This is a genomic window from Nostoc sp. FACHB-888 (genome assembly GCF_014696655.1).
Lineage (GTDB): Bacteria > Cyanobacteriota > Cyanobacteriia > Cyanobacteriales > Nostocaceae > Nostoc.
On sequence record NZ_JACJQM010000028.1, the window covers coordinates 1 to 57,671 of the forward strand.

Genomic DNA, 57,671 nt, shown 5'->3' on the forward strand with positions numbered 1-57,671 from the left:
AGAGAATAATCTGTAACCCTTGCCCGGATAGGATTTTAACTGTAGAGCTTTGTTTGAAGGTTTCTATTAGCTTGCGATCGCTAATCTTCCCACTAAATCTAGGTTTCATCATTTAGCCTCAATTTTTATTTCCCCAGAGTGACAAAAGAGGGATTAGTTATTTGGTTTTTTCAAAACCACATGGAAAGAATTTAAATATCCCGTAATGGTTTTAGCTAATGTCTTCTGCTGTTTTTTTGTAGTTATTGCCATTACTTGATACAATCTTCCTTCGGCAACATACATTCTACTTTTAGTGATTTTCCCTCCAGAATTGATGTACTCAATTTCTTTACCAGGATGATTATTAGAACTACGAATATTTCGCTGACTAATTAAATTACTTTTCGTAGTCTTTAAAGCCATATCCCGCGCATTATTAAGTACAGTTTGGGGGTCAGTTATTTGACCGTAACTATAAGGAAAATCATTGTAAGCAACTACATAAGCTACTTGCTGTTTTGGTGGTTGAGCAACAAATATTTCTAAGTCAATTTCCCCCATGTAAGTTTTTTGGGATTGGGTATTTCTGTCGGGGCTTCCCGGCATCAAAATAGTAAACCGCCCATCTGGAGCCGTGTATAATTTCCATTGTGGCTGCACGGGTTGAGTAACCTTTGGTTTGGGTTTAACAACAGTCGTCGGAGTTTTGGGTTGACGTGCCTCCACGAGAACAGATCCACCGCAAACAAAGGTGGCAGCGAGTAATGGCAGCAGGCTCTTAATTGTCATATTTTTTGCTTTCGAGATGCAGATATTACTGATGATGCTAGCTGTTATAACCTAGCAGCACATAAAACAGCACCTATTAGTCCCACTTGCTGGTTGAGGATAATATACACGGGTATCTCTTCGAGGAGGCGGCGCATCCTGCCTTTTTGAGTGAAATTTAATAAGAAACCGCTATTTTGGATTAAGGGTAGGATTTTAGGCGCAATCCCACCAGCGATGTATAAGCCACCATAAGGTAAGAGTTTAAGGGCGAGATTGCCGGCTTCTGCACCATAAGCCTCTATAAATAATTGCAAAGTCTGTTCCGAAAGGCGATCGCTACCTTCCAAGGCTGCTTTGCCAATAGCAGCACCAGGATCAACACTTTTCTCTTCTTGTCCGGCTTCTTGTTCCCAAGTTCTGACGATTTGGGCAATGTCTGGTGATTCTGCTGCAAATTTGCGATCGCGCAAAAATTGATAAATTGCTACAATTCCCATTCCAGAAACTACCCGTTCCACAGAAATGCGCTGGATATCATGTTTACCTAACAGGTATTTCAACAGTTGAAACTCGATCTCGTTCCGAGGTGCAAAATCAGCGTGTCCACCTTCTGAGGGAAAAACTTGATAGTGGCTTCCCTGCTTAATTAAAAATCCTTGTCCTAAGCCAGTACCAGCACCAATAATTGCAATAGGTGCTTCGGGTTGAGATTTGCCAACTTGCAACGTCAGCAAGTCTTGTTTTTGTAAACCTAAAATACCATAGCCAATCGCTGCAAAGTCATTAATCAAAGAAATATGCGGGATACCCAATTCTTGCTGTAGACGTTCGGTATCCAGAAACCAAATTAAATTGGTTAGTTTGGCAGTATTTTTGACAATGGGGCCTGCGATCGCAAAACAAGCCTTTTCTGGTATTGGTGTATTAGCTTCGGCCAAAAACTGCTGCACTATCGGTACTAAATCAGGAAAATCGGCACTAAGGTAACTTTCCTGATAAATAGTATGTAAACCTGCTGAATCTGATGTTTCAGCCAATCGCAGAATAGTTTTCGTACCGCCGATGTCTCCTGCTAGTAACAATGTCATAGAATTTATTCGCGAATTAATTGCTTATTTGTAAGATATACCCAACGTAGCAGAAGCCATGAAAGCAAATATCTATCAGAGGTTTAAGCAAATCGAATCACTTCCTCTATGTGGGTTAAATGGGAAGTATCTCCCTTTAGTTCTAGCAACCATTCTGGATCTTCGCGCACGACTTTTACCAGGGAACATAGAGAAGCTTTGACTTCTGTTTTGGCAATTTCCCCCACTAGCCCCATTGCTCCCCCCAACACAGATGCACCATGAGCTACTAGCAGGATATGCTGTGGGAAGAACTCAGTAGCTAAACATCTAGCAGTTTGCCCAGAACGTTCTCGGACTTTTTCGTGAGTTTCAGGATATTTGGCGGCGATGCGCGAAGTGTAGCTGGTATCAATTCTGGGGAATAATTCTGCTAACGCTGGAGTTGAGAGTCTTTCAGGTTCTTCTGTCATCCAAGCTGGATTTAGCCATTCACTCAAACCTGTTTCCAATTTGATCGGTAAGTTTAGCACTTCTGCAACTGCGTTTGCCGTTTGTACGGTTCGCAGGAAAGGAGAAGCGAAAATATGGCTAATATTTTCTCCTTTTAAGCGCTTTGCTAACTGTTGTGCCTGCACCATACCGTCATCAGACAACGGTGGATCGTAGCGTCGTTTGGCGGTGAGAAACCAATCGGGGTTTACGAAATCTAGGCGGTTGGCGTGTCTTGCGATCCAGACTATTTGACTCATGGGTTGTAATTATTCCGGTGAATAGAATTCGCCGCTAAACAAATATAGATATCTGCAAGGAGGGCTGCAAATATTAATATAGGACAAAAATCGTAATAATATTTAATAATACTAATAATGAGGAAAAGTTATAAATGCTGTCAATATAGTTTTACTTAAAGCCTTTTTAGCCATTTTTCTAAAGCTACATCAACAAATCCATTTAGAGGTTCATAGTCACCAAAATCAAATACAACATATCCTTTCATTCCAACAGATTCACGAAATCCATTATCTCGTTTTAATTTGAGTAAATTACCCTAAATAAGCTTTTTTAACTCGCTCATCACTAATTAATTCTGATGCTGCGCCTGTTAAAGTTATAGAACCAGCTTCTAAAACATAACCGCGATCGGCAATTTGCAGCGCCAGATTAGCATTTTGTTCAACTAACAAAATAGTCACGCCTGTAGCACGAAGATTTTCAATAATTGAGAAGATTTCTCGGACGATCGCAGGTGCTAAACCTAAGCTAGGCTCGTCTAAAAGTAAGAGTTGCGGTTTACTCATGACAGCCCGTGCGATCGCTAACATTTGTTGTTCACCACCGCTAAGGGTTCCTGCTAGTTGATTGCGTCTTTGTGACAAACGCGGAAATAGATCAAATTGGTGCTGAATATCTGCTTTTATCTCTGCTTGATTGGAGCGAATATAAGCACCCAAAAGTAAGTTATCAAATACTGTTTGCCTCGCTAATACTCTCCGTCCTTCTGGACAATGGGCAATACCAAGTTGTACAACTTCGTGAGTTTGGCGGCGGGTAATATTATGTCCATTATAGATAATTCCGCCACTCTTAGGATTAACTACTTTAGATATGGCGCGGAGTGTAGTAGTTTTACCAGCACCATTAGCACCAATTAGAGTAACTACCTCGCCTTTTTGAATAATTAAATTAATCTTTTTTAAAGCTTGGATACCGCCATAATTAACATCAAGCTCTTGAACTTCTAAAATTGTATAGTTTGGTTTACTATCGGCTTTCATCGGCGGTTTACATCCAGAAATGTTGATTCAAAACCTAACATATATCAATCATACATTTCTTAAAAGACTGAGTAGACATTGCTTTAACTTAAAAACCAACGCTAGAATATTGCAATCTTTATGATGTACCATTAATTACTGATAAAGATATTAAGCTCCTGTGGCAAAAGTAGCAGATATTGGTAGCAAGCGACTAATTAATTTAGCTCCCGATGCATGGGTACAGTGGGTAACACAGCGTCCTGAAGTTGTGGCGAAAGAAATTCTCGGTTCTGAGTTTCACTGGATTAGCCGGGAGACAGATGTTTTAGTGAAGGCATATAGTGCCACTCACGGAGATTTTCTTGTACTAAATGAACTACAACTGCGTTATACAGCACAGATGCCTTTACGGATGAGAGCTTATGCTGCCTTGGCACAAGAACGCTACCGATTGCCAACTTACCCAGTACTCGTTAACATTTTACCGCCTCCATCCACCTTAACTATTGTCAATAGTTACGAGCAGGAATTTTTAGGATTACGTGCTATCCAAGATTATCGCGTGATTAATTTGTGGGAAATCGATGCTGAAATAGTATTTAGGCAACCATTACCATCGTTGTTACCCTTTGTGCCAATTTTGCAAGGAGGGGGAGAGGTATCAGTTGTGCAACGCGCACTACAGGCGCTACGAGCAGATGAACAGTTGAACGAGTTAGAATCATTGCTGGCATTTTTTGCTAGCTTTGTGTTAGACACGCCTTTAGTGCAGCAAATCATGAGGTGGGATATGGCAGTATTGCGAGAATCGCCTTGGTATCACGAGATTGAGCAAAGAGGTATTCAAGAGGGTGCGCGACGGCAGTTAATCCGAGTATTGGAACAACGCTTTGGCGAAATTTCCCATGAGGTAGAAGTAAGGCTTGAGGGTAAAAGTGTGGAGCAATTAGAAATTTTAATGGATAGTGCGATCGCAGTGAGTTCTTTAGACGAATTTCTCACAATTATATCTGCGTGACATAATCTACACACTCCTATCGACAGTAAGTGTGGGTTTCTGTGCGACTCCTCTACGAGGACAATACGGTAGTCGCTGAAAACCACGTTTAAGGGTGCGTAAGCCCTTTATGGCTACCCGAATTCAATAAACGACTGCCCGAATTCAATAAACGACTACCCGAATTCAATAAACGGCTGCCCGAATTCAATACTTCAAGTTACGATAAATCTTATTTATTGAGAGCATCCATACCCTGATGACAAGGCCTGCTGATGTCAGTACCAAAAAATTAATCAGCCTCGCACCCAATAACTGGGTAAGATGGGTAACGCAGATTCCTGATGTTGTTGCTGGAGAAATTCTAAATAGTGAATTTCAGTGGATTAGCCGAGAAAGTGATGTTTTAATCCGTGTCACTAGTCCCCAACACGGAGAATTTTTGCTTCTTAACGAATTGCAATTACGCTATCAATCCCAAATGCCACGTCGGATGCGTGCATACGCTGCACTTGCAGAAGAAAAATATAACTTACCAACATATCCTGTTCTGATCAATATTCTTAAAACTGGTAGCAACGAAATACCCACAAGCTTTACATCAAATATTGCAGGATTACGGGCAATACAAGATTATCGGGTAATTAACCTGTGGGAAATTGATGTCAATATTGCTTTTCAACAACCCTTACCATCCTTATTGCCATTTGTACCCATTCTCAAAGGTGGTGAAAATGAATCTATTATTAGAGAAGCATTGCAAATTCTCCGTGCTGATGAACAACTAAACCAACTGGAAACAGTTCTAGCTTTTTTTGCTACGTTTGTTTTAGAGAACACGCTCGTTCAAGAAATCATGAGGTGGGATATGTCCGTATTACGTGAGTCACCTTGGTATCAAGAAATTTTACGCGAAGGAGAAGCACGCGGGAAAGCAAGCGGGGAAGTAAGCGGGGAACTGCGAGGAATAGTTTCTGCGATTGAAATTAATTTAGAGTTGAAATTTAGCGATCGCGGCTTACAGTTGATGCCACAGATTAACCAGATTCAGGATTTGGAGCGTTTGAAGACAATTTTAAGAAATGTTGTAACTGCAAATACTATTGAGGAATTGCAACAAATTTTGTAATTCTCAATTTAATTATCATTCATTTCCCAAATAAGCTTCAATCACGGCTGGATCGTTTCTAACTACAGATGGTTCACCCAATGCAATCAATTGCCCAAAATCTAATACTGCAATGCGATCGCACAAACCCATAACCAAGGGTACGTGATGTTCAATCAGTACAATTGTTAAGTTAAACTGTTCTCGCAGACTACGGATAAATTCACTGAGTTGCTGCTTTTCATTGGGGTTCATCCCCGCCGCCGGTTCATCAAGCAGCAAGATTTGTGGTTCTAGGGCTAAAGCGCGGGCAATTTCTAGCCGACGCTGATCGCCGTAGGCAAAGTTTTTGGCTTTCTCGTCAGCGCGATCACTTAATCCCACCATATCTAATAATTGTAAAGCTTTTCGCCTGCTTTTTTTCTCTTCCCGACGCGCTGGTGGTAATCCTAAAACTCCTGTTAGTACATTACTTTTATTATGCAAATGTCGGGCAATTATGACATTTTCTAATGCTGATAATTCACCAAATAAGCGAATATTTTGAAAAGTCCGAGCAATACCTAAACCTGCTATTTGATCGGGGCGTAGTTGGGAAATATTAGCACCTTGATAGCGTAATTCTCCACTAGAAAGGGGAATAAAAGCTGTAATCAAATTAAACAGTGTTGTTTTCCCAGCACCGTTAGGGCCAATTAATCCAAAAATCTCATGTTGATTGACTGTAAAAGATACATTATTTACCGCCACTAACCCCCCAAAACGGCGAGTCAGTGATTTGGCTTCTAAAACAATGTTATTTGTCATTACGCTGCCTTAATTAAATCGGCTGCTTTTTCACAAATCATAATTTTCGTTACTTTTATTCTATTTCTTAACTTGTCTGTTTTAATGTTTTAGAAATTAACTTTGTCAATTGCTTCTTACAGTTTCTCAAAAAATCTGGAGTAACAAAGCCTTGGGGAAAAAATATAGTTCCTAAGACTATTAATATACCATAAATAATTAATCTCCCATCGCGCAAAAATTGAGATAACCAATTGGGTAATCCTGCTATATCAGCTATTCTTCGTAAAATAATTTCTAATAATACTTTCAAGACAATAGCACCGACAACCGAACCTAAAAAAGTTCTAGAACCACCAATTAACACAATTGTTAAATAGGTAATGCTAGCATCAAAAGTACCTTGCCGAGCATTCCAAGTATTGAGAAAATGAGCGCTGATTACACCTACAATTCCGGCCAGCATTGCTCCGAGAGTAAAGGCTAAAACTTTGTAGTAAGTGGGGTTAATGCCCATTGCACTAGCAGCTAATTCATCTTCACGGATGGCGATAAATGCTCTACCTGTGCGAATACGTTCTAAACGGTAAAATAACACCATACTAATTAATAGTAATGGTATGGCAATCCACAAATATTCGATTTGGCTTTGGAATGGTTGAGGAATACCAAAAATCCCTACAGCACCGCCTGTAATATCTAAATTTAAGGATACAACTCGCAATACTTCTACAAAAGCAATAGTTGCGATCGCTAAATAAATTCCCCGCAACCGTAATGCTGGAATTCCAACTATTACGGCTAATATACCGGAGATTAAACCAGCAATCAACATTTCTAATAAAAGTAATGGAATCGGGAATAAATTATTACTAGATGGAAAGACTTTTGTAGATAAAATTGCTGCAATATATCCGCCTAAAGCATAAAATCCAGGACTAGCTAAAGACAATTGCCCAGCCATTAGCGGTAAGTAAAGTGATAGTCCTAATAAAGCCTCCAATACCATGTAGACTATTGGTGATTCATAAGTAGAAAAAAATTCAGCCATTGTAAAATATTTTGATTAAGCTATCACTTTTTTAAATTGTTAAACTGTTAATATTTGCTCTGCTGTCAGCGCCAATTTAGGAAAAGTGCGTGACACAATTCTTTCTGAACCTCTAAACTGTGTACGTTGGTATTTACCCTCAGAATCCAGTAGAAAAACAAATATAGCCGGAACTTTTGGATTTCCTAAATACTCTCTTGAACCAATTGCCAAATAATCTATAATCCAATATTCTGTAATACCTAAGCGTTGATATTCATCTAATTTATCAATGTAGTCATCCTCCCAATTAGTTGATGTTACCTCTATAGCTAACTGGATGGGTTCTTCAAGTGCAGAATAAGCAGAACGATTTGAGCGCCACACATCTTTATCTATCACACTGACATCAGGCTTGCGTCCTTGTTCTATTCCATTGGCAGTTATAGTTTTCAAAACTGCTGTGATTTTTACTACATAATTTAGGTTTAAACGTTTAATTTCATCTTTGAAAGAATCAGCCGCAAAGTCTGCGACATCATCATGATTTCTAGTTGCACGCACTTCTACAATTTCTCCATCCACAAGTTCATATAAGCCTTCCTCTGGGCACTGTTCTAAAAAATCATCAAAAGTTAATCTTTGTTTGGTGTATGTTTTCATCGCCCTACATCTCTTTAAACTTTTTGAATAAACCGACGGCCTAGCAAACCTTGAGGTCTAACTAACAACATGATAAATAATATTCCATAGGCTACAGCGTCTTTGTAACCGGAATATTCCGCCGGAACAAAAGCTTCAACTAAACCAATGAGCAATCCTCCTAAAACTGCACCGGGAATACTACCTAAACCACCTAAGACAATTACTGCTAAACCCCGTAAACCAAAAGCAATACCGAAATATGGCCCGGCAATACTAACACTAGAAGCAACTAAAGTTCCTGCTAATCCTGCTAAGAAACTGCTAATGAAAAATGTTAAAATGATAAAGTGATCGCTATTAATTCCTAACAAACTCGCTGTAGTTGGATCTTCTGCGATCGCCTGCATTGCTTTACCATATTTAGTCCGATTGATAAAGTAGGTAATAATTGCCACAATAACAACTGATACAGCAAAAATTATTATCTGAACGGTGCGAATAGGAATTTCCTTTTCTTGAGTACCAAAGTTAATAGAAGGTGGTAAATTCCCATAAGTATCTGCGGGGTATGTGTAACTTTCTGCGCCTACTAAATACTGGATTAAGTTCACAATTACCACTGCTACCCCCAAGCTAGAAACAACGGTTAGCAAGGGATCAGATCCTTGACGGCGCAAAGGTTGAAAAGCAAGCCGTTCCATCACTACCCCTACCAATCCCGCCAAGGTACTTCCTAAAATTAAGGCGATAGCAAATGGTAATTTTATCGGCAAGACTGCATTAGCTAGCAAGCCATTAAATCCAAAGTTACTACCCATAAGGGCATAAGTTAAATATGCGCCCAAGGTAAAAATCGCACCATGAGCTAAATTAATGATGCCCAAAATAGAATAAACTAAGGTATATCCCAATGCAAAAATTGCGTAGATACTACCAATAGATAATCCGTTCAAAAATTGTTGCAGAAATAGAGTCATATCCATGTTGCAACTATTTTATAAATACGAATTTTCCAGTGTTTCCATCTTTATCCATCTTAATTTGGGCGACGTAAAATTCTTTTTGAATTACATCACCTACTGGTGTAAAAGCAATCTCACCTAAAGGAGTATTATACTTTCCAGCTAGTATTTGCTTGTTCAATTCTGTACGCAGTTTATCCAGAGGTAGTGTGCTGATTTTAGACTTTTTATCCAACTCTTTAAGAGCTTCAACATATACCTGCACCGCCGCAAAAGATTGACCGGTAAATTGGGCGGGTTCTTTCTTGTATTGCTCAATATATGCTTGGCGAAATACCTTATTAATCTCACCAGGATATTCAGGACTGTAAGCTTGAGCAATCAGTACACCATCGCAAAGGGCTTTACAAACAGATAAAACATTGGGTGTATTCAGGCCATTACCACCAATAATTATGCCTTTATAACCCAACTCTCGCAGTTGCCGCACCAAGTTACCACCATCAGCAGCTAGACCCGAAATAATTACTAAATCTGGTTTTAAGTTAATTGCGTTGGTAGCTTGGGCTTGAAAGTCGGTATCGGTAGTTTGGAACTTTTGAACTGTTACTAATTCTAGCCCTTGTTCTTTAACTGCTTTTTGAAAAATCTCCGTTTCTGATTTGTTAAATGCATCATTTTGGGCATAAAAAACTGCTACTTTTTTAATTTGAGGATTCTGCTTGAGTGCAGCTTTTAGCGAATTAGGGGCAACTATAGAGACGGGAGCAGATACACGAGCGATATAATCACCAATTTCTGGAATTCCGTTTGCGGTATTTGATGCGCCAATAACTGGGACTTTAGCACGTTCGGCGATAGGGTCAGCACTAAAAGCTTGCTGCGATAAAGTAGGACCAACGATTCCGACAACTTTATCTTTGTTAATTAAAGTTTGAAAAGCGTTAATTGCTCCAGCTTCATCACCGCTAGTATCTTGGCTTACCAATTTAATCGGAGTGCCATTAATACCACCTTTACTATTGAAATACTTCTCGGCAATTCTGGCTCCAACAAATCCTTCTTGACCAAGTAATGCTACGTTGCTGGTTTGTGCTAAGGCAATACCGATGGGAATAGCACCTGGTGTAGTTGTTGTCTGGGCGGTGTTAGTTGTAGCGTTATTCGTGGTATTATCTGGAGAATTTGTCACAGAGCCACCGCCACAGCCTGTTAGTAGCAAAGCGCAAGTTGATAATAATGTTGTTGTCTGAGCGATCGCGTTATTCATCGTTAGATAATCTTCTAGTTATTAGATATTCGGCAAAAGTTAATACTAAAGTTTGTAATCTGCAAATAAAATGACGCAGATTTCCACTTTTGCACGAATTATATTAAATCATTCTTATTTGAACATGCAAAGACAAATATTCAAAGTCTTTGGAAATACAAATTATTATAAATACCGATAATCATATCATTTCCCGGTTCTATTTGGGAATGTACTATGAAGTCACTTTGTCCGTTCTGTGAAGTACTAAATAAGGACTCTTAAACCCTTTTTTCCTTACCAGCTAATTCCTTAGGTTCGTAGTGACGGCAACCGTTACATGGGCCGTTAGGATTGACAGCACAACGCATATAGCCAGATCGGGCATTAAATTTGCAGCTGATATCGCCAATTAGGTAACCCACACCTTCTAAATAATAGCGATCGCTTTCTACAGGTCTAAGATTTTGCCGCCTCTGTACAGCTGGAAAATTCATGGCTGCTTGTCTGAGTCGTAAGCGTGATCGCGCATGGGTTTTGCGGATCACCCACAGAGAAATCAGGGACGGTAAAAAACCAACGGCAATCACTAAAAGTGTCTTTAACACCTTCTTTTTACCTCTTCTATGCGCTGATTGATTGTCCCTGATGTTGCACTCGGTTTTACGGAGGTGCAATCTTAGGGCAGTTTGCCTAATTGGTATCATAACTGGTAACAATTAGCAATGGCAGTATACTAAGTAATTTTGAGGAAAAATTTCCTTCTGCCACTTCAATCAGCATAACTGTTACAACCTCAGGGGTGATCTGCCGTTGAATGTTAATAATTTTAAGATTTGTGGACTAATATCTTTTTGAAGAAGCTTTTTGTGTCAGCCTCAGTCCCATTCTTGTTTTTTCTGTGTCGCTGCGATGTTAATCTTTTTTTGGTTTGCTGACGAAGTTGCTGTGCCAGAAGTGCGGCTTCCCTTTCGGCTCGGAATAAATCAACCTTTCGCGTTGTCAGAATAAATGAGTCGTCAGGCTTTCGTTTCACCCAAGGGACGCTAACTGCGAAATATTGACAAATATTTTTCCATAGCTCCTGCTTTAAAACTGGGTAACGTTTTTGAGTATTCAGTGTGTTGGCGATCGCTTTCAACTCTAATATCGCTGCTTCTAACTCTCCCGCCATCTGATTGATACGTTTGACTTGTCTTATCAAACGCTCTTGTTCACTAACGATTTTTTCCTGTTGGGGTTGCAGTGGCGCTATAGCTGTAGTTACAGATATAGGCAACAACGAAACTTTGAGCAAAATAGGCTTTTTATCAGTGTCTTGGATTTGTTTCATACTACCTCAAGCAAAGCTAGCTGACTTTTAAGGCATTTTAACAGCTAATTAGTATATTTGTACTATAAAATTGTGTATATGAGGTTTAATCTGATGAATTCTGCTGTATAAGCAAAAAAGGACTAGTACCGCAAGGCGGAAGTCAAAAGTCAAAAGTATTATGGAATAAGCTATTTAGGTCTTTTTAATAGTCTTCTTATTTTCGCCGTCCTGTATTAGACTCGGAAGCTGAAGTAAACCCGCCAGCGCTGATACTATTTTTAGTAGATTTACTTGTCATTAATTACCTTTCTTATGAAATTAAGAATATACGAAATAACTGATACCGAAGAAATTATGAAATTGTTCTACAACACTATTCATGAAGTAAATATTCGTGATTACACACAAGAACAAGTAGATGCTTGGGCACCAGCAAATATGGATATTGACGTTTGGATTAAAGATTTGGAAAGTAAGTTTACTTACGTAGCCGAGGAACAGGGTAAAATTATTGGTTTTGGGGAATTAGAGGCTAATGGACATATTGATCGTTTTTATTGTCATAAAGATTTTCAAAGAAAAGGAGTTGGTAAGAAAATCTTAGAACAGCTTGAATTAAAAGCAAAGTCTTTAGAAATTGAAAACTTATTTACAGAAGCCAGTATTACAGCTAAACCGTTTTTTGAAAGACAGAATTTTATTGTTGTGAAACAGCAAGAGGTAGAACGTAGAGGGCAAAAGCTGATAAATTTTATTATGGAAAAACCAATTTAATAATTATTAAATTCATTGGATTACAAAAATCTAAATCCCCCTTAAAAAGGGGATTTAGGGGGATATAAAATTTTTGATGCCGACAAGAGAACTTTTCAAACATTCTCTTAAAAAACTTTTGTACTTCAGTAAATTATTTTTTAAAAGATTGATTTTAATTAACTCGTAGAATTAAACTTATCTCAATAACTGATTAATTTGAATTTGCAGTTTTTCTCGTAATTCTTGTGCCTGCCGATAAGCTACTGTACGCCCTTTATTTGAATAGTTGTGCAATTCTGCTGTTTCCAAAGGCTGAATAAAGTAACGCAGTCGAGTTCTCATTGCCCAAACTCCCATTGAAGGAAACAGAATTAAGACAAGCATTAAAGGTGAAAAAGGCAAAAATGGTAATTTGACTAATCGTTGCAATCGTTTTAAATTAACAGCCCAAGGATGTAAAGATTCGCTCCCAATGCAAACTACCGGGAGAATGGGAATTTGATAGCGATCGCTCAACTTAATAAAACTCACATCAAACTTTTCTAGTTGGTAGCGTCTCCTCCAACCTTTCAGAGGGCCGCGGATACCTTCGGGTGCATATAAAATAATTTCACCTTGGGCGTTTGCTGTAGGTGTTGGCGCAGCCATTGCGGCTTCAAAATCATCTAATTCGGCTCGCACACCACCCAAAACCTGTGACCATTTAGGTGGTAACCACCAAATCATCCAAGGATGCTCAAATAATGCTGGATTTGCTAGAAGTTGCACTCCCCATTCTCTAGCTTCACCTAATAAATAACCCAAGGTCAAAAAATCCCAAGGGAAAGACATCCCTGCATGGTTCATTGCCACAATTAATGGCCCTGTTTGCGGCAAGTTTTCGACTTGTTGTAACTCTCCACGAAAGTAGTATTTAACGATAGGGCCGAGAATTTCTTTGCTAAAAGCTTGTTGATATTTGGGATCAAATTCACTAACTTCTGTTCGGGGTGAACGAAAACCAATACGCAACCAACGACTCAGCAGCGCCAGATAAAATCCGCCAGGAACTAAAAATAACCCATATTCCAGCCAATTCCAACCGTCTGAATCGGTATGATAGTGCTGCCAATGACGGTTGAATAAAATTAGCCAGCCTGGAGGATACCAAAGACAAAACCAATCAAACCAATTAAATATATAGCCTTTAACTGGTACATTTTCCAGTTGAGGGTTGATAAGGTTTTCAGAATGTTGATTAATCAAAACAATAATATGGATTAGGCAAAAATTTTGATTTAAATACTATCATAGCTTTACAGCTTCGCTATTGGAATCTTACCTTGGAAGTAAAATCAACTACAATTTTTTTAAACCCATTTCAGATCATTTTGGCGAAATTAGCGATGATTTGGAAAAACTTATCTACACCAAACCAAAATATCTATAGGAATCGTAGTTTAAGTTGCCAAGATTCACGGTATTAAATTTTCCCAAATGGTTTAGGATTGCTATATATAAAATATTAAGTAGAGTATGAATCATAGCAAGATGATTCACTACTCATGCATTTTTTAGGTAGCGTGATTCTGGAAATTTATTAAATTTTATATAATACTATCTTTGATGACCTACCTGAAAAAATTTAATGTTTATTTTATAGTTACTTACTAGAATTATTTTGTCTCAACAAGTTTTGTCGCATCACCTTAAAACAGTTAACAGTTATCACAAGGATGAGCGGGGCTTACATCAGTGAACAGTAATTAATCAAGACGATAACTAAATATTGGTATTTCGCCAAAAGATAAAATTGATAATAACTAATGGCTATTGAAATTCTTCCTTAAGCTGGAGACAAATGGCGAGACACCTGTCTTACTCTTCCCATTATGGAACTAGAAAAGTCACTAAAAATTTCAGATTTAATCCGTGAACTTCGGCAGCACCTCGATCTCTCTCAGGAAAAGTTTGCAGCCAAGTTGGGAGTTTCCATGCGAACAGTTAATCGCTGGGAGAACGGATCTACAGTGCCTTCACAGATGGCACTAAAGCTCATTGAAGAAATGTTACAGAAGATGGGCGAACCAGGCAAAAGATTACTGAACGAGTATCTCCTCAAAACGGAGCAACAGGAGGACTCTTAAGATGATGGTGAAAGTACCCGAAAAAATTTTGATAATGCGCTCTTGGTTACTAACCTATAGTGTGATGATTCTGGCAGTCATAGCGGCGTTGTTGCTGACGCGACTGTTGTTGCCAGTCTTCGATCCGAGTGTATTTACATTATTTTATGCTGCCGTGGCAATCAGTGCCTGGTATGGCGGCATGAGGCTTGGAGTACTAGCGATCGCTCTTTCTGTTACAACTGCTCTCTATTTTTTGATCGAGCCAGTCTACTCGTTCGATTTTCTCAGCCCGAATGTCTTGGTACGATTAACCACATTCTCAGTAGTATCCTTCTTAATTACTGCCCTATCTTCAGAGTTGCGAACTGCTAGACGCAAGGCAGAGACAAGCCTGAAATTGTTGCAAAATAGCGAAATGCGGTTTAGCCGACTGGCAGAATCCAACATCATTGGAGTTATCGTAACTGATATGAACAATGGCTCCATCATGGAAGCCAATGATGCTTTTCTAAAGATGATCGGCTATACGCAAGAAGATTTGTCCGCTAACCAAATAAACTGGCGTGAGATTACCCCACCTGAGTATCTGCTTTTGAGTGAGCGTTCGGTGGAAGAACTTAGAACGGCCGGAGTCTGTAAACCTTTTGAGAAAGAATACATCGGTAAAGATGGCACAAGAGTTCCAGTTTTACTCGGTTCTGTCCTGGTGGAAGACAGTGAAGAAACTGTCATTGGCTTTGTTGTTGACTTGAGCGAGCGCAAACAAGTCGAACAAATCTTGCGGGAAAAGGAGGAACGCCTGAGATTAGCTAATGAGCGTTTTGAATTAGCAGCATCTGCGGTCAACTGTCTCATTTATGACTGGAATATAGAGCAGGATACTGTTGAAAGAACCGATGGTTTAACCCGGGTTTTGGGCTATTCCCTTGATATTGCTGAACCAACAGGTAATTGGTGGCGCGAACTTGTTCATCCAGAAGATTTGCAACGTGTACAAGAGCAGGCGGCGATCGCTTTGGCAAATGGCGATCGCTATGCTGCCGAGTATCGCATTCGCAACCAGGATAATCAGTACATCTATATATTAGATCAGGTAATAGTAGCGCAACGAGATGCTGATGGAAAACCAGCCCGCGTAGTTGGTAGCACTACAGATATTAGCGAGCGCAAGCAAGCAGAGAAGGCTATCCAAGAAAGTGAAGAACGCCTCAGGAGTTTTGTCAAAGCCAATATAGTTGGCATTATCTTTGGTGATGTGAATGGTAGCATCACTGAAGCCAACGACGAGTTCTTGCGAATTGTAGGCTATACCCAAGCAGATATCCAGACAGGCAGACTACGCTGGACTGATATCACACTTGCTGAGTACCAATATTTAGATGAACTAGCTATTGCTGAGGCCACAGCGAAGGGAACTTGTACTCCTTATGAGAAGGAATGCATTCGCAAGGATGGTTCTATTGTCCCGGTTGTGGTTGGCTACTCTCTGTTAGGAGGATCTCGGCAGAAATCAGTTGCATTCATTCTTGATATTAGCGACCTTAAGCAGGCTAAAAAAGCTCTGAGTCAGAGTCAAGAGCAATTTCAAGCTTTTATGGACAATATTCCAGCCGCAGCATGGATTACGAATGCAGACGGGCGTGTACTTTACCTCAGTCCAACTTATCTGAGTACATTCGATGTAGCAACAAATAAGGCGATTAATAAAAACATTTTTGACCTATACCCAGCCGAAATCGCCCAACCCTTCCTCAATAACATTAGAATAGTTGCCCAGACAAATCAGGTTGTTGAAACCATCGAGTCGGCCCCACGCACAGATGGCACTCTGGGAGAATTTTTGGTATATAAGTTTCCCATTGCGGATGCATCTGGGCAACGCCTAGTAGGAGGGGTTGCAGTTGACATCACCGAACGCGAACGCATTCTTCGTGAACGCCAGCTTGCCGAACTTGCCTTGCAAGAGCGTAGTGAAAGACTCAAGCTACTTTCTGAAACAACCAGTGATTTGCTTTCAACCGAGCGTCCCTTGGATCTAATGAACAACTTGTTTAGCAAACTCTCGGCGCAGATGGATTTGCATTTTTACTTCCACTATTTAATTGAGACACACGAAAATAAGCAGAAACTTCGCTTAGTAGCTTGGAACGGCATTACTGATGAAGTATTTCAAGCAATTGAATACCTGGAATTTAATCAAGAAATGTGCGGACTAGTGGCGCAACAACGCCATCAAATTGTCGTCAATGATGTGCAGCACTCTACCCATCCAAATGTCCACATCCTCCAGCCTTTGGAGATCACAGCCTATGCAGGCCAACCGTTAATTGCTCAGGGAAAGCTCCTTGGTGTCCTCTCCTTTGCCAGCCGCACCCGTACTCAATTCACTTCAGGGGAAATTGCCCTGCTGCAAGCAACTTCCGATCAGGTAGCGGTTGCTCTGGAACGCGCCGAGTTAATGACTTCGTTACAGCAGCAAAAAGAGAAATTAGTCCAAGCTAACCGGATTAAAGATGAATTTTTGGCGGTTCTTTCCCACGAACTTCGTACGCCGCTAAACCCGATTCTGGGATGGTCGAAGTTACTGCAAACTAAAAAGTATGATGAAGCAACCACTACTCGCGCCCTCCAAACCATTGAGCGCAATGCCAAGCTTCAGACTCAACTAATTGAAGATTTGTTGGATGTCTCTCGTATTTTGCAAGGTAAACTCAGTCTGAATATTGCTCCTGTGAATTTGGAAACTGCGATCGCATCTGCAATAGAAACTGTACGTCTAGCCGCCCAAGCTAAATCTATCAATTTGCGATTTACAATTTCAGACTTTACTGCGGAACGCTACGCGAACGCCTACACTCAGTCGAACGATTTTGAATTGGAAAATTCTCACATAAATTTAGAATCTATCGATTTTAAAAACCAACCCGACAATCTAAAATCCCGAATCCAAGTTACGCTTCCAGCGCACCAAAGGTGCGATCAAAAATTCCTAATAACCGGTGATTCCGGTCGCTTGCAGCAAGTTATCTGGAATCTACTTTCTAATGCTATTAAGTTCACGCCCCCAGGTGGACAGGTAGAAATCAGTTTACAGTCACTTGCTTCTCAGGCTCAACTTCGAGTCAGTGATACAGGTAAGGGAATTAGCCCCGACTTTTTGCCATTCGTATTTGACTACTTTCGACAAGCTGATGGTGCAACTACCAGAAAATTCGGGGGATTGGGATTAGGATTAGCTATTGTTCGTCACATCGTCGAGCTACATGGAGGCACAGTTCAGGCAGAAAGTTTAGGCGAAGAACAGGGAGCAACCTTTACAGTCATGCTACCTATGATTAATATTCATCAAGATAGCCACCAGATTGATAAACAACCTGATAATTTACCCGATCTAAATGGGGTGAAAGTTCTGCTTGTGGATGATGAGCGTGATACGCGAGAGTTAATTGCTTTCATTCTGGAGCAGTCTGGCGCGGTAGTAAACCCGGTGGCATCGGCTGTGGAAGCACTACGAATTATGCCTCAGTTCCAGCCAAATCTGCTGTTAAGCGACATTGGAATGCCGGAAGTAGACGGTTATATGCTAATCCGTCAAATCAGAGCCATGTCCCCAGAGATGGGAGGGACAATTCCAGCGATCGCTCTCACAGCTTATGCAGCTGAAGCTGATTATCAACAGGCAATCGCCGCCGGATTTGGGCAGCATATCACCAAACCTATAGAGCCAGCTAAATTAGTTCGAGCGATCGCAAACCTAATTTGTAGTTGTAGCAACCTGCAAACTAACTTACAACCTTATTAAAATCGAAAAAGACATAATTAATTGAGGGAATCAATTAACTTTACAACTCGTTCCTTAACTCCATACCAGAATTTCATCTGCTTGTGATTTCAATCAAGGGCAGCCTCATCAGGTAATACTTCAAGTTGTAACGCTACAGCATTTAGATAATTTCGGTCGTTCAAAACTTGTGCTGGTAATTTCTCTGCACTTACAGCAGCTCTTACCAAATCTTTTGCAATAATATTTTTACTTAGAGTTTTTAGTACTAGTGTTCCTCCGCTCGGAATGCCCTCTTGTAAAAGACCTCCTTGGTAAGCATAAGAAACAAGATCCAAAGGTTCTAGATAACTAATACTAGTAGAATTAGTGGGTAAATTGTTAGAATTCACTGCTATTCGTTTACTGCTGATGGTAGTATCTGTTTGAGCATCAGTAACACCGGGCATCAGAGTAATACAAGCAACAATCAGTACAGAATCTATTAAGGTAACAAACCTCATAGAGTTATCCTTTATTAGGTCAAGTGTAATCAGTTTTAGAAGTTTAAAAATCAAAAGGGGAGAATTAGGGGAGAATCAAACAACTTGCCCCCTTAAGTTTTTAGATACACACTTGACTTTTGACAAAGTTGGGCAAAGCTTAAACTTTATATCAATCCAGCCACTGCTTGTAATTAGCTTCATCACCAAGCAAAAACGACCAGAGGCAGCTTTTGCCTCTGGCAATACTTTGCAGTTGTAGCAATCCGATTTGATTTCTGAAATTATTTGCGTAGAAAGACAACAGGCAACAGTCAATAAGCCTCTTTGAGTTATACTGAATTTTTTCAAAAATCAAGTTTGAGTCCTATCGATTTACTCTAAGTACAACATGGCTTATTAACAGCCTTGACTACCTCAGCCGAATTAACTGTAGTCACCAAATTCTTTTCTGGCGCTGTATCTCCCACTTTCACCACAAAAACTTCCCAACGATTCCCATCTGGATCTGTTACCCAAACTTTGTCTTGCAAAGCGTAGCAACAATCAGTATTATCTTCGGTAAACAATGCTAACCCTGCCTCAGTAAACCTCCTGATAGCAGATTCCACCTCTTCTGTACTTTCAACTTGTACACCCAAGTGAGACAATGCACTTAATGCACCATTAGTCTGAATGCTAGGAGCCAGATTCAATGTCAAATTTAACGCTGGACTAGAAATATCAAACTTAGCGTAGCCATCCTTATATTTCATCGGTTCCACACCAAACATAGCCCGATAAAATGCTACAGACTTTTCAACGTCAGTAACATTTAAAGCCACATGAGTTTTCAGAACTGCCATGATTTTACTCCTTCTAAGATTTTCAAAATATTGATTAATATCAATATTGAGATATATCAATATATTGTCGGGTATATTGATAAATGTCAATATAAGAATATGAACTTACCTAAACAAATTTCCACTTGTTGTACACCACTGCTTTCATGCTGTATCAAGCCCGACGAAGCAGCACAAACAGCAGTAATTTTTCGAGCATTGGGAGAACCGGCTCGGTTGCAATTGCTTAGTCTCATCGCCAATCAACCAGCCAGTGAAGCCTGTGCTTGTGAGTTAACAGAACCTTTAGGGCTATCCCAGCCCACTGTCAGCCATCATCTAAAGATATTGTACGAAGCAGGTTTGCTAAAGAAAGAACGACGCGGTACATGGATTTACTATCGCCTTGTTCCTGAGCGGATTGAAGCTTTACGAAACGCTTTAGCGCTACCTCAGAAAACCCAATAAACATATTTGTAATAGATTCCTAATTACGTAGCTTGCTTCTCGCCCTTGGCGAGTATTACGAATTAGCAATTACACCGTGGATCTCGCAATGTTGCCTTTTCCGGCTCTCGTGGGAACCAAGATGCTGTCCGCTTACAAACTTCAACCAGCATCAACATTACTGGTACTTCGATTAAAACACCTACCACTGTAGCAAGTGCAGCACCAGAATTTAAGCCAAAGAGCATTACTGCTGTTGCGATCGCAACTTCAAAGTGATTGCTGGCTCCAATTAATGCTGCGGGTGCGGCATCCTCATAAGATATATTCATTTTTAAAGCTGCCACATAACTAATCAAGAAAATAAAATTAGTTTGGATGAATAGTGGCACGGCAATTAACAAGATGTGCAAGGGATTGCTAACAATCAATTCACCCTTGAATGCAAACAGCAAAACCAAAGTAATTAGCAGGGCGGTAATAGCAATTGGACTGAGGTACTTTATAAATCTCCGTTCAAACCAGTCTTTACCTTTATATTTGAAAATCCAATAACGGCTATACATTCCTGCCACTAATGGCAACCCAACATAAATAAGTACTGACAAAACAATTGTTTGCCACGGCACTATTAAATCATTTGCTGCCAGTAACCACCTGCCTAAAGGTGCATACAAAAACAGCATCGTCAAAGAATTCACTGCCACCATCACTAAAGTGTGCCCCTGATTCCCGTATGAAAGATATCCCCACAGCAACACCATTGCAGTACAAGGAGCAATTCCCAGTAAAATCGTACCGGCAATGTAGGAATTAGCGATCGCTACTTCGTCACCACGAATTAATTCTGTCCCTGTAATTAATGGACGGAATAACCAACCTAAGAAAAATTGGGAAAATACCACCATCGTGAACGGTTTAATCAACCAATTCACCACCAAGGTGAGAATTACAGGTTTTGGGGCACGGATAGCATTTGCAGCTTGAGTAAAATCTATTTTTACCATGATGGGATACATCATGAAAAACAGACATACTGCAATGGGAATTGACACTTGATAGATACTCAACGCATCCAACGTTACCGCCACCTGCGGAAATAATCTTCCTAGTGCAATTCCCGCTAAGATGCACAGAAATACCCAAATGGTGAGGTATTTTTCAAAAAAACTGAGATTACTCCCTGCTTGTGCTGAGGCTTTATTCGCCTGCGGATTCGTACTCATTAATGTAAGCCTGAAATATTGTTGTGGAGATGAGGGGAATGCTTAATGACAATTGCTTTAATCTCCATCTCCAGCTTTCCAAGCAATCGCTTTGCTGGGTTCGGGATCGGGTAGCTTCAGAGAAATCAATGCTGCTGCTAGTACAAAAAACATGGATGTCCACAGACAGCCAACTAAACCGAAAAACTGATATATCAAACCTGATAAGACAGTACCTATCAACCGACCACCAGAGTTTGCCATGTAATAAAAACCAACGTTCAGCGCTACCTTGTCATCATCAGTAAACGCCAGCACTAAATAAGAGTGAACTGCTGAATTGAAGGCAAAGACTACGCCAAAGATGAGCAGTCCGCCAACGATCGCAATATTTGCAGGTATACCCAGTTGGAGAGCAAGAGCGATCGCACCGGGAACTACAGTTAGAGTAAATGTCCAAAACTGGATGGTCTTTGATTGCGGCGGATGACCAGAACCAAATCGCTGGATCAGTGTTGGCGCTAAGAACTGAACAAGTCCGTAGCCAATTACCCAACAAGCCAAGAATCCACCGACCTGATAAAACGACCAGCCCAAAATTTCTCGTAAGAATACTGGTAATGCCACAACAAACCAGACATCTCTAGAACCAAACAGAAAGAATCGAGCAGCCGAGAGAATATTAATTTCTTGGCTCTTAGAAAACAGTTGGCTAAACTTGACTTTCTTCTTAATTTTGCCCATCCCTTTGGGCAACAGTAGCCCAGTGAACATAATCAAGAACAGTCCCGCTGCCATAATCCACAGGGAATTGATAAAGCCAACTGAAGCCAAAAGGGCGCTACCGACAAAAAAGCCAACACCTTTGAGGGCATTCTTAGAACCCGTTAGAACTGCTACCCACTTAAACAAAGATGACTGAGCATCTTGGGGAACTACTAACCGAATAGCACTCTTAGAACTCATCTTGGTTAAGTCTTTGGCAATCCCAGAAAATGCCTGTGCCACCATTACATAACCGACTGCAATCCACTGCGCCCAACTTGGATTGAGCCATGAAAGCATCACCATTGAGAAAACTTGTAGTCCGATGCCGGTGTAAAGGGTAACTTTCAGACCTAGCTGAGAACCAATCCAACCACCTAAAAAGTTTGTAATAACTCCGAAGACTTCATAGAACAGGAATAAGGAAGCGATTTGTAATGGGGTATAGCCAATGTTGTTGAAGTAGAGCAACACCAACATTCGCAAAGCACCATCGGTGATAGTGAAACCCCAGTATGCGAGTGTGACTAGGATATAGTTCTTGAAGTTGGCGCTAGAAGCTGTGGTAGAAGCCATGAGGGAAGAGAGAAGAGATTTAAACGCAAAGGTGAGGTAGCGCGTTGCGGGGGTTCCCCCCGTTGTAGCGACTGCCGACGCAGAGTCAGCGCAGAGGCACGCAGAATATTTTTGAATGAGATTCACGCCTTCAGACTCAGAGCTACTTTACGGGTGAGTTCAACCATCCGGTTGGCATAGCCCCATTCGTTGTCATACCAAGCGAGTATTTTCACTTGCGTCTCGTTTACCACCATTGTGGAAAGGGCATCAATGATGGAAGATCGAGGATCGTCTTTGTAGTCGATAGATACTAAAGGACGCTCCTCATATCCCAGAATCCCTTTTAGTGGTGCTTGCTCTGAAGCTGCTTTTAGTAAGCTATTAATTTCTTCTACTGTGGTAGGCCGTACAACTTCAAACACGCAGTCTGTCAAAGAAGCATTGAGTAAGGGTACTCGTACTGCCAAACCATTGAGTTTGCCGTTGAGTTCGGGATAAATCAATCCGATCGCAGTTGCCGATCCAGTGGTGGTAGGAATCAGAGACAAACTGGTAGCTCGGGCGCGGCGTAGATCCTTATGAGGGGCATCTACGATGGTCTGAGTATTGGTGTTGTCATGGATTGTGGTAATAATTCCATGCTTAATGCCCAAACCTTCATGGATCACCTTTACAACTGGAGCCAAACAGTTAGTTGTACAAGAAGCCGCAGTTAGTAGGTGATGCTTTTGTGGCTCATAAAGTTGGTCATTAACTCCCATGACAATATTTAAGGCTTCTTCCTTCACCGGAGCAGCCACAATTACCTTCTGTACTCCCCGCTTAAAATACGGGTCTAAGGTAGCAGGAGTCCTAAACTTGCCAGAGCATTCCAGCACGAGATCAACACCTAACTCTTCCCAAGGCACTTCAGCAGGTTGAGAATGTTCGCTAAAGGTTAAGGGTGTGCCATCAATTAAGATATGTTCACCCTGTGCTTCTACTTCTGGTGTCCAACGCCCGTGGACAGAATCAAATTTGAGCAAATGAGCGGCTGTTACTGCCCCACCTTTAATCTCATTGATATGGACAAACTCAAGCTCTGACCAACCCCATGCAGCCCGCAAAGCTAGCCGTCCAATCCTGCCAAATCCGTTGATGCCAACACGTACTCTCATCAATTTTCCTAAGTTTATTTAAATCAACAAAATCTGAGTTTATGAATGCATCCTCAATTAATCGGTAGTACCAAAGTGCTTACTACAAATCTATAAAAGCTTTTGTGATAGACCACTATTACTTTTATAAAACTCAGTATTTTTGGGTGAAACAACTACTTATTTTCTAGCTTCAACAAATCACTAATTTGAAAGTTTATCTGCTCCTTACCTGCAAATATTGTTCCTTCTTTACCTTCTTGGAAATGTTTTTCTGCCAGTTTATAGGCTTCACTAGGTAAAGGCACATACCCAACCGAACTGATTGTTATTGGTGCGTACTTGAGGTAATAATCTACAAATTCTTTGAGTTCTGGCTGATTTTGCAGAGATTGAGCATTAACATAAATCAACAATGGTCGAGCTAGTGGCTGATATTCAGCTTTCTCAACAGTTTCAGGTGATGGCAACACTGCTCCTTTGCCGCTATCAATTGCCAGAGGTTTTAACCGACTTTTGTTGTCTTCGTAATAAGCAAGCCCGAAATAACCCAAGGCATTAGGATCTGTGCCGACTCCGCGCACTAAGACTAGATCATCTTCACTGGAGATGTAATCAGTGCGGCTGGCTCTGGTTTTACCAACAATAGCTTCTGTGAAGTAATCAAAAGTACCAGACTGACCGCCAGCACCATACAGATTAATTGGTTGATCAGGCCAAGACGATCGCACTTGGTTCCAGCGAGTAATTTTTCCTTGGGCATTTGGCTCCCAAAGCTTTTTCAATTCGGCTACGGTAATATCTTTTGCCCAGGTATTTTGGGAATTCACCGCAACAGTCAGTGCATCATAGGCAACGGGAAGCTCGATAAACTTGACACCATTTTTGTTGCAAGCTTCTATCTCTGCTTTCAAAATGGGACGCGAGGCGTTGCTGATGTCTGTCTCTTTGTTACAGAATTTCTTAAACCCCGCGCTAGTACCGGAAAAGTTTAGTACAACTTGCCCTTTGTACTGCTGCTTGTTTTGTTGAAACTGGTTAGCGATCGCCTCGGTGATCGGATACACTGTGCTAGAACCATCAATCTTGATTGCTCTCACCTTTGTCGCATCAGTAACTTCTGTAACCTTTGGCAACGACTGAGTTTGAGTAGATGAATTGGATGTGGCTGTGCAGCTTGTCGCAAAAGCCAAAACTCCAAATACGAGAGCTAATTTCTTTGCTATTGCGTTCATTGACCTCACCGTTATGGGTAATTTTGAAAGTATGTTTATATCATTTCAAAAAAACTTGATGTGTCAATATAAAGCATAGCACTATACATAAAAATTCATCAAAAAAACTTGATGCATTAAATAAATTAATTCAGCGCCAACGGAATCAGTCGTAGTTGATACTTCTGGGGCTTAAAGCTCTAAACTCTTTCTTAATCGCAGCAGGAGCGGGCAGATGAAATTACAGAATGATGGCTAAAATCTGCCAGATATTCCTCTAAAACACTAAATTGGGACAGATTCAAACTGTAATAAATCCAGCGTCCTTCTTGACGGGAGTTAACTAAGCCAGCTTCCTTGAGGGTTTTCAGGTGAAAAGATAGTTTCGACTGATTTACCCCCAAAGCGTCGCACAAATCACATACACATAATTCTCGCTGTCGTAACAGTTCCAGGACACTAATCCTGAGTGGATCAGAAAGAGCATGAAAGCCAGCAGCAATTAAATGAGAAATGGTGGCAGAGGGGGTTTGCATGAATCAGATTTTGATAAGGTTATACTATCTCTATTGTGAAGCAGAGACTACAGCTTCAGGTTGATAGCGGATGCCAGCCTGCTTAAAGCGATGTAAAGCTTCACCCAAGCGATCGCAGTCGGCAATCAAACTTATCCTTACATAGCCCTCACCTGCAACCCCAAAGGCATTACCTGGGGTAACAACAACGCCAGTTTGCTGCAACACATTCAAGGCGAAATCTGTCGAACCCATGCCCACAGGACATTTCACCCAAAGATACATAGTCGCCTTGGTTTTGGGGATATCCCAACCCAACTCTCCTAACCCATCAATGAGAAAATCGCGGCGGGTACGGTAGCGTTGTTGTACCTCGTGCAAATACACGTCTGGCAGTTGTAAAGCGGTTTCGGCTGCTTTTTGCAAGGCGGAAAAAATACCGTAATCCAAGTTAGTTTTCAGTGTCCGTAAACCTTGAATTACATGGCGGTTCCCTACCACAAACCCAACGCGCCAACCAGCCATATTGTAGGTTTTAGATAAGGTGTGAAATTCCACACCAATTTCTTTCGCACCGGGAATTTCTAGCAAGCTAGTGGGTTGATAACCATCAAAAGCTAACTCGGCGTAACACAAATCATGCACCAGCAGAATTTCATATTTGCGGGCGAAAGCGACGATTTCTTCAAAAAATTCGCGGGGTGCGGTGGCGGCGGTGGGATTACTAGGATAGTTAAAATAGAGAATTTTTGCTTGTCTTGCAACCTCATCAGGAATGGCAGCTAAATCAATTAACCAGTTATTCTCTGGTTTGAGGATCAGGCTGTGAATTTTTCCGCCTGCGATCGCCGGGCCGCGAAAATGGGCGGGATAAGCTGGGGAAGGAACCAGAACTAAATCGCCAGGATTAACGTAGGCGATCGCTAAATGGGTTAATCCTTCTTTAGAACCGAGTAGTGGTAAAGCTTCGCTATCAGGATCGAGAACCACACCATAACGGCGATGATACCAGTTGGTGATTGCCCGGCGGAAACTAGCAGTCCCCTCAAAAGGAGGATAACCGTGATTGGCGGGATCTTTTAAAGCGGCGATCGCAGCTTCTACAACTGGCGCAGGTGTTGCGCCATCAGGGTTTCCCATACCCAAATCAATTAAATCTAACCCTTGTTCCCGTGCTTTAGCTTTTAGTTCATCTAAACGGGCAAATACATAGGGCGGCAGTTTTTGTATACGTTCTGCTGGGACAATCCAATTTAAACTCATGCTTCAACCTCGTCACTGATTCCCTTGGGCGAAACTCGATTTATATCTTTACTATCTATGGGTGCAGTGGTAGAAACCATTGCCGCCATTAACTGTTCTGGCGCGACTTTAAACGGTAGTCGATGGATATCAGAATTAGGAACTAGGGCAATTTCGGCGGCTGTTTGCAACTCGCCTAATGTTATATTGCCCAATCCCAAGTCACTTAATTTTTGGGGTAGTCCAATTTCTGTGTAGAACTTTAACAACTGTTGCCGTGCTGATGCGGCTAGTTGGTTGCCTTGTAGCATTTCTTCTAAACGCAGTTGCGCCAAAATCCCAAAAGCAACTTTTTCGCCATGAATACTGCCATGTCCTGAAATATGAGTTAAACCATTATGCACGGCATGGGCGGCAACTGTGCGACACTGCGCTCCTCCAAGTCCCCCAACTACCCCAGCGAGTAAAACAGTTGCGTCTACGACTTCTCGCCAAACCTCACTACCTGGTTCTTTCAGGGCGGTGGCTGACTTTTGCAAGAGGATATCTCGCAAAACTCGTGCTTGTTGCACCGCAGCAATAATTAAAGTGTCTTGCAAATGCCCACTGCTAACTGAGGCTTCATACCACTTAGCGATCGCATCACCAATACCAGCTACTAAAGTCCGTTGTGGTGCAGTTTTAATCAAGTCATAATCAAGTATCAATAAATCGGGACAGCGAGACAGCCCTACATCGTAGAGAAACGCCCCCTCTTCCGAATAAACATTCGATAAGGCACTCCAAGCTGCACAGGTAGCTCCTGATGTCGGAATTGTCACCACTGCCAACTGTAATTGCTGCGCTACTAATTTCGCTGTATCTAAAGCTTTGCCACCGCCAACACCGATAATTAGATCAGCTTTATGTTCTTTTGCCCTCTTCTGTAAAGATTTCAGGCTAGCTTCGCAGCAATCTGCACCATAGGAAGCTTGGGCAGTATATAACTGTTGCGTTTCTAAAACTGGTTGCAAATGGTTTCGGCTAATGGCGAGAGTAGACTCACCTGCCACAATTAAGGGACGACTTCCCAAACAGGCGATCTCTGCTGCGGCTGCTTGCAACACCCCAGAACCACGGATTACTTTTGCTGGGGCAACTGTGAGTGTAAAGAACGAACTAGAGGTTTGAGTAGACAAAGAAGGTTGAGTAGAAAGTTGATTAGACATATATATAATCTAGTTTGCCAAAACCTTGATATTTCTTAATCTAATAGACTTACAGTCAGAGATGCTTGTTGCCAGATACAAACTTGTATCTGACTCAACTAGGTTTTAACCGATCTAATCGCCAACTGGTTAAGCCATTTAACGACGTTGCTCGAATCTGTGGTATCCATTAGCCTGAAATTCCGAACTATCAAAGTTTTGAATAACCGTATGATTAGTTAACATTAGCACTCTCAGATTCTCAAGAAAAGTGATTGAGAGCTGAATCATTTATTGATGGTCATTCCAGCTAGGGATAGGTGCGTCAGAGAAATTTACACTCCCACGCTGTTACCTTTGCTGCAAAAAATTGTAAAAATGTCAATAGTGGCAATTAGGATAACAACTGACAAATTACAACTGTCAGTATTCATTACCCGCACGCTGATTGATCTTTTTCCACAGTAAAATCACTAAAGTGTGAATATCTTAATCTAAGAATAACTATTAATGTATCGGTAAATACAAAATAAATTATGTCATTCTGGTAACAAGCATTGGAATTGGGGATTGGGGATTGGGGATTAAGCAATAGTTCTTCTTCCCCTGCTCCATTCGCTTAAGCGGTAGGTTTTGGCAATTGGGCGAATTTTTCTGTGTAAATTTCGACTGTGATCGCAGAATTTTTGCGAGAAACGAGCGATCGCTTGGCTTCACCCAAGTAAACTGGTACAGAAGTCCCTGGCTCCGGGTGGATAATCGTACGGGCGCGAACTGTTAGGTTATCGTCTTCCTGTGTACCTGAGCGGCCAGAAGAAAACAAATTACTAGCTGCTTGACGTAAAGTTGCTTCTAATTGTGTGGGTGTAATTTGGGGTGATGTGGCAATCACAGCTTTTGTTGAGCCATTGTCATAAACTAACGTGTACCGGGCTGCCCCTGGAATCACAGTCCGGCTTAAAGGGACTATTGAGAGTGAAAATAAACCAGCCGTCAGCACCAGCATAAAGCCAGTTGTACCCACCAGTCGAAAGCGGATGCCCCATTTGAGAATAAAAGCCAAAACTGTTAAGGCAGCAAATACCAAGGTAGCGATGCCTGACCATTGGGTGTACTGAAGAAAATTAGCTGTTGTAAGCATAAGGTTGGGGATGCGTCTTTTTTTTCGTTACCGACACACCCATTTTACCGAGAGCTTACACCATACTGGTTATTGCAGTCATCAATGTCAGCGTTAAATTTGTCTTTTTTGTAAATGCGTAAGTACTACAGGAATCCTGTTTGATTTTTGAAAAAACTCCGTACAACTTGAAAAGGCTGATTTCCTATTCCCTACTTCCCACTCTCTGCCTATCGCGCTTGCGCCGCGCGAACGCGCACCACGCAAAGAGGTATGGCTACGCCACGCTGTGCGAACAGAAATTAAAGCGGATTCCTATAGGATTTTTCAGAAATCTATTGCTTCATCAGAGACGATATGAGAATTTTTAGATATCTGCAACTTAGTTTGAACACTATCAATCATTGCTAACCAATCAGCATCCTTATTCCATTTGGAGTCAATCCGGTTTTTAGTCGCTGCGTCATAGAGGTTACAAAAAACCACATTCTCTTCTCCAGCAGTTGCAGCGATAATCAAGGGCTTGGAAAAGTCCTGGACTAGAGATACAGCTAAAAGGAAACTTTTAGCAAAGTTCGTTTCTATTCCAGTTCTAACAATATAAATTTCATCGGCTCTAACAACGATGTCTAACTTAATGTTGTCCTTTTCTCTAAATTCTTTCGTCGTTAATTTAAGTTCGGATATATAGCCAGTCAGCCCTGTTTTTTGCACAGGAATAGTTATTTTATTATTGATATCGTAGTTATACCAAAGGTAAGATTCTCCGCTTAATTCTCCTTTTTTTACATACAAATATATAGGCTCTGGCGGGTTACAAAGACCTAGCTTAATTTCAGCAATCATGTTTTATATTCCTTTATGAAAAATAAAATTTTTCATATATTCTGTCAATCAAATTGAATATTTTTTGAAATTGTACTTTAACTGAAGAAAAATAATAAATATACAAAAGGGCATCTACAAGAGATGCCCGTCATGTAGGAAAACCTCAAAGGGTTGTTCCTACACCTTCCCAACAATCAGCAACAGTAACTAATTAACTATTAGTCACACTCACAGACGTGAATATAGTAATCTTAATCACTCTAAACTCTAAATGTCCCCAGTGCATATACTGAACAAAACTGATGGATATTTTAAGTTGCTGTTTGTCATTTCCTGATTAATTTGGATGAGAGCCAAGCCTGTGAACTTGGTTATAACGATGTACTACTCCACAAATAGCAGCCAAAATTAACCATGAAAACGTATTCAAACGAAAATCAAATAGGGTTACATCTACTGTATTTAATAGAACCCACCCAACAAAAGCCAGCAGGTAACTGAAAAATATCAACCTGTCTTCTGCATTTATATATTTTGACTTGCGTAGTAATTGTCCGCCTGTAATCAAAATCCAAGCCAGTAAACCACAAAATAAAAGAGTACTAGGAAAACCAGTTTCAGCAGATAACATCAAAAATAAGTTATGGGGATGACCCAAGGGAATCTGCATTTTGGCTTTGTAGAGTGTACTAAAACTGCGTAAACCCCAGCCAGTCCAAGGATGTTCCTTAGCTAAAGACCAGGCAAACTCCCACTGAGTTTTTCGCATTAAAGCAACTGGTCTGTTTGGATACATATCGTCATTTAATCTTGCCCAAAAGAAGGTAGGAATGTACTGACGAAAAAATTGAGCGACCGGTGAGGGAGCAAAAGCGGCCAAAAGCACACTAGAGACGATCGCAGCGACTCCACCCACAAGAATGCGCCAACCTTGGTAGAGTGCATAAGCTAAACAGGCAAAAATAGCGATCGCCCACCCATTGCGTGAACTGGTGAAAATCAAGGCAATGAAATTCGCTATCATTGCCACAGTTAGGAAGAGAAAGGGGAGTGAATTCTTCCCAATCCCCAATTGCCATTGTTCAAGCCACAACCCTAAAGCCAGGATGAAAACTATCGCTAGATAAGCGGCGAAGGTGTTAGCGTGCAAGAAGAGCGAAGCGATGCGGCCTGGCGGATTTCCTCCTGGTACGATCGTCCAACTCAACACAACCCACAAAATCTTTAATTTCAAACTCCAGCCCAAAAATAACTGCCCCAAACCAAGAATTACCACTGGCATGGAACCGATTACAAAAACCCAAGCCATTTGCCGCAATTGGGCAAATGTTTGAATCAGAGCGCTATGGGCAGCGAAAATTAAAAAGAATGGTAATAAATTAAATAAGCCAAGGAAAGCTGCTGTCTTGTCATCGGCAAATCCAGCACTCATGATTAGCAACACACTCAAAAGGGCAAATCCCCAGTTGATGGGGCGGCGACTAATTGTGCGGTATTGTTTCAGCCAAGTGATTAACGAGACAAAACCGATAGTCACAGCCCCGAATAAAGGACTCAATGGGAAGATTAACAGTGCCCATAGAGAGTAGTTCCAAGAAGATTGCCAACGAGACTTGAAATAGTAAAAAACTTGGTTCAAGCTGGCTCCCAACATTCCTCACGAGTAAGGCGAATTTGAGCTAAAGCGAAAATAGTAGGGATGATCCGACCGTAGTTAGTGGCGATCGCTCTCCACCCTAAATCCGCAAAAAACCAAGTCCACATCATCGGCCCAATCACAGCAAACATACTGCGGGCTGCCCCATAACGAGCAGCATTTACAGTCATACCTCGTTGGGCCATTCGCATACCTACATAGCTTTTAAACTGCGTTGTAGCTGCTTTTGAACCTGTAATTGCTGCTTGTTTGGCTACTTCGTATGTAGCAAAGTGGATGGCAAATTGACGGGCAATTTGCTTAAGTACAAGTGGCTGGAGAAGAGAAGTAACCGCGATCGCACTACCGCCTTTGAAGAGCAACCCCAAGGGGTCACGCTGCAATAAGAGTGGTAGCGGTTCTTTTAGTTCTGATTTGACAAGGTGACGCTGCACTCGGAGAGTCAATTTTTGTTTTTCCTGTTCAGGCAATTTTTTCCACACCTGTCCAAGCAGATGCAAAAATACTTCTGCTTCTAAATCAATGGTTGCCAGCTGATTAGAATAGGGAATTTTTAAATACTTACATACTTGAACTAAGGCTTGTCGGTAAGTTACATCGCCTGTGCGTCCCCGTAATACCGTCATTCCATCTGCCGCCAAAAAACGAAAGCGATCCTCTAGTGCATCTAACCAAGCTTTGCGGTCTTGGCTTTGCACTTCGATGGGTTCAGGCGTGTGTACATAGTCTAGGGGATTGAACTTACGACTAAATAAAATTGCCGTTAAGTCTTGCAATTCTTCTTCAGTCGCTAACTCTAGCGCAGCCCTCATTTCATCCAATTTCCCTTCCTCCCTTCCGTGCAGCTTTCTGTACCTTATTCTACTATTAGCTTTCAGCAGTCATTAGTAGTAATTTTGTCCTTTGATAATAACGAATAACTAATGATCAGTAACTATAACCAATGACTAAGGACTATTGACTCATGACTGATATTGCAGTGATTGGTGCCGGAATAGCCGGTTTAGTCTGCGCCCAGCAGTTAAGTCAAGCTGGATATTCGGTGCTAGTGGTGGAAAAGTCCCGTGGTTTGGGAGGAAGGCTGGCTACACGCCGCTTGCATAAAACTTGTGCGGATCATGGGGCTTGTTACTTGGAGCCAAAGGGGGAGTTATTGGGACGTTTTGTAGAGATTTTGCGATGTCTAACGACAAGCCGCTCCGCGTCTACGCGCCAGATCCTCGAAGTTTGGACAGAGGAGGTTTACGAACTCACCGCAGGTGCTCCTTTAGCGGAACCCAAAAACCGCAGTCCGCGATATGTTGCACCTGAAGGAATGAGTGCGATCGCTAAATCTCTCGCCCCAGGTTTAGAAATATTACTGAATCAGCGTGTCGTTGCTATTACCCCAACTCCTGAAAATAGTTGGCGTTTGACTCTCGAATCCAGTAACGAAGAATTAACTGCAAAAGCTATAGTCGTTGCTATTCCTGCACCTCAAGCTGTAATGCTGTTGGAACCTTTGGGAGAAAATGTATTGGATGCAGCCTTCCTTGATAACCTGCGTTCTGTAGAATTTTATCCCTCAATTAGTGCGATCGCTGGATATCCTCGCACATCTCAACCACTCCCTCAGTGGAAAGCTCTAACTTTTGTGGATAATGCTGATTTAGCATGGATTGGTTTGGACAGTAGCAAGCGTCCTAACCCTCAGCAACCACATTTTGTAGTGCAAAGTAGCGCTAATTTCGCCCAACGCCATCTAGAATCCCAAGATTTACAACCTGCCGGACAGCTTATGTTGCAACGAGCAGCTGAATCTCTCTCTCTTCCTTGGCTGAATACTCCCGAATGGGTGCAAGTACATCGTTGGCGTTATGCCTTTCCTAGCCGTCCTTGGCACGAAGCTTTTTTGTCTGCCGGAAGTCCCTCACCTCTAGTTTGCTGTGGTGATTGGTGTGGCGGCAATCTTGTAGAAGGTGCGATGCTTTCTGGATTAGCTGCGGCTAATGAAATTAATCATCAGTTGCGTCATTTACCTTTAGACAATGTGAACTTTCTCAACCTTTTCACTTGATAATTTCATCAGTAAAATAATTCAAGGTACGTCAATATTATGTTGACGTACCCTATACTTTTATGCACGTTAGTTAATAAATGAATTATAAAAATCGCTAATAATATTCAACGACGGCAGCAATAGCAGCAGTAACTTCCTCCATAATTTCACTCTAACATCTTCCGATTTTACGGATAAATCTTTGTATATCCATACTACGTAATTGCAAAACATCCACAGCAGAAGTTTTTGTTAAACTATTTCTACTGTCTGGTTCAGTAGTATGCCTGTTCATAATTATTTATCCAGGAGCGATCGCTCCTCTCTAATTAAAAAACCCCAGATTTGTTTGTGACAAATCTGGAGTCAGGAAAGATACGCATTTACCTATACAAAATTTTCGCTGTGAGAGTATCTTATGTCATCAGGGTATACACCCAAATGCAGTTAGAGATGTCTGAAAATTAATTGCTTTATTTACACAACTTTTTTGTTTGGATAGCACTTACGCAAGAATTACAGAATAAGGAACCGCAGAAGAGCCAGTGCGTTGCGGGGTTCATCTCCTTGTAGCAAGTAATGCGACACATAAAAATGAGAGTTTGAAAGATAATATTTCGCCTAAGTTCTGTTGAAGTAACGCAAAACAGCCCCAGATGAACTGAGGCTGCTTTGCGAGAGTTGTTTGGCAGGAGGGGTACATCAATAAGCGATGCCCCATATTTAGATATAGATAATTCAGTATGCATTCTTATTCAGCCGGGTTTTGGCATATCCGGATGATTTGGAAAATTGCGTAGGCGCAGTCCATCGTAGACATCGCTTTTTCCAAAAAGAAACTCCAGAAGCACTAAGGCATTCTGGAGTAGTAACAGGTTTCTAACATCAATTAATTTTTACCTATGCGATCGCTAGATGTCGTTAGGGTATATACTCAAATGTATTTTATGTCTCCTCATCCGCAAATCGAACAGCAAATTACCTTCTTTTATACCCATAATCTCAATGCATCTATAAAGTTCTACGAAGAAATGCTGGGATTTGAGTTATGGCTTGACCAAGGAACCTGTCTAATTTATACTGTTAGTGGCTCTGGATACTTAGGATTGTGCCAGGCAAGCGAAATATCAACTCCTCCAGCCGACAAGCAATCAAGTGTTATTTTTACCTTGGTAACGCAGCAGGTGGATGAGTGGTTTGAATATCTCAAAGAACGTGGCATCAAATTTGAAAAGCCACCGACACTAAATGAAAAGTACAACATTTACCACTGCTTTTTACGTGATCCCAGTGGCTATTTAATTGAAATTCAACGTTTCGAGACTAAGCACTAAAAAAAAAGACATAACTAAATAAGTTATGTCTGAACGTTTAATTTGCAGGGCAGGATTTGTACAGGTTAGAACTTTTTGATTTACTGGGGTACATCATACCAAATAATGCTGTATGACCATCATCGATAGCTGTGTACCTTTTCCTCTATCGATTTATCTGGGTGAGGCGCGGGATTTATGCAGCCACCAAGTAATTTTTACATTTCTTTATAACTAGCTGCGTAGCATTGCTTTTGACTTTTATATAGCAGAAAGCAATACGCTCGAAGGTAAGATACAGTCATTACTGCCAGCATATGTTGTGATCTCCGCAACAGTAGTTATTACAGTATCGTCTTTGCCAATTTTGCTATTACTATAGTTATTATTTTTAAAGTATCGATATTTAATCTATCGGATCACTAAATATTATCTTAGGGTGACTGTATGGCAGCCGAAAAAATCACATGGCAAGGCAAAATGTTACAACTTAAAGGTTCAGTTGTCAAATCAATTTACAAACATATTTTATGGTGCGGAGCTTTCGGATTTTTGATTTCTCTGCTTTATCATTTTAAAGTGCCTGTATCCCAACCTATTTTAGGCAGTGTTATTCCTAGTATTGTTTTAGGTTTGTTACTTGTATTTCGCACTAATACTGCTTATGAACGATTTTGGGAAGGAAGAAAATGCTGGGGATCTCTAGTAAATAACATCCGAAATTTAGCCCGGCAAATTTGGGTATCTATTGACGAAATATCTCCAGAAGATAAAGAAAATAAAATTACAGCATTAAATTTATTGGTAGCTTTTGCTGTGACAACTAAATTACATTTGCGGGGAGAAGTAGTCAATAGCGAGTTAGAAGATTTAATGCCATCTAGTAAGTATATAAAACTGAAGATTATGAATAATCCCCCCATAGAGGTTGCCTTTTGGATAGGAGATTATTTACAGGAGCAATATCATCGCAATTGCCTTAACAGCTACCAGTTAACATCTATGCAAGAATTATTGAATAATCTTGTGGATAATTTAGGTGCTTGCGAACGTATTTTAAAAACACCTATGCCATTAGCTTATTCTATTCATCTAAAGCAATTATTGTTACTATATTGTTTCCTGTTCCCATTTCAAATAGTGCAGAGTCTGGGTTGGTGGACAGGTTTAATTACTGCTTTCGTTGGTTTTACAGTATTTGGCATTGAAGCCATCGGCTTGGAGATAGAAAACCCCTTTGGTTACGACCCTAACGACTTACCTCTAGATGCGATTTGCGAGACAATGAAACGCAATATTGACGATTTAATTACTCTAACTCCAAATGCGCGTAGACGCGAAGCGGCTTGTCGTCAGACATCGCATTCAAGTAATTTGACCTATGAGAAAAGTTGACTTTAGTTATAGCTGTTAAGTCCGATCTCACCGCGCCCTCCATCTTCTTTCGCAGTAATATATAAACGCGAAACTATCTCTTCATTGGTGGATGTGCAATGATACCTGTACGTAAAACTTTATCAAAGCCTGATATCCAACTTTCTTATTTAGAGTGGAACCAAGGGCGAGAACCTTTACTGTTGTTACACGGTTTAGGCGATCATGCTCTAGTGTGGTCTAGTTTAGGAGATTATTTAGCAGCAGACTACCACATAGTCGCACCAGATATGCGCGGACATGGCCAAAGTAGTAAGCCTGAGAGAGATTATAGCTTTGAAAGTGCGATCGCAGACCTCGAAGCACTTATGGATCATCTTGGATGGACTTCTGCCCATATCGTCAGTCATTCGTGGACAGGCAAATTAACCGCTATCTGGGCAAGGCAAAACCCAAAACGTTTGCGGAGTATAATTCTGGTCGATCCAATTTTCATCTGGAAAATGCCCAGCCTTCTCAGGGTAACTTTTCCTATGTTGTATCGCTTCTTGCCTTTTCTCAAAAGCATGGGCCCCTTTGCCAGTTATGAAGAAGCTGAAAAACAAGCACGACAGTTAAAGCAATATCAAGGATGGAGTTCCTTACAGCAGCAAGTTTTCCAAGCAGGAATAGAACAAAAACTTGATGGTAGTTGGGGCAGCAAATTTACCATAGCTGCCCGCGACGGCATTTTTGAAGCAGTAATGCAAGTGCCTGGTTTTACAATTCCCCTTGAGACTCATGCCATCTTCGTCCAGCCAAAACAAGGATTGAACCGTCAAGATTGGCAAATTCAACCCTACAAAACCTATCTTAACAACCTACGCATTTGCCAAGTTCCTGGCAATCATTGGCCGTTTTTGACACAACCAGAGGCATTTAACCAAACTGTAGCAGCTTTCTTGGCAGAACACTGATAGAAAATCAATTATTGGACGGGATTATCATCCGGCAACAGAAGAATTAATAGGAGCGATGTCTAGCAACAAGTAGCTACGCATCTGCGTTCCTGTTAAATGAGTCATTAGTTATCAGCATTCACTAATAACTGATAACTGTTAAAGTACGGATAAGCCAGTCATGAGCCTTTGTATCAATCCTGTTTGCCCTAAACCAAATAACCCGGATAATCATCAAAATCGCTTTTGTCAAAGTTGTGGTTCCCATTTAGAATTGCTAGGGCGTTATCGGGTAATGTACCTCTTGAGTGACAAAACAGGATTTAGTAAAGTTTATGAAGTGTATGAACAAGATACCCCTAAAATCCTCAAGATACTCAAAGAGGAGCTATCAGGCGATGCCAAATCAGTAGAACTATTTCAGCAAGAAGTAACCGTATTGGGACAACTCAAGCATCCCGGCATTCCTAAAGAGGATAGTTACTTTCAGTATCAAACTCGAAATGGTTTAGTGTTGCATTGCATTGCAATGGAAAAAATCGATGGGTACAACTTAGAACAGTGGCTACAGCAGCAGAATCATCCTATTTCCCAAAAACAGGCTTTAGCCTGGTTAAAACAATTGGTAGAGATTTTGGATTTAGTGCATGGTAAACAGTACCTGCATCGAGATATTAAGCCATCTAATATCATGATTCGATCCCCCCTTGGGAAGGGCTGGGGGGATTTGGCACTGATTGATTTTGGCACCGCCATTGAAATTGATAGAACTGACCCAGACCAAATTAGTAAGGGCAACGGGATGACAGCACTAATGTCATCTGGCTACAGCGCTCCCGAACAAATGAATGCTCAAGCAGTACCGCAATCAGATTTCTTTGCTCTGGGACGCACATTTGTATTTTTACTCACAGGATACCATCCTTTAGATATGTATGATGTCCAGCAAAATTTATTGCACTGGCACAATCATGCTATCTATATCTCACCCTTACTATTGAATTTAATTGATTGGCTAATAGCACCGGATATAGAAAAGCGTCCTGGCAATACTCAGGAAATTTTACAACGCTTAGAAGAAATTGAAACCCAACTAGCAGAAACTACTACTGAAAATCTTAATTTAGTGGAAGATTGTGATATCGAGCAATTGCCATCACCAATTGCTAAAACTTCATTTTCTCCACAAAAACAGCCAGAAGAAGTACCACTACTTAAGTTTTTTGCAGCTTTGCTATTGATATTAGCATTACTTAGTATAGTGGCTTTAGCAACGCGGACATCAAAATTTCCTGTCAGTTCAAATTACGGTCAATCTTCCCAAAAAAAAGGTAAAGTTGATTATTTTAGTTATCAAGAAGGTAGAGATAGCCAGGGGAAAGTAGCCGAATTTAATATAGCTGTTTTATCACTAGAATATAAATGGCTTTTAGGTAGCAATTTTCAAATAAAATATAATGATGAAATTATTAGTCTTGACCTTTTAAAGTTGAGCTTAGAGCAAGAAGATATACAGAATATTATGGAAGACCCTAGTGAGATTATTTCTGTAGGTACAGCTTCTTGTAAAGGTAATATAGAAGTTCAAGAACGAATGGCTCTAGAACGCTCTAAACAAATCCAATTTTTAGTAAAAAGAATATTTATTAATACACCAAGCGTTAAAGGTTATCGGATATTAAATTTGGGGCAATTTCAACGGAGTGATTGTCAGGCAAATCAGGATTTAACTAAATATCAGAGAAGTATTATAATTATTGGGGTTAAAAAACAATCAGCAGGCGTAATTCTCGACGAAGCATTACGAGATAGATTAGAAAAGAAGCCTTTTGCTGATTTTAAGTTAGAAGATTATTCTTTGGGAACGACAGAAAACTTTAAGACGATACCAAGTAATTTATAAAATCTCTAGTAAGAGGTTGTTTGAAAAGTGGTTGGCTATGATTTTAGGCACTTATTGATCCCCCCTAACCCCCCTTTTTAAGGGGGGAACCGGAATCAGAGTCCCCCTTTTTAAGGGGGATTTAGGGGGATCTAAAACGTTTTGCTACCAAGATGAGGACTTTTCAAACATCCTCTAAAGTACATTAGTGCATAGGCGTAACCCATTTTTGCTACCTTTGTATTAGACAGCGCTTTAGTTCTTTTTAGTTGAATGTTAAATTATTTAAGCTCCCATCCCAGAATACCGCTTTAAACCCGCACGCCATAGCAAACGATTCGCACCCAAAAATACTAATATCCATCCCACCATTGACCCAAATCCCTGCCCTATATCCACGGGTAGCCCGACCAAAAGACTCGCAGGAAAATCAATCAAATAGGGAAAAGGCGTAAACATCACTATTTTCTGCACAGGTTCTGGAAAGACCTCTAAAGGTGCTATCAAACCAGATAAAAAGAGATAAAACAACAACCAAAAATTTTCTAAAGCGCTAGCCCGTTCTGTCCAAAAGGCGAACATGGCAAAGGTGTACTGAATCGTAAACCGCAAAGCAAAAGCTAGCACTGCCGCCAAGATAAACAGCAAAAATCTACTCAAACTTGGTACCCAAAAAGCTTGCGGGTAAAGAATAAAAAATAATCCTATTAATAAAAAAGCAAACGTTAGCCGAGCAAATCTTTCAGAAATATGACTCGCAACATGATGCCATACTGGGTCGAGTGGCTGTAGTAACTTGGGCGAAAGCTTGCCTTCCACTACCTCCCTTTCAAACTCCCAAATTACCCAAACAACTGTAAGTTGCCTGACAATGAAAACCGTGATAAAGTAACGCGCAAAATCCACAGGTGATAGCCCAAACTGCCCGCCTTGTGCTGCCTGTATCCAGATACCCATGAGGATGATCGGTAAAGATCCAGCCAAAACCCATAAGATTAGTTCTGCTCGATACTCAACCATATAGGCGTAGTATACTAACAGCAAAGTTAGAGCTTTTCTAATAAATTTTTTCATCTATGGTGCATTTTCCTCTTGCCAACTCTACTCGTCTCAGCACTAATTACACGACACCCGCCTGAAAAACTCGTCCGATCACTTCTTCTACAGGCGGTTCGGTAACTGTTAAATCAATTACCTCCAAATCCGTCAAAATCTTAGATACCATGCGAGTGAGCGCCTCTCTTGGTACCATAAAATGCACTGATCGCCCTTCTAAGAGTTGCACATCACCATAGGTCATAAGTTTTTCTATCGGTAGAGGTTGGGCTAACTCTATATGAACTTCCCGATATGGGGCAAAACGTTCTAGTAGTCCATCTAAACTACCGTCATACATTAGTTTTCCCTGGTGAATCAACAGCACTCGTTGACACAAAGCTGTGATATCAGCCATGTAATGACTCGTCAACAGCACTGTAGCCTGATAACGCTGGTTGTAGTCGCGCAAAAAATCGCGCACCGCCACTTGAGCATTTACATCTAGTCCCAGCGTTGGTTCATCTAGGAATAATACGTGAGGACGGTGCAAAAGTGCTGCCAGCAATTCCGCCTTCATTCGTTCACCCAAAGATAGCTTCCGTACTGGTTGGGTAAGCTTGCCTTCTAAAGAAAGCATCTCTGTTAGTTCTCCCACCCGGCGCTGGAACTCTTTATCAGAGATGTTGTATACAGCAGCATTAATTCTCAAAGAATCCAGCGCTGGTAAGTCCCAAATTAGCTGCTGCTTTTGCCCCATTACCAAGGTAACTTTTTGCAAAAATATTTCTTTACGATGAAACGGAATTTGTCCAGCTACTTCAACAGTACCGCTAGAGGGATGAATCAGCCCCGTAAGCATTTTGAGTGTGGTGGTTTTACCAGCCCCATTTGGCCCCAAAAACCCCACAACTTCGCCAGGAGCAATTTCAAACGAAACATCTTGAACTGCTTGAATTGAGCGGTAGGTGCGGCGAAACAAGTGGGTGATTGTGCCTTTAATACCCGGATTTTTGACCGCTACTGGGTAAGATTTACTTAGCTTTTCAGCAATGATGATTGACATATTTTTTATATTAGAACCACAGATATATACAGGTAAACACACATAAATCACTAGTGTTTAACGCTATTTATCTGTGGTTTCAAAGACAAAAGCAGGGATTTTCGCCAGTGACATATCATGATTTACTGTGGTGGGCATTACTCAAGCACAACACATAGACTTTAGCGTAAACGTCCCGATCGCAATGTACTAATAATTAACCACAAACCTAATAAACTAGCGACTGCAAACAGGGTGGTACTTAAAAAAGATAGCTGAGTTGTCTGGGCTTTGGTGGAAATAATTGCTGCACCCATAATCAGCGAACCCACTAATATACTAAAAGATAGTCGGTTAGCCGCATCGTCCATAGTGCGCCGCACACCATCTAACCCCCGCAGCGATAAATTCCACTGTAAGGTTTCCGAGGTAACTCGGTCTAATAAAAGTTCAATTTGGCGGGGAGATTGGAGAGAGAGACTTTTAATATCTAAAATTGTCCTGAGGAGCGATGGCACTGGATTATCACCCACTAATTGCCGACGAAACAAGTCTGTAATTAATGGTTTGACTTCATCAAAAAAATTAAGCTCCGGGTTGAATGTCCGCGCCACACCCTCTAAATTTGCTAGGGTTTTGGCATACAAACCCATATTGCTAGGTAATCTAATTTTATTGTTGCGGGCAACTTGTAAAACTTCATAAATTATTTGACTGAAGTTTATTTGCGTTAGGCTGACATTGTGATATTTTCGCAACATGCGATCGTAATCATTTTCTAACCGCGACAAAATTACTGGTTGAGCAGAATCTGATAGCTGCAAAGTTAATTGAGCGCACCTTTGAGCATCTAAATCAACGATCGCTAACAACATCTCTGTTAATATCTGCTGTGTGCGGGGATCAAGTCTTCCCACCATGCCACAGTCTAAGAGGGCGACACGACTATCTTTGAGATAAAACAAGTTTCCTGGATGGGGATCGGCGTGAAAAAAGCCATCAATATATAGTTGCTGGAAAAATACCCGAAATAGCAAAGTAGTTATTTCTTTACGCTTTTCGGCAGGATCTTTAACGTTGGGGTCATTATTCAAATCCGCCGCCAGGAACGGCACTCCATCCAGCCATTCCATCACCAGTAATTTTGCTGTGGTCAATTCCCAGTTAATTTCCGCAACCACTATTTGCGTGGGATCATACCAGCGACTTTTAGATAAATTGCGTCGCAGTTGGTCTGTAAAACCCGCTTCCCGTGTAAAATCTAACTCGGCTTCTAGAGCTTTGGTAAATTCTTCGGCGATGGATTTAATTTCATAGGTTTGCCCAAATTCAGTCCGCGCTACTAAGTCGGCAATACCTTGAATTAAAGCAATATCTTGGGCAATGGTCAGATCAATTCCCGGACGTTGCACTTTCAGAGCAACTTCTCGACCATCTATTAATGTAGCTCGATGTGTCTGAGCAATTGATCCTGCTGCTACTGGAATCGGGTTAACTGTGCTGAAAGTTTCTGCTAGTGGACGTTTTAATTCTTTACGGAGGATTATTTCTATTTCTGACCAAGGAACAGGCGGTACTTCGTCTTGTAGAGTTGAGAGTTCCTCAATATAAGAGGCGCTGAGTAAATCTGGACGGGTAGAAAGTAGCTGACCAAGTTTAACGTAAACTGGCCCCAAGTCTACCAGGATATTTTTTAAAACCGCAGGTGTAGGTAGCTGGGGTTCATCAGCTTTACCACCAGTAAGTAACCTTCGCATATAGTCCCAGCCATTGCGAAGGAATACTTCAAGAATTTCTCGTTGACGGGGAACAGTTTGGGTGAGGAACATTTTTGAAGTGGGGAGTGGGGAGGGGGGAATGGGGGCAGGGGGCAGGGGGCGGGGGCGGGGGGCAAGGGGGAGAATAAAAAATTAGTTTCCCCTCTGCTCCCAGCTAAGAGCCCCTCTGCCTCTTTCAATGCTCTGCTTTTCGACAGTCAAGTTATAATGGGAAAATAGGCTTATTCGCCTCTACCAAGGGTTTTAACTTTTATAGCAGGTCGGTAAATCGGGAATCGCTTTGAAGAATTTTAAGGATCTGCTTGATTTCCTGGGTACGTTCTTTTTTAACAACGAGGGTGACATTGCGATCGCGCACAATCACCACGTCCTCTAAACCAATTGTAACAACTACATCCTCTGGATTTGAGGCATAAATAATTGCACCCTGCGTATCTAGCCCTACGTGCGTAGCCAGTTCCACATTGGGATTCTCCTCTGTTTTAAGTAAGCGTTCGATCGCATTCCAATCTCCTAAATCATCCCAACCAAAATCAACTGGCAAAACGTATGCTAGAGTTGTCTTTTCCATTAGCGCATAGTCTATACTCTTCTTAGGCAACTGGGGATAGATATCAGGGCCATGTTGTTCTAAAGGTTCGATAATTTCTGGCGCATGGGTATGTAGTTCCTTGAGAACAACCCCTGCCCGAAAAACGAACATTCCACTATTCCAGCTAAAACGTCCCGTGGATAAAAAAGTTTCTGCCGTTTCACGGTTGGGCTTTTCAGTAAAACGATTGACGTGATAAGCTGGCAACTCATTAAAGCTACCTATTTTTTCACCTTGTTCAATGTAGCCGTAACCGGTTGATGGAAAAGTAGGCTTGATCCCCAGTGTAACGATCGCTGCTGTGCTTGCTGCTAGTTGCGTAGCCGCGCTTAATGTGTGTGCAAACGCCTCTTGATCAGCAATCCAGTGGTCAGCAGGGAAAAAGCCAATAACAGCGTCTTCTCCATAGCGCTGTTTGATTTCTAAACTTGTCCAAGCAACGGCTGCGGCAGTGTCTCTGCCTTCCGACTCAATCAGTAAGTTTGCAACTGGTAGATCAGGTAATTGTTGTCTTACCCCTTCAGCTATCTGACTAGAAGTAATTACCCACAAGGAATCCCACCTGCCACCGAGTTCAATCAATCGATTGGCGGTTGCTTGTAATAAACTTCTAGAGCTACCATCAAGACTTAAAAATTGCTTAGGTCGGTCTTTGCGGCTCAGAGGCCAAAAACGTTCACCTTTACCACCAGCAAGGATTACGGGGAACAATAAAGTATTCATGTTGTCATACACGCCTACCGAAGAACATTACAAGTTTACAGTGAGCTTTTCCACTGGCAATATTTGTAGCTTGGATTAACATACCTTTAGGGAGTGGTTGAGTGGGGAGATAATTGTGATAAAACAAGTCGAATGGTCGGAAAATCCGCTTGGATCTCAGCAAGTTGCAGAATTTGAAACTGAGGTGCGATCGCAGCAAAGTCAACGAACAGAAAATCAAGTAACACCTGCACCAGTAGCTGATTCAGAGGAGGAGGATGTCGAACTAAACCCGCTAGCGCATCCCAATCGTAGGGTCGTCGAATCAATGGGTGCAATTCCCAATCAGCTTTACGAGAGACTGGGCTTAACCATGCCTCGATGGCTGTTGTGGATTATGACGGTTGTCATCGGCGTCGTCTTATCTGGGTTACTGGTATCAACCTTAGCTCTTTGGACTCCGTTATGGAGCAATCTAGATCGAACAGATGAAGATTTAGGAACTGCTCAAGACGAGGTAAAAATACCATTACCAGGGGAGTTATGGAGCAAACTCTCCCAGTACCAGCTTTCACGACCGATGAATATTTTAATTATGGGGATTGAACCAGTTAGCGGTACTGTTGATGGTTCACCAGAAAGCTTTGCTGGGAAAAGTGACACGATGCTACTGGTACGGCTCAACCCTAGTGAAAAATCGGTACGGGTGCTTTCCATTCCTAGAGATACAATGATCGCTATCCCAGAAAAGGGAGAAAAGGGATTAACTAAGGTATCTGATGCCAATGCCAAAGGCGGCCCAGTCTTGGCTGCACGGGTAGTTAGCCGTACTTTAAACAATGCCCCAATCGATCGCTATATCCGTATTTCTACCAGTGGCTTACGGCAGTTAGTCGATCAGTTAGGCGGAGTAGAAGTCTTTGTTCCCCAATCAATGGAATATAAAGACTCTAGCAGTCGGCTGTCGATTAATTTAGTCAGTGGCTGGCAAACCCTCAACGGCGAACAAGCAGAACAGTTTGCCCGATTCCGCGAACCAGGTTTGGGAGATTTACCAAGAGTGCAGCGTCAGCAAGCACTAACAGCAGCATTGCTGCAACGCTTAAATAGTCCTACCGTCTTACCCAGGTTGCCTCAGTTAACTCGCTTGATGCGAAAATACTTTGATACCAACCTGAAGATGGAAGAAATGATGGCGTTGGTAAATTTCGGACTCAACTTGGATCGGGATAATTTCCAAATGACCGTGTTGCCTGGTACGTTTAGCCGTTTTAGCAAAGACCCTGATAGCTATTGGCTAAATATGACTGGACAACAGAGCCTGTTGAATGATTATGTTGGGGTAAATGTACCTGGTCTGAAACCAGATATGCGTCAGGTTCCTAACCTCAAAATTGCTATTCAAAATGCTTCCAATCAACCTCAGCTAACTGAAAAAGTTATTGCTTATCTGAAACAGAAAGGCTTTACTAATATTTACAAAGTGCCTGATTGGCCAGATACCCAACGTCAAACTCAGATTGTTGTCCAAAAAGGCAACCGAAGAGTTGGAGTTGATTTGCAAAAAGTCTTAGGCTTGGGTCAAATTGAGGTAGCGGCGATAGGTGATTTAGAATCTGATCTCACAATTCGGATTGGTAAAGATTGGAAATAGTCAAGAGTCATTAGTCATTAGTCATTAGTCATTGGTTAAATGACAAGCGGCTAATGACAAAGGACTGCTGATAAATAATAAAGTTATGAAAAAGATTTTACTGCGCTTTTTTGGCTTGATTGTGATTTTGATACTGGCATTTGGGTGGGTAATACTTAATCCAAAACCTGCTTTTGCTCAGATAAACACAATCAATTACAACAATATAAATTTAGAAAATCGTGATTTTTCTCATGCTGATTTGGCAGGTGTGACTTTTGTAGCAGCAGAAATGCGGGGGACGAATTTCCAAGGAGCAAATTTAACCAACGCAATTCTCACTAAAGGGGTTTTGTTAAAGGCAAATTTAGAGGGTGCGAACTTGAGCGGCGCTTTAGTTGATCGCGTCACTATGGATGGTGCTAATCTTAAAAATGCCATTTTTACAGAAGCCACTTTGACCCGTAGCCGTTTTTTTGATGCCGAAATTACAGGCGCTGATTTTACCGACGCTTTGATTGACCGTTATCAAGTGTCGCTAATGTGTGAAAGGGCTGATGGGATAAATCCGGTTACAGGTATGTCAACGCGAGATAGTTTAGGTTGTAAGTAAAAAATCTCAACGTTGAGCCTAAAAACAGAGATATCAATTATCCGTGGGAATTTCAATTAAAAACTCTGTTCCTTCTCCTGGTTTAGAGGAACATTTAATCTGACCATGATGTTTTTCAACTATTATTTGATGGCTGATAGATAATCCTAACCCCGTACCTTTACCTGGTGCTTTGGTAGTGAAAAAAGGATCAAACATGTGCGATCGCACCTCTTCTGGAATCCCCAGACCATTATCCGCTATTCTAATTACAATCTGGTTATTAATGGCTTGCGTAGTAATCCAGATAGTTAAAGGTATTTTTGGACACCTTTGGGATAAGTTTAAATACCTTTGCTGTATAGTTTTAAACTTTTCCTCTAATGCATCAATACTGTTACTTAGAAGATTCATAAACACTTGATTTAATTGCGCTGGATAGCATTCGAGCAAACGTAAAGTAGCATATTCTTTCATAATTTCAATAGCTGGGCGTTCATTATTGTTTTTAAGCCGATGCCCCAAAATCAGCAAAGTACTATCCAATCCTTCATGAATGTCTACTGGCTTCAATTCAGCCTCATCTGTACGAGAAAAGTTTCGCAGTGATAGGACAATCTCACAGATGCGCTCTGTGCCTACTTTCATTGACTCAAGGGTTTTGGGCAAATCTTCGATGAGAAAGTCCAAATCAGTCTTGTCAATTTGCTGTTGGAAAGTTGGCGAAAGGGAGGAATTTTGACGGTAAAGTTTTACTACCTTTAGCAATTCTTGAGTATATTCATTTAAATGGATGAGATTGCCAAAAATAAAACTCACAGGATTATTGATTTCATGAGCAACTCCAGCAAGTAGTTGTCCTAATCCTGCCATCTTTTCACCCTGAATTAACCGAGTCTGAGTTTGTTTTAATTCTTGCAGAGCTTGAGTAAGTTCTAAGGTTTGACGTTTAGTTTGTTCAAGTAATTCCGCTTGCTGAATCGCAATTCCCAGTTGTACCCCTACTTGAGCCAGTAAATTAATTTCTTCCTCTTTCCAATAACGCGGCTGGGAATTCTGATAAGCAACTAATAATCCCCATAATTTTTCACCTTCCCGAATTGGGACAAAGGTTTCGTTACGCGGAAGCTCGTTATCGTCGTCTGTGTCCTCAAAAGTTTCTATAATCATTGGTTGAGCTTGTAAAACAGGCTTCCAACCATCTTTAAAAGAATCTGCCACAAATTTACCGCTCCAATCTGAGTTGAAACGGTAGATTGCAACTCGCTCGACTTCGAGCAACTCTCGCACAGCGTGAGTAGTGGTTCTAAAAATAGTTTTAATATCAAGTGACTGGCGGATTTTATCAATGGTTGCAGCCAGCAATTCTTGCCGTTCCATTGCTTTCTCCCGTTCAGTAGCTTCTGCTAACTGGACAACCTGCATTTGAACTTGCTTTAAATAAGAATCCTGTTTTAATGCCACTCCCAATTGCTCGGCTATTTGACTAGCAAATTCAATTTCAGAGGGTTGCCAGTGACGGGGAGCATTGCATTGATGAATACACAGCAATCCCCAAAGTTCTCCCTTTTTTAATAGAGGTGCGATCATATTTGCCCGCACTTGAAATTTTTCTAGGATTTGAACGTAGCAACCTGGAAACTTTTCTTGATAAATATCAGCGATCGCATTTATTCGACCTTGTGCGTAAAGGGGTGCAAAGTTTTCACCAAAGCAATAATCATAAACTTTTTCTGCTATTACTGAGTTACATTCAGGTACAACATCCTCAGAAATAAATTCTCCTTCCCAATTTTTTTGAGGGTCAAAACGAAAGACTGTCACTCGATCTGCTTGGAGCATTTTCCGTGCCTCGGTGACAGTAGTTTGGAAGATTGTATCTAAATCTAAGGATTCCCGAATTCGAGTAATCACGCTAGTTAATGTCTTTTGTTGCTCTGCTTGGTACTGAGCGTATGTGAGCAATTTATGGTGTCGCACTGCCACACCAATTTGTGTGCCGATTTTGCTCAGTGATTCGACTTCATAAGATTGCCACTGTCTGGGTGAGGTATTTTGGTAAGCAGCAATGACTCCCCAAAGTTGATCCCCTTGGAGAATGGGGGCAGTTGCAAAGGCTTTTGCCTGGAATTGCTCCAACAAGGTTACATGACAGTTTGTTAATCCGGCTTGATAAATGTCATTGACTGTAAATGCCTGGTTGTTAGCATAACGTCCTCCTTGCGTCTGTTGTAAATAAGTATCAGCGATCGCAGGCTGAACATCAACTAACGGAATCCAGCCTTCCGTAAATGATTCAGCAACGAAGTTACCACTCCAATCGTCGTTGAAGCTAAAGATGGCAACTCGGTCAGCTTGCAGCAGCTGGCGTATTTCTTGAGTTGTTGTTTTAAAGATGGTTTCAATATCAAGGGGTGAGCGAATTTCATCGACAATCTGAGCAATTACTTGGTCGCGTTGAGCCGCTTGAGCCAATTCTACGGCTTGCAATTGGACTTCATGGAGATGCTGTGCTTGTTGAATCGCAACAACAAGATGGTCAGCAATTTGACGAATAAACTCAATTTCCGATTCTTTCCAGTCACGAGCCTCACTGCACTGATGAATGCAAAGCAATCCCCACAGTTCCTTCTGGCGCGATAGAGGGACAACGAGGTTGGCCTGTACCTGAAATTTCCTCAAAAATGCCACATGACAATCACTCAGTCCCGCTTTGTAAATATCTGCTACTGCTTGCACTCTACCTTGTTGATAACTCGAAGCAAATTGTTCTCCAAAGCAGTGATCATAAACTTTTATTGCCAGTGCTGAGTCCCAGCCAAGTGCAACATCCTCAGAAACAAATTCTCCTTCCCAGTCTTTTTCATGGTCAAACTGGAAGACTGCTACACGATCAGCATTTAGCAACTGACGCACTTGTGTAACGGTAGTTTGAAAAATTGTTTCTAAGTCAAGAGACTCCCGAATTCGGACAATTACACTCGCCAGAGCCTTTTGTTGGTCTAGTTGCTCTTGAAGTTGAGCGCTTGACAAGAGAAGTTGATTTTCCGTGAAATTTGAACTGGGTTCCATTGCTCTGGATTTATGTAGTCTTTATATAATGATTCCTCATACCAAACTTCATTGGGTTAACGTCAAAGATATGACATTTGCAGTGTTCAACTATTTCCCAGAAGATGGTTATTGTTATAGTTCCCCTTTCTTGATTTATCCTCGTAATGGGTTAAAAATAATTTTGGTTTGTATACAACGGAAGACATAAATAAATTAAAGGTTTGTAGTAAGCATCTCTAGCCCTATTTAGGGACTTCCAACTAAAAAATATCCCACCACGTTTAGGGCAGGGGAGCAGGGAGCAGGGAGCAGGGATTAGGGGAAGGAAAAAGTCGTATTGAGTCTAGAAATTGAGATAATTGCTATGAGACTATAAACTCATTACCTATTTGTCAAAATTTGCCTGACAAACTGCGCGATTTCAGGTTAAATGTTTTAAAATATGCACTCTGCAAGAGTTGTCGGGTAATATTCGTGACACAACAAGACCAAAAACCCTCTCGTTCTTTCGCTGGAATTGCTGGCATTGTTGCCGCAGCCACATTAATTAGTAAAGTCTTCGGCTTAGTGCGGCAGCAAGCGATCGCTGCGGCTTTTGGTGTTGGTGCTGCTGCTACCGCCTATAGCTACGCCTATATTATCCCTGGCTTTTTATTGATCTTACTCGGTGGTGTAAATGGGCCATTACACAGTGCAGTTGTCAGCGTTTTAGCCAAGCGGCGGCGAGAAGAAGCAGCCCCTTTAGTGGAAACCGTGACAACGCTGGTAGCTGGATTGCTTCTGGTGGTGACAGTTGCTCAAGTTTTATTTGCGGATGCGATCGTTGATTTAGTGGGTTATGGCTTGGAAGCGACAACCAGAGCGATCGCTATTCAACAACTCCGCATTATGGCACCAATGGCTTTATTTGCCGGTTTAATTGGCATTGGCTTTGGTACTCTAAATGCAGCCAATCAATATTGGCTACTCTCCATTAGTCCATTATTATCAAGCATTACCGTTGTTGCCGGTCTTGGTATCTTGGCTATGCAACTGGGCAAGGACATTATTAAGCCAGAGTACGCTTTAATTGGTGGAATGGTTTTAGCTTGGGGAACCTTAGCAGGAGCCATTCTCCAGTGGTTAGTGCAGCTAATTGTCCAATGGCGGTTAGGATTAGGTACGTTACGCCTCCGGTTTGATTTTAAATCCCCAGGTGTTCAAGAAGTTATTAAAATCATGACTCCGGCAACAATTTCCTCTGGAATGATGCCAATTAATGTTGCCACTGATTTATTTTTTGCCAGTCCTATCCCTGGTGCTGCGGCAGGATTTAACTATGCAAATCTATTAGTCCAAACTCCGTTAGGGATTATTTCTAATATCATTTTGCTGCCCCTATTACCAATATTTGCCAAACTTGCAGGCCCCGAAAATTGGCCAGATTTAAAATTACGCATTCGCCAAGGACTGCTACTCACTGCCTTCACCATGTTACCGCTAGGGGCGCTGATGGTGGCATTATCTGTACCTATTGTGCAGGTGGTGTATGAACGTGGTGCTTTCAAGCCAGAAGCCACACAGCTAGTTTCATCCTTGCTAGTCGCTTATGGAATTGGGATGTTTGTCTATTTAGGGCGTGATGTTTTGGTGCGGGTGTTTTATGCTTTAGGCGATGGACAGACACCTTTTCGCATCAGTATTTTTAATATCTTCCTCAACATCTTATTAGATTGGTTTTTTGTTAAACCTTTTGGCGCTCCCGGTTTGGTGTTAGCAACAGTGGGTGTAAATTGCAGCTCAATGTTAATGCTGTTATGGTTGCTCGATCGCAAACTCAATGGTTTACCTTGGCGCGAGTGGAGTTTGCCGATTTTGGGTTTGACTGCTGGTAGCTTGGTAGCTGGGGTAGCAAGCTATGGGACTTTGGTTACTTCTCAACAATTCTTCGGTAAAACGGGTTTACTGATTCTGGTGTTGCAGTTGTGTGTATCTGGCTTCGTGGGGATTGCGGTGTTTGCTGCGATCGCTTCATTAATGAAAATACCAGAGGTAAATATTTTTATATCTCGTCTACGTCAGCGCTTTTTAAAGAAATAACGGAAGTCGCTAGTACACCCAGGTGGGTGAGAAATAATTCAGCCACTTGGGTGAACCAGGTGTGCGAGGTTACATTTTGTAAAAAAAGAGATTCTAGTACTAGAGAATATTGATTTTACCTAACTCTAGTGAGAAGAATTCTATGAAACTTACAAAATTAGCTGCCTCTTTCCTCGCTGTTGCTTCCATTGTCCTCTCGGCAGGAATTGCTTCTGCTCAAACAGTCGGTACAAACGCTAACTACATCGGTGCTGGTGTTGCCGTTGGTGCAACCAGTGGCGGACAAGGAAACGATGAAGCACAACTTGGTGGTAATATTCAAGGACGTTACGCCCTTCCCAATGCGCCCGTTTCAGTCCGGGGTTCTTTGCTGTATGGTGGTGATGCTGCCGCAATTATGCCCATAGTGACTTACGATGCGCCCATCGCCAGAAACACTAATCTTTACTTCGGTGGTGGTTATTCTTTTGTAACTGATGAAGGTCAAAAAACCCCATTAGGCAATCAAAATGCGCCTGTAGTCACCCTTGGTATTGAATCAGAAGTTAGGAATAATGTCATTGCCTATGGCGATACTAAATGGGCTATTGACGCTTACAGAAATAGTGATGCTGATGCCGTCAGCTTCCAAGCCGGATTAGGCTATCGTTTCTAACATTACGAGCTAGAAAACAGCTTATTCGTAAGCTAAAGCAATGATATTTGCTAGCCGTAATAGTAACTCATTGTGTCATATCTGAGTATGGATACTCAGATATGACCTATTTTTTTAATTATTTGCATTTATGATTTTAAAAATAATTATATTGGCTATTTTTCAATAGTTTCTCTTAAAGTAAAATGACCAATTTGGAATATGTGTAAAAGATATTACTCACGGGAGCAACGCGAAAAAGTAAGATCCTCATGAAATAGGCAGGGGGAGCAGGGGAGCAGAGGGAGTAAAGAGACATTTTTAGTATTTTTTACTACCGAAAAGGATACAGAGCAACTAAATTTAGGGAACTCCAAAAAATAAATTATTCCGCTTGAGGTCGTTGACTGTTGACTGAAAACTCGTGAACCGTCAACGGTCAACGGTCAACAGTAGCAATGGAATATTTTTTTAGTTGGAAGTCCTTTATTTATGGGGATTGTAATTTTGAATTCCCCGTACCCCTCCGGGGAAGCAAGCTACGCACAGTATCTTTGCAGGAGAAGGGGTTGATGCGCCCTCTGCACCTCTGTGGTAGCCTGCGGCAAGCCCTTTGGGAGAAGACTGCGCTGCTTTGTCGCTGCGCGTCTGCGTTTACCCTTCAAACTTAAGTTGATAGACCACTAGGGAAGACGCTACGCCGATAGCGAACTTCTTCTCTACTCTCTTACGTTGCCCCTTGATAAATTTTAACTATTTCCCCGTTATGATTAAAGTTAGTACGCATTACGGGTGCAACCCGACATATTGAGTAACTAATTTAAGATAACAACAAACTAAAAGGCAAACTTGATTATTATCTATACAACTAAAATAGCATTTTGGTTATTTAAAGTTAAACAAATTAACCTCACTAAAAGTTTTACACAACTCGCAGTAAAGCTGATTGCCCTCAGTCAAGAGTTAGATTTCAACTCAGCTTCGCTAACCTTTGTGCTATGCATAGTCATTACTGCGAACATTTGACAATAAAATAACTAAGTACCCCAAGCTAATCAGATTATAAAAATTTTTTGCTATGGGGAGTATCAGAAAAGCTAAAAGCACTAATGAGAGTTACGATCAACTCTCTGCTTTGAAAAAGTCTTCTTTAAACACAAAAACCAAGTAAATTCTTTAGAGATAGGGCTATGGCGACCGAACAGTTAACTAGAGACAGCGACAATCTAGATTTAAATCAGCTACTAAGAACGCTGAATGCTGTTAAACAGGGTGACTTTTCTGCTCGGATGCCCATAGATCATACTGGTGTGGCAGGGAAAATAGCTGATACGCTCAATGATATTATTTACCAGAATGAGCGGATGGCGGCTGAACTACAACGGATTGGTAACGTTGTTGGCAAAGAAGGAAAAATTGTCGAACGCGCCTCTCTCGGAGATGTTCAAGGTTCTTGGTCAGATTGTGTTAATTCTGTCAATACTCTAATTACAGATTTAGTTCAACCAACAGCTGAAACTACTCGTGTAATTCGGTCAGTCGCTAATGGTGACTTATCGCAAACGATCGCTACAGAAATTGAAGGCAGACCCCTCCAAGGAGAGTTTCTCCAAACTGCTAATATTGTCAACACGATGGTAGATCGGCTCGGTTCTTTTGCATCGGAAGTAACGCGGGTTGCGCGTGAAGTAGGAACTGAAGGAAAGTTGGGCGTTCAAGCCGAAGTGCAAGGCGTTGCTGGCACTTGGAAAGATTTGACTGATAACGTTAACTTGATGGCGGGTAATCTTACCGGACAAGTTCGCAACATTGCCGAAGTTGCCACTGCGATCGCAAATGGTGACTTATCCAAGAAAATCACTGTCAATGTTAAAGGCGAAATTCTAGAACTAAAAAACACCGTTAACACGATGGTGGATCAGCTTAATTCCTTTGCATCCGAAGTGACGCGGGTTGCGCGTGAGGTGGGAACTGAAGGGAAGCTGGGCGTGCAAGCCGAAGTTAAAGGAGTGGCAGGGACTTGGAAAGATTTAACCGACAACGTTAACTTGATGGCAGGAAATTTAACAGCCCAAGTCCGTAACATTGCGGAAGTGACAACGGCGGTAGCAAATGGCGATTTATCCAAGAAAATTACTGTTGATGTCAAAGGTGAAATTTTAGAGTTGAAAAACACCGTCAACATCATGGTGGATCAACTTAATTCCTTTGCATCGGAAGTAACAAGGGTTGCCCGTGAGGTGGGTGCAGAAGGAAAATTAGGCGGTCAAGCAGAAGTCCGGGGGGTAGCAGGTACGTGGAAAGACCTGACCGATAGTGTGAATTTCATGGCGGGAAGCTTGACGGCACAAGTGCGGAATATTGCAGAAGTGACGACGGCGGTTGCAAATGGCGACTTATCTAAGAAAATCACTGTTGATGTGAAAGGTGAAATTCTAGAGTTGAAAAACACCATTAATACAATGGTGGATCAGCTTAATTCCTTTGCATCGGAAGTGACAAGAGTTGCGCGTGAGGTGGGAACTGAAGGGAAGTTAGGCGTGCAAGCAGAAGTCCGGGGAGTAGCGGGTACTTGGAAAGATTTAACCGACAACGTTAACTTAATGGCGGGAAATCTTACCGGACAAGTGCGAAATATTGCCGAAGTTGCCACTGCGATCGCAAATGGTGATCTATCTAAAAAGATCACTGTCGATGTTAAAGGTGAAATTTTTGAACTCAAGAATACCATCAATATCATGGTGGATCAACTTAGCTCCTTTGCATCAGAAGTAACAAGAGTTGCCCGTGAAGTTGGTAGTGAAGGCAAGTTGGGCGTGCAAGCCGATGTGCGCGGCGTGGCTGGCACTTGGAAAGATTTAACCGACAGCGTAAACTTCATGGCGGGAAGTTTAACGGCACAGGTGCGGAATATTGCCGAAGTAACTACGGCGGTTGCAACAGGCGACTTATCCAAGAAAATCACCGTTGATGTCAAAGGTGAAATTCTGGAACTCAAAAACACCATCAACACAATGGTGGATCAACTGAATTCCTTTGCATCAGAAGTGACAAGGGTTGCCCGTGAGGTAGGAAGTGAAGGGAAACTGGGCGTGCAAGCAGAAGTACGCGGCGTAGCGGGTACGTGGAAAGATTTAACCGACAGCGTGAATTTCATGGCGGGAAGCTTGACGGCGCAGGTGCGGAATATTGCCGAAGTAACTACGGCGGTTGCAACAGGCGACTTATCCAAGAAAATTACTGTCGATGTTAAAGGTGAAATTCTGGAGTTGAAAAATACCATTAACACAATGGTGGATCAACTCAGTTCCTTTGCTAGTGAAGTAACGCGAGTTGCGCGTGAAGTGGGAACTGAAGGTAAATTGGGTGTACAAGCGGAAGTCAAAGACGTTGCTGGTACTTGGAAAGATTTAACTGACAGCGTGAACTTCATGGCGGGAAGCTTGACAGCACAGGTGCGGAACATTGCCGAAGTTACAACTGCGATCGCAAATGGCGACTTATCTAAGAAAATTACTGTTGCTGTCAAAGGCGAAATTCTGGAACTCAAAAATACCATCAATATAATGGTGGATCAACTCAACTCCTTTGCAAGTGAAGTGACGCGGGTGGCGCGTGAAGTGGGAAGTGAGGGTAAGTTAGGCGTTCAAGCAGATGTGCGCGGCGTGGCTGGCACTTGGAAAGACTTGACCGACAGCGTGAACTTCATGGCGGGAAGTTTAACGGCACAGGTGCGAAATATTGCTACAGTCACCACGGCGGTAGCAAATGGCGACCTCTCCAAGAAAATCTCCGTTGATGTCAAAGGTGAAATTTTGGAACTCAAAAACACCATTAACACAATGGTGGATCAACTCAATTCCTTTGCAAGTGAAGTGACGCGGGTGGCGCGGGAGGTGGGAACTGAGGGTAAGCTGGGCGTACAAGCAGAAGTTAAGGGAGTGGCAGGTACTTGGAAAGACTTGACCGAAAGTGTAAACTTCATGGCGGGAAGCTTGACAGCACAGGTGCGGAACATTGCCGAAGTTACTACAGCGGTAGCTAACGGCGACTTATCCAAGAAAATCACCGTTGATGTGAAAGGTGAAATTCAGGAACTCAAGAACACCATTAATACAATGGTGGATCAACTAAATTCCTTTGCATCAGAAGTTACCAGGGTTGCCCGGGAGGTGGGAACGGAAGGTAAATTAGGCGTGCAAGCTTACGTCAGAGGAGTTGCAGGCACTTGGAAAGATTTAACAGACAACGTTAACTCGATGGCGGGGAATCTCACCGGACAAGTTCGCAACATCGCGGAAGTTACTAAGGCGGTAGCTAATGGCGACTTATCTAAGAAAATTACCGTCGATGCCAAAGGTGAAATTTTAGACTTGAAGAACACCACCAATACAATGGTGGATCAACTTAGTTCCTTTGCCAGTGAAGTAACGCGGGTGGCGCGAGAAGTGGGAACTGAAGGGAAGTTAGGCGGACAAGCGCAAGTCCAAGGTGTTGCAGGAACTTGGAAAGATTTAACAGATAACGTTAACTCGATGGCGGGGAACTTAACGGCACAAGTGCGCGGTATTGCCAGAGTTGTAACAGCAGTTGCTAACGGTGACTTGAAACGGAAACTGATGCTAGATGCCAAGGGAGAAATTGAAACCTTAGCAGAGACAATCAACGAGATGATTGATACTCTAGCGACATTTGCCAATCAGGTAACTACAGTAGCGCGGGAAGTGGGAATTGAAGGGAAGTTAGGCGGACAAGCGAGAGTCCCTGGCGCGGCTGGGACTTGGAAAGATTTGACGGATAATGTGAATGAACTTGCTGCTACACTGACAACTCAGTTAAGAGCGATCGCAGAAGTTGCTACAGCTGTAACTAAGGGCGATTTAACTCGTTCAATTGCCGTCGAAGCACTAGGCGAAGTAGCGATACTCAAAGACAACATCAACCAGATGATTGCCAATCTGCGGGAGACAACGCAGAAAAATACTGAGCAAGATTGGTTAAAAACTAACCTAGCCAAGTTTACCCGAATGCTGCAAGGGCAGCGAGACTTGGAAACCGTATCGAAACTAATTCTCTCAGAACTAGCACCCTTGGTAGGAGCGCAACATGGCGTATTCTTCCTGATGGAGTCTGGGGAAAATACACCGTTTTTAAAACTAATTAGTAGCTACGCTTACCGCGAACGCAGACATTTAGCTAACCGCTTCCACTTGGGTGAAGGTTTGGTGGGACAATGCGCTTTAGAAAAAGAACGAATACTGCTAACGGATGTACCAAGTGATTATGTCAGAATTGCCTCTGGTTTAGGAGAAGCGTCTCCACTTAATGCCGTGGTGTTACCTGTACTTTTTGAAGGACAGGTGACAGCAGTCATAGAATTAGCATCCTTCCGCCGCTTTAGCGAAATTCATCTGACATTCTTCGACCAACTTACCGAAAGTATAGCGATCGTCCTCAACACGATCGCAGCATCCATGCGAACTGA

At 41.7% G+C, this 57,671-nt stretch carries 46 protein-coding genes (1 of these 46 running past the window's edge); 16 read left to right on the forward strand and 30 right to left on the reverse strand.

The window, feature by feature from the left end; all coding sequences use genetic code 11:
• Positions 1-153: 153 nt before the first annotated feature.
• From H6G26_RS18375 to H6G26_RS18390, 4 genes are all read right to left on the reverse strand, one after another.
• Positions 154-771, reverse strand: coding sequence for a hypothetical protein (locus H6G26_RS18375; protein ID WP_190730621.1), 618 nt, complete (start codon positions 769-771; stop codon positions 154-156).
• 44 nt (positions 772-815) lie between these two features.
• Positions 816-1,841: a glucokinase gene (locus H6G26_RS18380; RefSeq protein ID WP_190730622.1), complete on the reverse strand. Its 1,026-nt coding sequence runs from the start codon at positions 1,839-1,841 to the stop codon at positions 816-818.
• An 83-nt stretch (positions 1,842-1,924) separates the two neighbouring features.
• Positions 1,925-2,572 carry a histidine phosphatase family protein gene (locus H6G26_RS18385; RefSeq protein WP_190730623.1) on the reverse strand — a complete coding sequence of 216 codons (648 nt, stop codon included), beginning with the start codon at positions 2,570-2,572 and terminating at the stop codon, positions 1,925-1,927.
• A 294-nt stretch (positions 2,573-2,866) separates the two neighbouring features.
• Positions 2,867-3,598, reverse strand: coding sequence for an ABC transporter ATP-binding protein (locus H6G26_RS18390; RefSeq protein ID WP_190730624.1), 732 nt, complete (start codon positions 3,596-3,598; stop codon positions 2,867-2,869).
• Between the two features lie 160 nt (positions 3,599-3,758).
• Here H6G26_RS18390 and H6G26_RS18395 point away from each other — a divergent pair, with 160 nt between their 5' ends.
• Together H6G26_RS18395 and H6G26_RS18400 are read left to right on the forward strand one after the other, a co-directional pair.
• Entirely contained in the window at positions 3,759-4,598 is an 840-nt protein-coding gene (locus H6G26_RS18395; RefSeq protein WP_190730625.1) for a DUF4351 domain-containing protein, read from the forward strand.
• Between the two features lie 238 nt (positions 4,599-4,836).
• The gene (locus H6G26_RS18400) at positions 4,837-5,706 is read left to right on the forward strand and encodes an Rpn family recombination-promoting nuclease/putative transposase (RefSeq protein WP_190730626.1); all 870 of its coding nucleotides are present in this window, start codon (positions 4,837-4,839) and stop codon (positions 5,704-5,706) included.
• Positions 5,707-5,721: 15 nt separating this feature from the next.
• Here H6G26_RS18400 and H6G26_RS18405 read toward each other — a convergent pair whose 3' ends face one another.
• The 7 genes from H6G26_RS18405 to H6G26_RS18435 all read right to left on the reverse strand — a co-directional run bounded on the left by H6G26_RS18405 (position 5,722) and on the right by H6G26_RS18435 (position 11,690).
• Positions 5,722-6,492, reverse strand: coding sequence for an ABC transporter ATP-binding protein (locus H6G26_RS18405; RefSeq protein ID WP_190730627.1), 771 nt, complete (start codon positions 6,490-6,492; stop codon positions 5,722-5,724).
• 67 nt (positions 6,493-6,559) lie between these two features.
• A complete protein-coding gene (locus H6G26_RS18410; RefSeq protein ID WP_190730628.1) occupies positions 6,560-7,522 on the reverse strand; it encodes a branched-chain amino acid ABC transporter permease in 963 nt (320 codons plus the stop codon).
• Positions 7,523-7,561: 39 nt separating this feature from the next.
• A complete protein-coding gene (locus H6G26_RS18415; protein WP_190730629.1) occupies positions 7,562-8,164 on the reverse strand; it encodes a Uma2 family endonuclease in 603 nt (200 codons plus the stop codon).
• Positions 8,165-8,178: 14 nt separating this feature from the next.
• The gene (locus tag H6G26_RS18420; RefSeq protein ID WP_190730630.1) at positions 8,179-9,129 is read right to left on the reverse strand and encodes a branched-chain amino acid ABC transporter permease; all 951 of its coding nucleotides are present in this window, start codon (positions 9,127-9,129) and stop codon (positions 8,179-8,181) included.
• 7 nt (positions 9,130-9,136) lie between these two features.
• Positions 9,137-10,378, reverse strand: a complete 1,242-nt coding sequence (locus H6G26_RS18425; protein WP_190730631.1) for an ABC transporter substrate-binding protein — start codon at positions 10,376-10,378, stop codon at positions 9,137-9,139.
• A gap of 260 nt (positions 10,379-10,638) precedes the next feature.
• Positions 10,639-10,965, reverse strand: a complete 327-nt coding sequence (locus tag H6G26_RS18430) for a DUF6464 family protein (protein ID WP_190730632.1) — start codon at positions 10,963-10,965, stop codon at positions 10,639-10,641.
• 221 nt (positions 10,966-11,186) lie between these two features.
• Positions 11,187-11,690 carry a hypothetical protein gene (locus tag H6G26_RS18435; protein WP_190730633.1) on the reverse strand — a complete coding sequence of 168 codons (504 nt, stop codon included), beginning with the start codon at positions 11,688-11,690 and terminating at the stop codon, positions 11,187-11,189.
• Positions 11,691-11,984: 294 nt separating this feature from the next.
• Between H6G26_RS18435 and H6G26_RS18440 the strand changes: the two genes are divergently transcribed.
• Entirely contained in the window at positions 11,985-12,446 is a 462-nt protein-coding gene (locus H6G26_RS18440) for a GNAT family N-acetyltransferase (RefSeq protein ID WP_190730684.1), read from the forward strand.
• Between the two features lie 177 nt (positions 12,447-12,623).
• Here H6G26_RS18440 and H6G26_RS18445 read toward each other — a convergent pair whose 3' ends face one another.
• The gene (locus H6G26_RS18445) at positions 12,624-13,673 is read right to left on the reverse strand and encodes a 1-acyl-sn-glycerol-3-phosphate acyltransferase (protein WP_190730634.1); all 1,050 of its coding nucleotides are present in this window, start codon (positions 13,671-13,673) and stop codon (positions 12,624-12,626) included.
• A 626-nt stretch (positions 13,674-14,299) separates the two neighbouring features.
• Here H6G26_RS18445 and H6G26_RS18450 point away from each other — a divergent pair.
• Together H6G26_RS18450 and H6G26_RS18455 are read left to right on the forward strand one after the other, a co-directional pair.
• Complete coding sequence (locus tag H6G26_RS18450) at positions 14,300-14,554, forward strand: helix-turn-helix transcriptional regulator (RefSeq protein ID WP_190730635.1); 255 nt, start codon at positions 14,300-14,302, stop codon at positions 14,552-14,554.
• A gap of 1 nt (position 14,555) precedes the next feature.
• On the forward strand, positions 14,556-18,338 hold the full coding sequence (locus H6G26_RS18455; protein WP_190730636.1) for a PAS domain S-box protein: 3,783 nt from the start codon (positions 14,556-14,558) through the stop codon (positions 18,336-18,338).
• Between the two features lie 89 nt (positions 18,339-18,427).
• Here the strand turns inward: H6G26_RS18455 and H6G26_RS18460 are convergent, their stop codons facing one another.
• Positions 18,428-18,820 (reverse strand): hypothetical protein, encoded by a 393-nt coding sequence (locus H6G26_RS18460; protein ID WP_190730637.1) that lies wholly within the window; start codon positions 18,818-18,820, stop codon positions 18,428-18,430.
• A gap of 359 nt (positions 18,821-19,179) precedes the next feature.
• Entirely contained in the window at positions 19,180-19,644 is a 465-nt protein-coding gene (locus tag H6G26_RS18465; RefSeq protein ID WP_190730638.1) for an ArsI/CadI family heavy metal resistance metalloenzyme, read from the reverse strand.
• 99 nt (positions 19,645-19,743) lie between these two features.
• On the opposite strand from H6G26_RS18465, the gene H6G26_RS18470 reads away from it, so the two are divergent.
• On the forward strand, positions 19,744-20,091 hold the full coding sequence (locus tag H6G26_RS18470; protein WP_190730639.1) for a metalloregulator ArsR/SmtB family transcription factor: 348 nt from the start codon (positions 19,744-19,746) through the stop codon (positions 20,089-20,091).
• 62 nt (positions 20,092-20,153) lie between these two features.
• Here H6G26_RS18470 and arsB read toward each other — a convergent pair whose 3' ends face one another.
• From arsB to H6G26_RS18525, 11 genes are all read right to left on the reverse strand, one after another.
• Positions 20,154-21,296, reverse strand: coding sequence for an ACR3 family arsenite efflux transporter (gene arsB / locus H6G26_RS18475; RefSeq protein WP_190730640.1), 1,143 nt, complete (start codon positions 21,294-21,296; stop codon positions 20,154-20,156).
• Between the two features lie 57 nt (positions 21,297-21,353).
• Positions 21,354-22,616 (reverse strand): organoarsenical effux MFS transporter ArsJ, encoded by a 1,263-nt coding sequence (gene arsJ / locus H6G26_RS18480; protein ID WP_190730685.1) that lies wholly within the window; start codon positions 22,614-22,616, stop codon positions 21,354-21,356.
• A gap of 122 nt (positions 22,617-22,738) precedes the next feature.
• The gene (locus tag H6G26_RS18485; protein ID WP_190730641.1) at positions 22,739-23,755 is read right to left on the reverse strand and encodes an ArsJ-associated glyceraldehyde-3-phosphate dehydrogenase; all 1,017 of its coding nucleotides are present in this window, start codon (positions 23,753-23,755) and stop codon (positions 22,739-22,741) included.
• A gap of 155 nt (positions 23,756-23,910) precedes the next feature.
• On the reverse strand, positions 23,911-24,969 hold the full coding sequence (locus H6G26_RS18490; RefSeq protein ID WP_190730642.1) for a PstS family phosphate ABC transporter substrate-binding protein: 1,059 nt from the start codon (positions 24,967-24,969) through the stop codon (positions 23,911-23,913).
• Between the two features lie 191 nt (positions 24,970-25,160).
• Positions 25,161-25,484, reverse strand: a complete 324-nt coding sequence (locus H6G26_RS18495) for a metalloregulator ArsR/SmtB family transcription factor (RefSeq protein ID WP_190730643.1) — start codon at positions 25,482-25,484, stop codon at positions 25,161-25,163.
• A 30-nt stretch (positions 25,485-25,514) separates the two neighbouring features.
• Complete coding sequence (locus H6G26_RS18500) at positions 25,515-26,726, reverse strand: aspartate aminotransferase (RefSeq protein WP_190730644.1); 1,212 nt, start codon at positions 26,724-26,726, stop codon at positions 25,515-25,517.
• Positions 26,723-27,913, reverse strand: coding sequence for an iron-containing alcohol dehydrogenase family protein (locus tag H6G26_RS18505; RefSeq protein ID WP_190730645.1), 1,191 nt, complete (start codon positions 27,911-27,913; stop codon positions 26,723-26,725). Before H6G26_RS18505 ends, H6G26_RS18500 begins: the two co-directional genes overlap by 4 nt.
• Before the next feature lie 598 nt (positions 27,914-28,511).
• On the reverse strand, positions 28,512-29,033 hold the full coding sequence (locus tag H6G26_RS18510; RefSeq protein WP_190730646.1) for a Ycf51 family protein: 522 nt from the start codon (positions 29,031-29,033) through the stop codon (positions 28,512-28,514).
• 306 nt (positions 29,034-29,339) lie between these two features.
• Positions 29,340-29,858, reverse strand: coding sequence for a hypothetical protein (locus H6G26_RS18515; protein WP_242053789.1), 519 nt, complete (start codon positions 29,856-29,858; stop codon positions 29,340-29,342).
• Between the two features lie 319 nt (positions 29,859-30,177).
• A complete protein-coding gene (locus H6G26_RS18520) occupies positions 30,178-31,494 on the reverse strand; it encodes an O-antigen ligase family protein (RefSeq protein WP_190730647.1) in 1,317 nt (438 codons plus the stop codon).
• A complete protein-coding gene (locus H6G26_RS18525) occupies positions 31,476-32,318 on the reverse strand; it encodes a YaaW family protein (RefSeq protein ID WP_190730648.1) in 843 nt (280 codons plus the stop codon). The genes H6G26_RS18520 and H6G26_RS18525 overlap by 19 nt, the downstream gene beginning before the upstream one ends.
• Before the next feature lie 143 nt (positions 32,319-32,461).
• On the opposite strand from H6G26_RS18525, the gene H6G26_RS18530 reads away from it, so the two are divergent.
• The 5 genes from H6G26_RS18530 (at position 32,462) to H6G26_RS18550 (ending at position 39,063) form a co-directional block, all read left to right on the forward strand.
• Positions 32,462-33,553, forward strand: coding sequence for an FAD-dependent oxidoreductase (locus H6G26_RS18530; protein WP_190730649.1), 1,092 nt, complete (start codon positions 32,462-32,464; stop codon positions 33,551-33,553).
• 929 nt (positions 33,554-34,482) lie between these two features.
• Entirely contained in the window at positions 34,483-34,869 is a 387-nt protein-coding gene (locus H6G26_RS18535) for a VOC family protein (protein ID WP_190730650.1), read from the forward strand.
• A gap of 426 nt (positions 34,870-35,295) precedes the next feature.
• On the forward strand, positions 35,296-36,243 hold the full coding sequence (locus H6G26_RS18540) for a bestrophin family ion channel (RefSeq protein WP_190730651.1): 948 nt from the start codon (positions 35,296-35,298) through the stop codon (positions 36,241-36,243).
• A gap of 101 nt (positions 36,244-36,344) precedes the next feature.
• Entirely contained in the window at positions 36,345-37,178 is an 834-nt protein-coding gene (locus tag H6G26_RS18545) for an alpha/beta fold hydrolase (protein ID WP_190730686.1), read from the forward strand.
• A gap of 163 nt (positions 37,179-37,341) precedes the next feature.
• Positions 37,342-39,063: a serine/threonine-protein kinase gene (locus tag H6G26_RS18550; protein ID WP_190730652.1), complete on the forward strand. Its 1,722-nt coding sequence runs from the start codon at positions 37,342-37,344 to the stop codon at positions 39,061-39,063.
• Between the two features lie 264 nt (positions 39,064-39,327).
• Here H6G26_RS18550 and H6G26_RS18555 read toward each other — a convergent pair whose 3' ends face one another.
• The 4 genes from H6G26_RS18555 to H6G26_RS18570 all read right to left on the reverse strand — a co-directional run bounded on the left by H6G26_RS18555 (position 39,328) and on the right by H6G26_RS18570 (position 44,215).
• A complete protein-coding gene (locus H6G26_RS18555; RefSeq protein WP_190730653.1) occupies positions 39,328-40,116 on the reverse strand; it encodes an ABC-2 family transporter protein in 789 nt (262 codons plus the stop codon).
• Positions 40,117-40,162: 46 nt separating this feature from the next.
• Entirely contained in the window at positions 40,163-41,143 is a 981-nt protein-coding gene (locus H6G26_RS18560) for an ATP-binding cassette domain-containing protein (RefSeq protein WP_190730654.1), read from the reverse strand.
• Between the two features lie 161 nt (positions 41,144-41,304).
• The gene (locus tag H6G26_RS18565; RefSeq protein WP_190730655.1) at positions 41,305-42,951 is read right to left on the reverse strand and encodes an AarF/ABC1/UbiB kinase family protein; all 1,647 of its coding nucleotides are present in this window, start codon (positions 42,949-42,951) and stop codon (positions 41,305-41,307) included.
• A gap of 199 nt (positions 42,952-43,150) precedes the next feature.
• Positions 43,151-44,215: a mannose-1-phosphate guanylyltransferase gene (locus tag H6G26_RS18570; protein ID WP_190730656.1), complete on the reverse strand. Its 1,065-nt coding sequence runs from the start codon at positions 44,213-44,215 to the stop codon at positions 43,151-43,153.
• Positions 44,216-44,330: 115 nt separating this feature from the next.
• On the opposite strand from H6G26_RS18570, the gene H6G26_RS18575 reads away from it, so the two are divergent.
• Both H6G26_RS18575 and H6G26_RS18580 read left to right on the forward strand, forming a co-directional pair.
• Complete coding sequence (locus tag H6G26_RS18575) at positions 44,331-45,848, forward strand: LCP family protein (RefSeq protein ID WP_190730657.1); 1,518 nt, start codon at positions 44,331-44,333, stop codon at positions 45,846-45,848.
• Positions 45,849-45,933: 85 nt separating this feature from the next.
• Positions 45,934-46,440: a pentapeptide repeat-containing protein gene (locus H6G26_RS18580; protein WP_190730658.1), complete on the forward strand. Its 507-nt coding sequence runs from the start codon at positions 45,934-45,936 to the stop codon at positions 46,438-46,440.
• A 33-nt stretch (positions 46,441-46,473) separates the two neighbouring features.
• On the opposite strand, the gene H6G26_RS18585 is transcribed toward H6G26_RS18580, so the two are convergent.
• A complete protein-coding gene (locus H6G26_RS18585) occupies positions 46,474-49,491 on the reverse strand; it encodes a GAF domain-containing protein (RefSeq protein ID WP_190730659.1) in 3,018 nt (1,005 codons plus the stop codon).
• Positions 49,492-49,947: 456 nt separating this feature from the next.
• Here H6G26_RS18585 and murJ point away from each other — a divergent pair, with 456 nt between their 5' ends.
• The 3 genes from murJ to H6G26_RS18600 all read left to right on the forward strand — a co-directional run.
• Complete coding sequence (gene murJ / locus H6G26_RS18590) at positions 49,948-51,552, forward strand: murein biosynthesis integral membrane protein MurJ (protein ID WP_190730660.1); 1,605 nt, start codon at positions 49,948-49,950, stop codon at positions 51,550-51,552.
• 142 nt (positions 51,553-51,694) lie between these two features.
• The gene (locus H6G26_RS18595; RefSeq protein ID WP_190730661.1) at positions 51,695-52,207 is read left to right on the forward strand and encodes a hypothetical protein; all 513 of its coding nucleotides are present in this window, start codon (positions 51,695-51,697) and stop codon (positions 52,205-52,207) included.
• 1,169 nt (positions 52,208-53,376) lie between these two features.
• Positions 53,377-57,671, forward strand: partial view of a HAMP domain-containing protein gene (locus H6G26_RS18600; RefSeq protein ID WP_190730662.1) — the 5' portion only. 2,326 nt of this gene lie beyond the right edge of the window; 4,295 of the gene's 6,621 nt are visible here — the first part of the coding sequence; its start codon is at positions 53,377-53,379; its stop codon lies beyond the right edge, outside the window.

Excerpts from the sequence above, each read along its gene's own strand:
- H6G26_RS18405 (WP_190730627.1), bottom strand. The coding sequence starts at position 6,492 with ATGACAAATAACATTGTTTTAGAAGCCAAATCACTGACTCGCCGTTTT.
- H6G26_RS18585 (WP_190730659.1), bottom strand. The coding sequence starts at position 49,491 with ATGGAACCCAGTTCAAATTTCACGGAAAATCAACTTCTCTTGTCAAGC.
- H6G26_RS18580 (WP_190730658.1), top strand. The coding sequence starts at position 45,934 with ATGAAAAAGATTTTACTGCGCTTTTTTGGCTTGATTGTGATTTTGATA.
- H6G26_RS18455 (WP_190730636.1), top strand. The coding sequence starts at position 14,556 with ATGATGGTGAAAGTACCCGAAAAAATTTTGATAATGCGCTCTTGGTTA.
- H6G26_RS18515 (WP_242053789.1), bottom strand. The coding sequence starts at position 29,858 with ATGATTGCTGAAATTAAGCTAGGTCTTTGTAACCCGCCAGAGCCTATA.
- H6G26_RS18425 (WP_190730631.1), bottom strand. The coding sequence starts at position 10,378 with ATGAATAACGCGATCGCTCAGACAACAACATTATTATCAACTTGCGCT.
- H6G26_RS18440 (WP_190730684.1), top strand. The coding sequence starts at position 11,985 with ATGAAATTAAGAATATACGAAATAACTGATACCGAAGAAATTATGAAA.
- arsB (WP_190730640.1), bottom strand. The coding sequence starts at position 21,296 with ATGAGTACGAATCCGCAGGCGAATAAAGCCTCAGCACAAGCAGGGAGT.
- H6G26_RS18555 (WP_190730653.1), bottom strand. The coding sequence starts at position 40,116 with ATGAAAAAATTTATTAGAAAAGCTCTAACTTTGCTGTTAGTATACTAC.
- H6G26_RS18460 (WP_190730637.1), bottom strand. The coding sequence starts at position 18,820 with ATGAGGTTTGTTACCTTAATAGATTCTGTACTGATTGTTGCTTGTATT.
- arsJ (WP_190730685.1), bottom strand. The coding sequence starts at position 22,616 with ATGGCTTCTACCACAGCTTCTAGCGCCAACTTCAAGAACTATATCCTA.
- H6G26_RS18400 (WP_190730626.1), top strand. The coding sequence starts at position 4,837 with ATGACAAGGCCTGCTGATGTCAGTACCAAAAAATTAATCAGCCTCGCA.
- H6G26_RS18500 (WP_190730644.1), bottom strand. The coding sequence starts at position 26,726 with ATGAGTTTAAATTGGATTGTCCCAGCAGAACGTATACAAAAACTGCCG.
- H6G26_RS18535 (WP_190730650.1), top strand. The coding sequence starts at position 34,483 with ATGTCTCCTCATCCGCAAATCGAACAGCAAATTACCTTCTTTTATACC.
- H6G26_RS18450 (WP_190730635.1), top strand. The coding sequence starts at position 14,300 with ATGGAACTAGAAAAGTCACTAAAAATTTCAGATTTAATCCGTGAACTT.
- H6G26_RS18415 (WP_190730629.1), bottom strand. The coding sequence starts at position 8,164 with ATGAAAACATACACCAAACAAAGATTAACTTTTGATGATTTTTTAGAA.
- H6G26_RS18495 (WP_190730643.1), bottom strand. The coding sequence starts at position 25,484 with ATGCAAACCCCCTCTGCCACCATTTCTCATTTAATTGCTGCTGGCTTT.
- H6G26_RS18470 (WP_190730639.1), top strand. The coding sequence starts at position 19,744 with ATGAACTTACCTAAACAAATTTCCACTTGTTGTACACCACTGCTTTCA.
- H6G26_RS18435 (WP_190730633.1), bottom strand. The coding sequence starts at position 11,690 with ATGAAACAAATCCAAGACACTGATAAAAAGCCTATTTTGCTCAAAGTT.
- H6G26_RS18380 (WP_190730622.1), bottom strand. The coding sequence starts at position 1,841 with ATGACATTGTTACTAGCAGGAGACATCGGCGGTACGAAAACTATTCTG.
- H6G26_RS18530 (WP_190730649.1), top strand. The coding sequence starts at position 32,462 with ATGACTGATATTGCAGTGATTGGTGCCGGAATAGCCGGTTTAGTCTGC.
- H6G26_RS18465 (WP_190730638.1), bottom strand. The coding sequence starts at position 19,644 with ATGGCAGTTCTGAAAACTCATGTGGCTTTAAATGTTACTGACGTTGAA.
- H6G26_RS18505 (WP_190730645.1), bottom strand. The coding sequence starts at position 27,913 with ATGTCTAATCAACTTTCTACTCAACCTTCTTTGTCTACTCAAACCTCT.
- H6G26_RS18510 (WP_190730646.1), bottom strand. The coding sequence starts at position 29,033 with ATGCTTACAACAGCTAATTTTCTTCAGTACACCCAATGGTCAGGCATC.
- H6G26_RS18560 (WP_190730654.1), bottom strand. The coding sequence starts at position 41,143 with ATGTCAATCATCATTGCTGAAAAGCTAAGTAAATCTTACCCAGTAGCG.
- H6G26_RS18565 (WP_190730655.1), bottom strand. The coding sequence starts at position 42,951 with ATGTTCCTCACCCAAACTGTTCCCCGTCAACGAGAAATTCTTGAAGTA.
- H6G26_RS18410 (WP_190730628.1), bottom strand. The coding sequence starts at position 7,522 with ATGGCTGAATTTTTTTCTACTTATGAATCACCAATAGTCTACATGGTA.
- H6G26_RS18385 (WP_190730623.1), bottom strand. The coding sequence starts at position 2,572 with ATGAGTCAAATAGTCTGGATCGCAAGACACGCCAACCGCCTAGATTTC.
- H6G26_RS18520 (WP_190730647.1), bottom strand. The coding sequence starts at position 31,494 with ATGTTGGGAGCCAGCTTGAACCAAGTTTTTTACTATTTCAAGTCTCGT.
- H6G26_RS18540 (WP_190730651.1), top strand. The coding sequence starts at position 35,296 with ATGGCAGCCGAAAAAATCACATGGCAAGGCAAAATGTTACAACTTAAA.
- H6G26_RS18570 (WP_190730656.1), bottom strand. The coding sequence starts at position 44,215 with ATGAATACTTTATTGTTCCCCGTAATCCTTGCTGGTGGTAAAGGTGAA.
- H6G26_RS18550 (WP_190730652.1), top strand. The coding sequence starts at position 37,342 with ATGAGCCTTTGTATCAATCCTGTTTGCCCTAAACCAAATAACCCGGAT.
- H6G26_RS18595 (WP_190730661.1), top strand. The coding sequence starts at position 51,695 with ATGAAACTTACAAAATTAGCTGCCTCTTTCCTCGCTGTTGCTTCCATT.
- H6G26_RS18485 (WP_190730641.1), bottom strand. The coding sequence starts at position 23,755 with ATGAGAGTACGTGTTGGCATCAACGGATTTGGCAGGATTGGACGGCTA.
- H6G26_RS18390 (WP_190730624.1), bottom strand. The coding sequence starts at position 3,598 with ATGAAAGCCGATAGTAAACCAAACTATACAATTTTAGAAGTTCAAGAG.
- H6G26_RS18490 (WP_190730642.1), bottom strand. The coding sequence starts at position 24,969 with ATGAACGCAATAGCAAAGAAATTAGCTCTCGTATTTGGAGTTTTGGCT.
- H6G26_RS18375 (WP_190730621.1), bottom strand. The coding sequence starts at position 771 with ATGACAATTAAGAGCCTGCTGCCATTACTCGCTGCCACCTTTGTTTGC.
- H6G26_RS18420 (WP_190730630.1), bottom strand. The coding sequence starts at position 9,129 with ATGGATATGACTCTATTTCTGCAACAATTTTTGAACGGATTATCTATT.